Source organism: Pseudomonas sp. GD04058, from assembly GCF_029836855.1.
In the GTDB taxonomy this organism is placed as follows: domain Bacteria; phylum Pseudomonadota; class Gammaproteobacteria; order Pseudomonadales; family Pseudomonadaceae; genus Aquipseudomonas; species Aquipseudomonas bharatica.
In genome coordinates, this window is record NZ_JAOECN010000003.1 from 113,291 (window position 1) to 170,566 (window position 57,276).

The window sequence follows — 57,276 nt, forward strand, 5'->3', positions numbered from 1 at the left end:
TGAGCGGCTGCGTCAGCTACGGCGGTCCCGGCCCGCAGGCAAGGCGCGACGAGGCCCGCCAGGCCTACGTGCAGTTGGGGTTGGGTTATCTGCAGCAAGGCTATACCGAGCGCGCCAAGGTTCCCTTGAAACAGGCCCTCGACCTGGGCGGCAACGACGCCGAGGTCAATGCGGCCCTGGCCCTGGTGTTCCAGCGTGAAGGCGAAACCGGGCTGGCCGACCGGCACTTCCGCCAGGCCCTGTCGGCCAGCCCCCACGATGCGCGAATCCGTAACAACTACGGCAGTTTTCTCTACGCCCAGGGGCAATATGCCAAGGCGCAGCAGATGTTTCGCCAGGCTTCGGCCGATACCCTGTATCCTGAGCGGTCCCGGGTGTTCGAGAACCTCGGGCTGACGGCCCTGCGCATGGGCCAGCGCGACCAGGCGCGGGAATACCTGGAAAAGGCTTTGCGTCTCAACCGCCAGCAGCCGCGTGCATTGCTGGAAATGGCTGAGATGTCTTACGAAGACAGGCATTATGTGCCAGCTCGCGAGTTCTACGACCGGCACAGCCGGCTGAGTGAACCGAGCGCCCGCAGCCTGTTGCTCGGCAATCGCCTGGCGACCGTCTTCGATGAACGAAACAAGGCCGCCGAACTGGGCCTGCAATTACAACGACTTTATCCCGGTACGCCGGAATATCAGCAATACCTGTCGGAGCAATGATGAAAGCGGCGCATCCCGAAGCAGCAGCAGCGACTCGCGAAAATCCCGGTGAGACCCTGCGCCAGGCCCGTGAAAGCCGGGGCTGGTCGCAGGCCGAAGTGGCCCGCAAGCTCAACCTGACCGTGAGTTCCCTGAACAACCTCGAGGCCGGCGCCTTCGACAAGCTGCCGGGGCATACCTTCGCCCGCGGCTATATCCGCGCCTACGCCAAACTGCTCGACATGGACCAGGCCGCCCTGGTCCAGGCCTTCGACCTGTGCACCGGCACCCATGCCCAGGGCAGCGACGTGCACGCCCTCGGGCGCATCGAGGAGCCGGTGCGCCTGTCCCACAACATCCTGCGCATCGTCAGCCTGCTGTTGCTGGTGGTGGTCATTGGCGGTGGTTTCGTCTGGTGGAAAGACCAGAGCGCGAACGCCACCAGGGACCTGTTCAGCGCCGCGCCGGAACACATTGAAGTGGAAAGCGCCGACGGCACTACCCAGATTCACCCGCTGGACGAGCCTGAAGACCAGGCCGTGACCGAGGCGCAGCAGCCTGAAACCGTTGCTCCGGTCACCGAGCCAGCGCCGGCAGGCGAAACCGCATCGCAAGCCCCGGCGGCGCCGGTGACCAGCACGCCAGCCGCAACCGCCGCGCCGGCCGCTCCGGCAGCCGCCACTGCGCCGGCCGCCCATGCTGCGGCCACCCCGGCACCGGCCACGCCTGTCGCTCCGGCGGCAACCGTACCCGCGCCCGCCGTGCCGGCCACTCCAGCACCTGCCACTCCCGCACCTGCCGTACCGGCAGCACCTGTTGCAGGCAACGGCCAGGTCAGCATCCAGTTCACCGCCGATTGCTGGACCTCGGTTACCGACGGCAACGGCAAGCTCCTCTACAGCGGTATTAAGCGCAAGGGCGAAAACCTCGAGCTCGCTGGCAAGCCGCCGTTCGCCGTGCGCCTGGGCGTGGCCCGCGGTGCGCAGGTCAGCTACAACGGCCAGGCCGTCGATATCGCACCGTTCACCAGTGGCGAGACCGCTCGCCTGAAGTTGGGGCAGTAACTCATGCACGGCGAATCTCCGATCAAGCGTCGCGAATCCCGGAAAATCTGGGTGGGTAACGTACCTGTCGGCGGCGATGCTCCCATCGCCGTCCAGAGCATGACCAACACCGACACCAACGATGTCGCCGCCACCGTGGCGCAGATCAACCGGTTGATCGATGCCGGCGTGGACATTGTCCGCGTCTCGGTCCCGGACATGGACGCCGCCGAGGCCTTCGGTCGCATCAAGCAGCAGGTCAGCGTGCCGCTGGTCGCCGATATCCACTTCGACTACCGCATCGCCCTGCGCGTCGCCGAACTGGGCGTCGATTGCCTGCGCATCAATCCGGGCAACATCGGCCGCGAAGACCGTGTGCGCGCGGTGGTCGATGCCGCCCGCGACCGTGGCATCCCGATCCGCATCGGCGTCAACGCAGGCTCGCTGGAAAAGGACCTGCAGAAGAAGTACGGCGAACCGACCCCGGCCGCGCTGGTGGAGTCGGCGCTGCGTCACGTGGAGCACCTCGATCGTCTTGATTTCCAGGACTTCAAGGTCAGCGTGAAGGCCTCCGACGTGTTCATGGCCGTCGAAGCCTACCGGCTGCTGGCCAAGCAGATTGTCCAGCCCTTGCACCTGGGTATCACCGAAGCCGGCGGCCTGCGTTCGGGCACGGTGAAATCGGCGGTCGGCCTCGGTATGCTGCTCGCCGACGGGATTGGCGATACTATCCGCATCTCGCTGGCGGCCGACCCGGTCGAGGAAGTGAAGGTCGGCTACGACATCCTCAAGTCGCTGCACCTGCGTTCCCGCGGCATCAACTTCATCGCCTGCCCGAGCTGCTCGCGGCAGAACTTCGATGTGGTCAAGACCATGAACGAGCTGGAAGGCCGTCTGGAAGACCTGCTGGTGCCCATGGATGTCGCGGTGATCGGCTGCGTGGTCAACGGCCCTGGCGAAGCCAAGGAAGCCCATGTCGGCCTGACCGGCGGCACGCCGAACCTGGTCTACATCGACGGCAAGCCGGCACAGAAGCTGACCAATGACAACCTGGTGGACGACCTCGAGAGGCTCATCCGCCAGAAAGCGGCCGAGAAGGCCGAGGCCGACGCGGCACTGATTGCCCGCGGTTGACCGCTACAGATTTCGTTAAGGACCTTTCGTGAGCAAATCGCTGCAAGCCATCCGTGGCATGAACGACATCCTGCCCGAGCAGACGCCCCTGTGGCGCTACTTCGAAAGCACCGTGGCGGGCCTGCTGGACACCTATGGCTACCGCCAGATCCGCATGCCGATCGTCGAATTCACCGAGCTGTTCAAGCGCTCCATCGGTGAAGTGACCGACATCGTCGAAAAAGAGATGTACACCTTCACCGACCGCAACGGCGACTCCCTGACCCTGCGCCCGGAAGGCACCGCGTCCTGCGTGCGTGCGGTGCTGGAGCACGGCATCAGCGGCAACGGCGAAGTGCAGAAACTCTGGTACATCGGCCAGATGTTCCGCCACGAGCGCCCGCAGAAAGGCCGTTATCGCCAGTTCAACCAGATCGGCATCGAGGTGTTCAACCTCGAGGGGCCGGACATCGATGCCGAGCTGATCGCCCTGACCTGGCGCCTGTGGGGCCTGCTGGGCCTGCGCGACGCCGTCACCCTGGAGCTGAACAGCCTGGGTACCAGCGAGGCCCGGGCCCGCTACCGCGACGCCCTGGTGGAGTTCCTGTCCGCCCGCCTTGACCAACTGGACGAAGACAGCCAGCGCCGCCTGAAGAGCAACCCGCTGCGCATCCTCGACAGCAAGGACGCCGGCACCCAGGCCGCCCTGGTCGGCGCGCCGAAGCTGGAAGACTACCTGGACGAAGCGTCCCGCGTGCACTTCGAAGGCCTCAAGGCCCGCCTCGATGCCGCCGGCATTCCGTACGTGATCAACACCAAGCTGGTGCGCGGCCTCGACTACTACAGCAAGACCGTGTTCGAGTGGGTCACCGACAAGCTCGGCGCCCAGGGCACCGTCTGCGCCGGTGGCCGCTACGACGGCCTGGTCGAGCAGATGGGCGGCAAGCCGACCCCGGGCGTCGGTTTTGCCATGGGCATCGAGCGCCTGATCCTGCTGCTGGAAACCCTCGAACTGGTGCCGGAATCGATTTCCCGCCAGATCGACGTCTATCTCTGCGCCTTCGGTGACGCCGCCGAGCTGGCCGGCCTGCAACTGAGCGAGCGCCTGCGCGACCGCCTGCCGGGGCTGCGCCTGCAGGTCAATGCCGGTGGCGGCAGTTTCAAGAGCCAGTTCAAGAAGGCCGACAAGAGCAATGCCCTGTACGCCCTGATCCTCGGAGAGGACGAACTGGCGCAACAAGTGGTAGGTTTCAAACCCCTGCGTGGTCAGGGTGAACAACAAAACATTGCCTGGGATGCTCTGGCCGAGCACCTGGAAGCTTCCCTCGCGCAGGCGTAAGCGCCCACTGACCGAATTGTCGAAAGGAGTATTGGGGTGTCGAGTACCGATGATGAACAACTGGCCGCGTTCAAGGACTGGTGGGAGCGTAACGGCAAGCCACTGGTAACTGGCGGTCTGCTGGCCTTGGTGGCGGTGTTTGGCTGGCAGGCCTGGCACAAGTACCAGAACAACCAGTCGCAAGGCGCCTCGAACCTTTACCAGGCTCTGCTGGAAACCACCCTGACGCCGACCGGCACGCCGGACACGGCCAAGGTCGCCGAGCTGTCGGGCAAGCTGAAAAGCGAGTTCGGTGGAACCGCCTACGCCCAGTACGGCAGCCTGTTCGTCGCCAAGGTAGCGGTGGACAGCGGCAAGCTGGACGACGCTGCCGCCGAGCTGAAGAGCATCTACGACAAGCCGGCCGACGCGACCCTTGGCGAGATTTCCCGCCAGCGCCTGGCGCGCGTGCTGGGTGCGCAGAACAAGGCCGAGGAGGCCCTGAAACTGCTCGACGGCGACGCCGACAAGGCGTTCGTTGCCACCCGCGAGGAGCTCAAGGGCGACCTGCTGGTGCAACTGGGCCGTGCCGACGAGGCGCATGCTGCATATGAAAAGGCCAAGGCCGCGCTGTCGGATGACGACGCGGTAGGTGGCCTGCAACTCAAGCTCGACGACCTGGCCAAAGGGGATGCGTGACGTGATCGGTTGGAAACATGCAGCAGTGCTGACCCTGGCCATCCTGGCCGCGGGTTGCAGCAGCAACAGCAAGAAGGAACTGCCTCCGGCCGAGCTGACCAAGTTCACCGAAGAGGTGGTCTTGCAGAAGCAGTGGAGCCGCTCGATCGGTGACGGTCAGGGCGAAACTTACAACATGCTGGTTCCGGCCATCGAGAACGACCGCATCTACGCGTCCGACGTGACCGGCGTGGTCATGTCGCTCAATCGCATGAACGGCGACGTGATCTGGAAGAAGGACCTGGAAAAACCGGTCTCCGGCGCCGTCGGCGTGGGCTACGGCATGGTCCTGCTGGGCACCCTCAAGGGCGAGGTGATCGCCCTCGACTCCAGCACCGGCGAGCAGAAATGGACTGCCCGGGTGACCAGCGAAGTGCTGGCCCCGCCGGCCACCAACGGTGACGTGGTGGTCGTGCAGACCCAGGACGACCGCCTGATCGGCCTCGACGCCGCCACTGGCGACCGTCGCTGGATCTACGACAGCACGCCTGCGGTCCTGACCCTGCGCGGTACCGGTGCGCCGATCGTGACCAACCGCCTGGCGGTGGCCGGCCTGTCCAGCGGCAAGGTAATCGCCCTGGACACCAGCAACGGCGTACCTGTGTGGGAGCAACGCGTTGCCATCCCGCAGGGTCGTTCGGAGCTGGACCGCGTGGTCGACATCGACGGCGGCCTGCTGCTGTCCGGCGGCACCCTGTACGTCGCCACCTACCAGGGCCGCGTCGCCGGCCTGGACCTGGAGTCCGGCCGGGTGCTGTGGCAGCGTGATGCCTCCAGCTACACCGGTGTGGCCCAGGGCTTCGGCAACGTCTACGTGAGCGAGGCCTCGGGCACCGTCGAAGGCATCGACGAGCGTTCGTCCTCGGCACTGTGGAGCAACGACCAGATGGCCCGCCGTCAACTGTCGGCGCCGGAAGTCTTCTCCAGCTACGTGGCGGTCGGTGACTTCGAAGGCTACCTGCACCTGCTCAGCCAGGTGGACGGTCGTTTCGTCGGTCGCGAGTGCATCGACAGCGATGGCCTGCGTGCCCGTCCGCTGGTCGAAGGCAACATGATCTACGTGTTTGGCAACAGCGGTACGCTCGAGGCGCTGACCATCAAGTAAGTCTATGCTTGGGGCTTTCGGGCCCCGGGCCGCGACGTCGAGAGACGTTGCCCGCAACTTCGGCCGCTGCCTCGCAGCGGCCTTTGTATTTCTTGAATTTACCCAATGGAGAGCCGCATGGTTCCCGTAATCGCCCTGGTGGGTCGCCCGAACGTCGGCAAGTCCACCATGTTCAACCGCCTGACCAAGACTCGCGACGCCATCGTCGGCGACCTCTCGGGCCTGACCCGCGACCGCCAGTACGGCGAAGCGCGCTGGCAGGGCCGTTCCTACATCCTGATCGACACCGGCGGTATCACCGGTGACGAGGCGGGCATGGACGAGAAAATGGCCGAGCAGTCGCTCATGGCCATCGAAGAAGCCGACTATGTGCTGTTCCTGGTCGATGCCCGTGCCGGCCTGACCGCCGCCGACCAGATGATTGCCGAGCACCTGCGCAAGCGGAACAAGCAGTCGTTCCTGGTGGCGAACAAGATCGACAACATCGATCCGGACACCGCCCGCGCCGAATTCGCCCCCATGGGCATGGGCAACGCCATTCCGGTTGCCGGTTCGCAAGGCCGCGGCATCAATGCCCTGATGGAGACGGTGCTCGGTGACGTGCCGCGCGACCAGGAAGAAGAGTCCCTCGACGAGAACGTCGCCGAAGGCGAGGAAGCCACGCGCATTCCCGGCCCGAGCGAGAAGGACGGCATCAAGATCGCCATCATCGGTCGGCCCAACGTCGGCAAGTCGACCCTGGTCAACCGCATGCTCGGCGAAGAGCGCGTGGTGGTCTACGACCAGCCCGGCACCACCCGCGACAGTATCTACATTCCCTTCGAGCGCAATGAAGAGAAGTACACCCTGATCGACACCGCCGGCGTGCGCAAGCGCGGCAAGATCCACGAGGAAGTCGAAAAGTTCTCGGTGGTGAAGACGCTCCAGGCGATCAAGGACGCCAACGTGGTGATCTTCGTCATGGATGCCCGGGAAGGCGTGGTCGATCATGACCTCAACCTGCTGGGCTTCGCACTGGAAGCCGGTCGCGCCATCGTCATCGCCCTGAACAAGTGGGACGGCATGCAGCCGAGCGAGCGCGACTACGTGAAGACCGAGCTGGAACGCCGGCTGTTCTTCGTCGACTTCGCCGACATCCACTTCATTTCGGCGCTGCACGGCACCGGCGTGGGCAACCTGTACCAGTCGGTGCAGAACTCCTTCAAGTCGGCGGTCACTCGCTGGCCCACCAGCCGCCTGACCCAGATCCTCGAAGACGCGGTCAGCGAGCACCAGCCGCCGATGGTCAACGGCCGTCGCATCAAGCTGCGCTACGCCCACCTTGGTGGCGCCAACCCGCCGATCATCGTGATTCACGGCAACCAGGTGGAGAAGGTACCGCGCTCGTACTCGCGTTACCTGGAAAACACCTACCGCCGCGTGCTCAAGCTGGTCGGTACGCCGATCCGCATCGAGTACAAGGGCAGCGACAACCCGTTCGAGGGTAACAAGAACACCCTCACCGACCGCCAGGTCAACAAGAAGCGCCGGTTGATGTCGCACCACAAGAAGGCCGAGAAGAAGCGCAAGGACAAGCGCAAGTAATCTCGCGGCGGCGCGGGCTTGCACCCGCGCCGCCGGCCTTGTGTTTCAACCTTTTTCCTGACTGTCCGATCCGCTATGCTCGACGGCTTACCGTGCCTGGGCCGGGTCCGCAGGAAAGAGGGCTTCATGATCAGCAGCAAGCTGCCGAATGTCGGCACGACCATCTTCACTACCATGTCTCAGCTCGCGGTGCAGACCGGGGCGTTGAACCTGTCCCAGGGTTTCCCGGATTTCAATGGCCCGCAGGCCCTGCTCGATGCGGTGGGACGGCATGTCAGCGCCGGGCATAACCAGTATTCGCCGATGACCGGCCTGCCCGCGTTGCGCCAGCAGGTTGCGGCCAAGATCGCCCGGCATTACGGCGTCGGTGTCGATGCCGACCATGAAGTGACCATCGTTCCCGGGGCTACCGAAGGCATCTTCTGCGCCATCCAGGCGGTGATCCGCAGCGGTGATGAAGTCATCGTCTTCGACCCCAGCTACGACAGCTACGAACCCGCGGTGGAACTGGCCGGTGGCCGTTGCGTGCATGTGCAACTGGACCCGGTGGATTTCAGTATCGACTGGCAGACGTTCAGCGATGCCCTGGGCCCGCGCACGCGCATGGTCATCATCAACTCGCCGCACAACCCCAGCGGCGCGCTGATCACCCGTGCCGACCTCGATCAACTGGCGGCCCTGATCGCCGACCGCGATATCTACCTGATCAGCGACGAAGTCTACGAACACCTGGTGTTCGACGGCGTCGCCCATGCCAGCGTGCTGAGCCATGAAGCCCTGTACCCGCGGGCGTTCGTGGTCAGCTCGTTCGGCAAGACCTACCACGTCACCGGCTGGAAAACCGGTTACGTCGTTGCGCCGCCGGCACTGAGCGGCGAACTGCGCAAGGTCCACCAGTACGTCAATTTCTGCGGCGTGACCCCGCTGCAGTGGGCGCTGGCCGACTTCATGGCCGAACATCCCGAGCATATCGAGCAGTTGCCGGCCTTCTACCAGGCCAAGCGCGACCTGTTCTGCGATCTGCTTGGCCCGTCCCGTTTCAGCTTCAAGCGTTCGGCGGGCACCTATTTCCAACTGGTGGACTATTCGGCCATCCGCCCTGACCTCAATGATGTCGACATGGCCCTGTGGCTGACCCGCGAGCATGGCGTGGCGACGATCCCTGTGTCGGTGTTCTACCAGCAACCCATTCCCGAGCAGCGCCTGGTGCGCCTGTGTTTCGCCAAACGCGAGGAGACGCTGCGCGAGGCAGCGGAAAAACTATGCGCGATCTGAGCAATCTGCCCAACCTGAGCGTTGCCCTGGTCCAGACCAGCCTGGTCTGGCAGGACCGCCAGGGCAATTACGAGCACTTCGAAGCCTTGCTGGACCAGGCCAAAGGCGCTGACCTGGTGATCCTGCCGGAGATGTTCACCACCGGTTTCTCCATGGAGTCCGAACGCCTCGCCGAGCCGGAAAACGGCCCCACCTACGCCTGGCTCAAAGCCCAGGCCAGGCGCCTCGATGCAGTGATCACCGGCAGCGTGATCATCCAGGCCGCCGACGGCAGCCACCGCAATCGCCTGCTCTGGGCGCGTCCGGACGGCGAGATCCTGCACTACGACAAGCGCCACCTGTTCCGCATGGCCGGCGAGCACAAGCACTACACCCCGGGCGAGCGCCAGGTGCAGTTCGAACTCAAGGGCTGGCGGATCCGTCCGCTGATCTGCTACGACCTGCGTTTCCCGGTGTGGAGCCGCGACGCCCAGGACACCGACCTGCTGCTGTACACCGCCAACTGGCCGGCGGCGCGCCGCCAGCACTGGAACCGATTGCTGCCGGCGCGGGGCATCGAGAACCTGTGCTACGTGGCGGCGGTGAACCGGGTCGGCACGGACGGCAAGGGCTTCGCCTATAGCGGCGACAGCCAGGTGCTGGATTTCCAGGGTGAAAGCCTGCTGAGTGCGGGGGAAGCGGACGGGGTGTTTACCGTGGTGCTGAGTTCGGCGGACCTGGCGGCCTACCGGACGCGTTTTCCGGCGAACCTGGATGCCGATACCTTTGAGCTTCACTGAGTTCCCGAGGGCCCTATCGCTGGCAAGCCAGCTCCCACAAATCCCTGTGGGAGCTGGCTTGCCAGCGATGAGGCCCTCGAATACTCAGTAGACGTCCCGGCGATAGCGCCCCAGCTCGATCAACTCTTCCACAGCCGCCTCACCGAGCAACCCGTTGAGCGCCGCATCCACGCCGCCAGCCATCCCCTGCAAACTGCCGCAGATATAGATCGCCGCGCCGTCGGCCAGCCAGCGCTTCAGTTCATCGCCCCGCTGCAGCAACAGGTCCTGCACATATACCTTCTCCGCCTGGTCCCGCGAGAACGCCAGGTCCAGGCGCGCCAGGTCGCCAGTGACCAGCCAGCCTTGCAGCTCGTCCCGGCAATGGAAGTCATGGGCCTCATTGCGCTCGCCGAACAGCAGCCAGTTGCGCTGCTCACCGGCAGCGATTCGCGCCTTGAGCAAACTGCGCAGCCCGGCCAGGCCGGTACCGTTGCCGATCAGGATCATCGGCGCGGCGTCTGCCGGCAGATGGAAACCGCTGTTGCGACGCAGGCGCAGCCCGACGGTGCTGCCCGGCGCCAGGTGCTCGGTCAGCCAGCCCGAACCCAACCCGAGGCTGCCATCGGCGTGTCGCTCCTGGCGCACAATCAGCTCCAGCACACCATCGGCGGCGATCGACGCGATCGAGTATTCCCGCGCATCGATGGGGATCAACGCATCCACCAAGGCCTGGGCGTGCAGCCCGACCAGGTGTTCACGGCTGACCGGCAGTTGCCGGGCGGCGAGGGCGGCGGACAGTGATTCGCTCAGGCCATCCAGTTGCACCTGGGTGTTGCCGTCCAAGCCGAGGCCGTGAAGGAAACGCTCCACGCTTCCAGGGGCCTGGCGCGGCAGGATTTCCACCAGATCGCCCGCTTCCCATTGGCACGGCATCGGCGGGGTCAGGCCCAGCAGGAATACCGGTTGCCCCTGGCTCCCGGGATTGAGCAGTTCGCGGCGGTTCAATTTCCATGGGGCGAACCCTGGCGCTTGCCAGGCCGGCATCACGGCACTGCCGCTGAGTTCCGCCAGTTGCTGCTGCCAGCGTTGCAGCGCCAGCGGATCGGCGCTGTCCACCTCCACCGGGGCGAAGCGGGCATGGGCGCCACGCTCGCCGAGCCAGGCATGCAGGCGCCGACCGAAGCCGCAGAAATGCGGATACTGGCGATCGCCGAGGGCCAGCAACGAGTAGTTCAGCCCTTGCAGCGACAATGCCTGGCCCAGCACCTTGCGTTCGAATCCTCGGGCACTGTCCGGGGCCTCGCCGTCGCCGAAGGTGCTGACCACGAACAGCGCCCGTCCGGCCTGACGCAGGTCGTCCTCGCTCAGCGACGCCAGCGCTTGCACACGCACGGGGAGGCCGGCCGCCTGCAATTGCCGGGCGCTTTGCCAGGCCAGTTGCTCGGCGAAACCGCTCTGGCTGGCGAAGCCCACCAGCCAGCCGCCGGCCTCGTCGCTTCCCTGGGCCAGGCCGCTGCGCGCGGCACGGATCTGGCGCTTCTTGCGGCGACGGTCGAGGTACAGCAGCCAGCCGGTGACGAAGAACAGCGGCATGCCCAGGCTGGCGATGGTCAGGATGATGCGACCCGGCAGGCCCCAATAGCTGCCTACGTGCAGGGCATAGATGCTGGTCAGCAATTGCGCCTTGAACGACTTGTCGTTGTACACCTCCTGGCGTTTCACCTGGCCGTTGGCCGGGTCGATGGTCAGGGTGTTGAGGGCGCGTTCGTGAGCTGCGTCGTCCAGCAGGTAGAAGAGCATCGCCGGCTGTCCGCCTGCCGCTGGCAGGCGCAGGTTATAAGCGGTCAAGCCGGGGCCGGCGGCTTTTTGCAGGCTGGCCCAGATGGCGTCGTAGTCCACCACCAGCGCCGGGGCGTTCGGGTCGGCCTTGGGCGGGCCGCGGTGGCCGCCACGGCCTTCGCGTTTCTGTTGCTGCTGGCCAGCAGGCGGTTTGTCCGCCAGCAGCCGGCTCAGCCCTTCGCGGTACCATTCGTAGGACCAGAACAATCCGGTCAGGGCGAACAGCAGGTAGAACAGCAGGCACCAGGTGCCGAACACTGCATGCAGGTCCCAGTTGAAGGCACGGCCTTTTTTCGCCCAGTCGAGGGTCAGCCAAGTGCGCCAGTTCAGCGCCTGGCGCGGCCAGCGCAGATACAGCCCGGACAGGCAGAAGAACACCAGGACCAGGGTGCAGGCGCCGGTGATCTGCCGGCCGGTGTCGCCGAGGGTCAGGAAGCGGTGCAGGTTGAGCATCAGGTTGAAAAAGTCCTGGCCCACTACGTCGCCCTGGAAGGCGCCGGTATAAGGATCGACATAGCGCAGCTGGCCACGCCGCTCGCCCGGCGGCGGAGTGAAGAAGATTCGCGCGGCGGCGTCACTCTTGGTCTCGACCCAGATCATCGAGACCTTCTTGCCTTCGGTTTCCTCGACCCGCCGCACCAGCTCGGCCGGCGCCAGCACGCCGCCTTCGCGCACCTGGACCTTGAGCACCTGCGGGTTGATGGCCCGGAGGATTTCATCCTGGAACGAGTACGCTGCGCCGGTGATGCCCATCAGCGCGAGCACCAGCCCGGCGGTGATGCCGAAGAACCAGTGCAATTGGAACAGCGTCTTTTTCAGCACATCGACCACCTGGGAATGTTTCTGGGAATGCGAATTAGTCGCGCATTATGCCTTGATACACATGCCTTGATACACAAAAGCCCCGCTCATCGAAATGAACGGGGCAAGGGCCAAACCTGCGAAAACCTTAGAAGTGAACGCTGGTGGTCAGCAGTGCGGTACGCCCCGCCGCCTGGTTGGCGAAGTGGGTGGAGAACGCCTTGTCGTAGTAGACCTCGTTGGTCAGGTTCTGCACGTTCAGTTGCAGGTCGACGTTCTTGGTCAGCTTGTAGGCGGCCATGGCGTCGTAGCGCACGTAGCTGTCGACCTTGGTGGTGTTGGCCACGTTGCCGAATACCTCATCGGTGTAGAAGGCGCCGCCACCGATGGTGAACTTCGGCGTGATCTGGTAGGTGGTCCACAGGCTGGCCGAGTTGTTCGGCAGGTTAGGTAGTTGATTGCCGTCGTTGGCCTTGCCCAGCGGGCCGCCGTCGATCTGCCGGCCTTCCATGTAGGCGTAGCCGGCGAAGACCTGCCATTTCTCGGTGAGCTTGCCGCTGGCCGACAGCTCGATACCGTCGACGCGGGTGGTGCCGATGTTCTCGTAGGTGTTGGTGTTGACCTGGACGCGGGCGTTGTCTTTCTCGGTGCGGAAGATCGCACCGGTCAAGGACAGGCGGTTGTCCAGCAGGTCCCACTTGGTACCGACTTCGTAGTTGGTGGTTTCTTCCGGCTCCATGTCGCTGCCCAGCAGGACGCCGTTGCGATCGGTGCTGTTGGGCAGGAGGTTGCCTTCCGTGCCTTCACCCAGCATTGCACCTGGCGGGGTAGCAGCGGTGGCGTAGGAGACATAAACGCTGCCGTTGTCGGCCGGTTTCCAGACCAGGCCCAACTGGCCGGTAACGAATTCGCTGGTGTCCTTGCCCTCGGCGCGCACGCCGGTCTTGCTTACGGTAGTGGCACCGTTGGCGCCGTAGGTGCGGTACTCGGTGTCGAAGTGGTCGTAGCGCAGGCCCATGTTGACCAGCCACTGCGGGGTCAGCTCAAGGGTGTCGAACACATAGAGGGCGCGGGTCTTGCCCTTGGTGGTGGTGCCGGCGTAATTGCGTGCGATCGAACCGTTCCACGGATCGTCCGGGTTCGGGTTGCTCAGCGAGGTGCAGTTGTAGCCGCTGGACACGATCATGCCCGGGGTGCAGTTGGTGCTGGATGGCACGGTCGCCGTGATCGGGGTCGCTGGCGTGGTGTCGGTATTGACGTCATAGGTCGAACGCTCGCTCTCTTCACGGCTCAGCTCGATACCGGTGGAGAAGCTGTTCTTGAAGCCGGCGATGTAGATGTCGCCGAACAGGTCGGTCTGGTTGGTGGTGGTGGAGGTGTTGCCCACTCGGGTATTGGCCCGGCGCCAGACGCTGCCGTTGTTGACGTTGCCCTTGGAGTCGTCGGGCTGGGTCAGGATGTAGTCCTGCATCGAATTGCCGTGGCGCAGGGTGTTCTTGATAGTCAGCGCGTCGGTCAGGTCGTGCTCGATGGCGATGGTGGCGATATCGGTGCGCGCCTTGCGGAAGTCGCGGTCGGTCAGGCCGTAGAAGTTGCTGTGGTCGCCACCGGAATAGGGCTTGTCCGGGTTGGCCGAGGTGCGATTGCTGCCGGAGTAGGTGTAGGGCACGCCGGAGTCTGGCAGGTCGTCGCTCTCGACGTGGTACCAGTCGAGGTTGAGCCGGGTATCGGTGCCCAGGCCGAAGGCCAGGGACGGGGCGATGCCCCAGCGGTCGTAGTTGACCTTGTCGCGGCCGGCGACGTTGCTTTCGTGGCTCATCAGGTTCAGGCGGCCGGCAACGCTGTCGCTGAATTGATAGTTGCCGTCGAGGGTGTAGCGCTGGGTCTGGTCGGAGCCCCAGGTGAAGCCGCCGTCGAACGAGTTGCCCAGGTGGGCTTTCTTGCTCACCAGGTTGATGCTGCCGCCGGCCGCGCCACGGCCGCCGACCGCCGAGTTCGGGCCCTTGCTGACTTCGATGGATTCCACGGCGAAGATTTCCCGGGTTTGCGCGCCGGTATCGCGCACGCCATCGATGTAGGTGTCGTTCTGCGCGTCGAAACCGCGGATGAATGGCCGGTCGCCCTGCGGGTTGCCGCCTTCGCCTGCGCCGAAGGTAATGCCGGGCACGGTGCGCAGCGCGTCCTGCAGGGTCAGGGCGTTGGTGTCCTTGAGCACCTGTTGCGGCACTACGGTGACCGACCGCGGCGTATCGACCAGCGGGGCGGTGTATTTCTGCGAGGAGGCGCGTTCGACCTTATAGTCGGTGCTGGCCTGCTCGGCCTGGGCATTGATGCTGGTGGCATCGAGGGTCAACGGACCGGCCGGCTTGGCAGGTGCTGGCTCGTCGGCATAGGCCAGGTGTGCAGCGGACGTGGCGGTGATGGCGACACCGATGGCGGATGCGAGCAAGCGCGGCGAACTGACAGTGGCTGGAACGAATTGACGCGACATCAGGTGGACCCCCTCCCAAGGTTTCGAGGGGGGCGAATATAAGAGCAAGTGATTGGCAGTCACAATTGAGAAAGTGTTGCATTTACATTCTTTACATCTTTTTCACGAAATTTTGCCAAGGATCAACGGCCGTCCCTCGGCTGGGGCTTGTGATGGCTGGATAAGAATCAATACCATTGGCATCTTTTCCGCCCAGGTGCCAGATCGCCATGCTTTTACACATTCCCGGCCTGTTCAATCGCGAGGAAGTGCTGCGCATCCGCGAGGCACTGGAGCAGACCGACTGGGCCGACGGCAGGATCACTGCGGGTTACCAGTCGGCCAAGGCCAAGCACAATCTGCAACTGCCCGAGGGCCACCCGCTGGCCAAGGAAATCGGGGCGGCAATGATCGAGCGGTTATGGAGCAACCCGCGTTTCATGTCGGCGGCGCTGCCGCACAAGGTGTTTCCGCCATTGATCAACTGCTACCGCGAAGGCGGCAACTTCGGTTTCCACATCGACAATGCCGTGCGCCAGCCCAAGGGCAGTGTGGAGCGGGTGCGTACCGACCTGTCCTCGACCCTGTTCTTCAGCGACCCGGAGGACTACGACGGCGGCGAGCTGGAGATCCAGGACACCTACGGTCTGCAGCGGGTCAAGCTGGCGGCGGGGGATATGGTGCTGTATCCGGGCACCAGCCTGCATCGGGTCAATCCGGTGACCCGTGGCGCCCGGTACGCAGCGTTCTTCTGGACCCAGAGCCTGGTGCGCGAGGACAGCCAGCGCGCCTTGCTGTTCGAAATGGACAGCGCGATCCAGCAGCTCACGGCCGATGTGCCGGACCATCCCTCGCTGCTGCAATTGACCGGCACCTATCACAACCTGCTGCGGCGCTGGGTCGAGGTCTGACATATGGCATTGCAGTTACGGCGTGAGGAAGTGGTGGGCCCGGATGAGCTGGCGCAGATGCTCGAACACAGCCCGGCGAAGGCGGCCCAGGCTCTGTTGATGGCGGCGGGCGAGGGCGTGGTCGAGGCCCAGGCGTTGCTTGGGCAGGTGCTGCTGGACGGGCGCGGGATCGAGAAGGATCCGGCCTTGGCGCGGACCTGGTTCGGTATCGCGGCGCAGCAGGGCAGCGCAATGGCCCACAACATGCTCGGGCGCTGCCTGGAGCATGGCTGGGGTGGCGAGGTGGATTTGCCCAAGGCCGCGCGGCATTACCGGCATGCCGCCAATGGCGGGCTGGACTGGGGAATCTACAACCTGGGCAACCTGCTGGCTACCGGACGCGGTGTGGACCTTGACCACGGGCTGGCGCTGGCCTGCTACCGGCGCGCGGCGCAGATGGGACATGCCAAATCGATGAACCTGCTGGGGCGCTATCTGGAGGAAGGGCTGCATTGCCAGGCGAACCTTCCGGCGGCACGGGAGTGGTATCGACGTTCGGCAGAGGCCGGGGATTTTCGTGGGCAGTTCAGCCATGCGGGGGTGCTGGCGGCGCAGGGTGAACTGGAAGAAGCGCTGAAGTGGTTGCAGCTGGCGCTCGAAGGCGGCAATGCCAATTTCCTGCGAGTGGCCGGGCCGGCGCTGGAGCAGGCGGCGGAGCCGGAGGTCCGGGCGATGGCGGGGGCCTATAAGGAGCGCCTGGCTGAGTTGGTGTAGTGGCCTTCCGGGCCCTATCGCTGGCAAGCCAGCTCCCACAGCCTGTGGGAGCTGGCTTGCCAGCGATAGGGCCCGGAAGGGCGATACAGATTTACAGGTAGTAGGCCTTCAGCGGCGGGAAGCCGTTGAACTCAACAGCGCTGTAGCTGGTGGTGTAGGCCCCGGTCGACAGCCAGTACAGGCGGTCACCGATCGCCAGGTTCAGCGGCAGGCCGTACTTGTAGTGCTCGTACATGATGTCGGCGCTGTCGCAGGTAGGGCCGGCGATGACCACTTCTTCGCTCTCGCCTTTCTTCTCGGTCCAGATCGGGAACTTGATGGACTCGTCCATGGTTTCGATCAGGCCGGAGAACTTGCCCACGTCGGTGTAGATCCAGCGCTCGACCGCAGTGCGGGACTTGCGCGCCACCAGCACCACTTCGCTGACCAGGATGCCGGCGTTGGCGATCAGCGAACGGCCAGGCTCGAGGATGATTTCCGGCAGGTCGTCGCCGAAGTCTTCCTTGAGGAAGCGGATGATTTCTTCAGCGTAGGTTTCCAGGCTGTTGGTACGGGTGATGTAGTTGGCCGGGAAGCCGCCACCCATGTTGATCAGCTTGAGCTCGATGCCGTCTTCTTCCTTCAGGCGCTCGAAGATCACCTTGACCTTGGCGATCGCGGCGTCCCATACCGAGATGTCGCGCTGCTGCGAGCCGACGTGGAAGGAGATGCCGTAAGGCACCAGGCCCAGGTCGCGGGCGAGGATCAGCAGGTCCATGGCCATGTCGGTCTGGCAGCCGAACTTGCGCGACAGCGGCCAGTCGGCGGTGGTGGAGCCTTCGGTGAGGATGCGTACGTAGACTTTCGAACCCGGGGCGGCCTTGGCGATGTTGCGCAGGTCGGCTTCGGAATCGGTCGCGTACAGGCGCACGCCCTTCTCGTAGAAGTAGCGGATGTCCTTGGATTTCTTGATGGTGTTGCCGTAGCTGATGCGGTCGGCGGTGACACCGCGGCCCAGCACCTTGTCCAGCTCGTAGATCGAAGCGATGTCGAAGCTCGAGCCTTTGTCTTTCAGCAGGTCGATGATCTCGACCGCCGGGTTGGCCTTGACCGCGTAGTAGACCTTGGCGAATTCGAAGCCGGCGCGCAGGTCGTCGTAGGCCTGGCTGATCATCTGGGTGTCGATGAGTACGAACGGGGTTTCTTGCTTGTCGGCGAAGGCCTTCATCTTCTGGAAGGTTTCGCGCGCAAAGTAGTCTTCGACCTGGATCGACATACCTGGGAACTCCATGGGCAAACTGAATGAATAAGTGGCTGCAACTGAACGCCCTCCGTATCCCCACTTTGGTTCGCCTACTTCCCAAGGCATGTCGCCGAAAGCAAAAAGGTCAACCGCGCGCGATACATTGCTGCTGCGGGTGACCTTGCTGTCTCGTCGTCAGTACTTGAGCCGGATGGATCGTTTCCAGCATGGACGTTCGGCGCGAACTTTAGGACCTGAGGGGTTCAAGATCAACTAAAAATGTCGCCTTTTCGTACTCCTCGGCGACCTGTTGTCGGCGTGTTCCTTTCATAACCGACCCAAGTGACAGCCATATGTTCCGCCAGATCGCCGATGCGTAAAGAATTGTGGAATAGCTGGCGAAATGCTCACTTTTCCCGAACTTCGACACTCAGCCTTTCAATTGGCGCGTTTCCCTTCAAGTTACTGTTCACTTATTAAATATGACCGTTTGTCGAGTGTGTTCGAGCGGGTGTTTGAATGCCCTGGGTGTTCATATTTATGGCCACCTGAAGCGTGCGTAGTTGCAGCGAAAAAATTTTGCCCGGTGCACCTCCGATCGGCCGGACGAAGGTCGGATTTGCCGGCGTTAACGAGAAACATTACTATTCGCACACTTTTCCACTGCCTGACGACGACCTTCCCACCGTGTCTCGACCCAAAGGCTTCCTCGACCACTATCACGAGCTGATCGGCACCTGGACGCGCAAGCTGCGCAGTCGCCAGCAGGCCGAGGACCTCGCTCACGATGCCTTTGTCCGCGTCTTGGAAAGCAAGCCCGGCGCGGTGCAGCAACCACGCGCCTACCTGCACCAGACTGCGCGCAATATCGCCGTGGACGGTTATCGTCGCGAAGACCGTCGCCAGTCCCTCGAACAGCAGGCCCTGGACCTTACCCCGCAGGTGGACGACGATCCGGAGGCCTACATGAATGCCCTGCAATTGGCCGACAGCGTCGAGCGGGCGCTGGCCGAGTTGCCGCTGAACTGCCGCAAGGTGTTCGTCTGGCAGAAGCTCGAAGGCCTGACTCAGGCGGAGATCGCCGAGCGCATGGGCCTGAGCAGGAACATGGTGGAAAAGTATATGATCCGCACGCTTCGCCATCTGCGCGAGCACCTGGATGTGGCGAACAGATGAGTCAGGCGAAGGTATTCATGAATCAGGACGCTAGTTCCGGCCCCCAGGAGGCCGCGCGCGCGCAGGCGGCCGAATGGTTCGCCCGGGTTCAGGACGGGCCGTTGTCGCCTGAGCGGCAGGCGGTGTTCGAGGCCTGGCTGGCGCAGGATCCGCTGCATCGTGACGAATACCGGATGCTGGCCGAGCTGTGGCGGGCCAGCGACCTGCTGCCCCGTGCGCGCCTCGAGGCCTTGTGCGTCGAGGATCCGGTCGCCGTCCTGCCGCGTCGGCGCTTCATCCGCCAGGCACTGGCCGCCGGCGTCATGGCTGCTGCGGTCGGCCTCGGCTGGTTCACCTGGCAGGACGGCAAGCTCGACCATTACCAGCAACTGCAGACCGGCCTCGGCGAACGCCGCCAGGTCGTGTTGCCGGACGGCTCCCGCCTGGAGATCAATGGCCGCACCCGCCTGGAAGTGCGTTTCAGTGCTGGACAGCGGGATATCCGCCTTGCCCAGGGCGAGGTGATGTTCAGCGTCGCCCATGACAGCGGGCGGCCGTTCGTGGTGGACGCGGGCAACGGCACGGTCACCGTGACCGGCACCCGCTTCGATGTGCGCCGCGATCCCGGGCAGACCCGGGTGGTGGTGGAACAGGGCTCGGTCAGGGTCCAGGGCCATGGTGACTCTCGGGCGCTGCTCAGCGCCGGTCTCGGTTCCCATATAGATGAAAACGGCAACGTTGCCGCCGCCTACAAGGTGGACCCCGCCGCGCTGACCGCCTGGCGCTCGGGCAAGCTGGTGTTCAACGACGCTTCCCTGGCCCAGGTGGCCGAAGAAGTCTCGCGCTATCGCCGGCAGCCGCTGAAAGTGGCGCCGAAAGTAGCGAAGCTGCGCCTCAGCAGCACCTTCCGTGTCGACGACACGGACGCTCTGCTGCGGGCCTTGCCGAGCATCCTGCCGGTGTCCGTGGTGGCCCATGCCGACGGCTCCCAGGAAATAATTGCAAAATAGATTCAGGTATTTTTTCAGTTGTTCGTCTTCCTGCCTGACTTGTAATTGCCAAGCATTTTCATTCTCAGGAAGTCCCGAAGACGTGAACAACAACAAGCATGCCCCGCGTTCCGCCGGCCGCTCGCGCTGGCTGCCCCTGGCGCTGGCCCTGGCGGTCAGTGCCGGTATCGGCAACAGCTACGCCGACTCGACGCCGACCCCCATCCAGATCCAGGCCCAGTCGTTGGCCAACGCGCTGAACCAGCTTGGCCAGCAGACCTCGCTGCAACTGTTCTTCACCCCCGAGCTGGTGGCCGGCAAGCAGGCTCCGGCGGTGTCCGGCAACCTGACGCCGGAGCAGGCGCTGCAAGCCTTGCTGCAGGGCAGCGGGCTGACCTACGAGATGTCCCAGGGCACCGTGGTCCTACGTTCGGCGCAGGCTTCCGGCGAGGTCGTGGAGCTGGCGGCGACCGATATCAGCATGGTCGGAGACTGGCTCGGCGATGCCCAGGAGGCGGTGGTGCAGAACCATCCCGGCGCGCGCACCGTGGTGCGCCGCGAGGCGATGATCGAGCAGGGTGCGATGAACGTGCGCGACGTGCTCAAGGGCATTCCCGGGGTACAGGTGCAGGACTCCAACGGTACCGGTGGCAGCGACCTGTCGCTCAATGTCGGGGTCCGCGGCCTGACCTCGCGCCTGTCGCCGCGCTCCACAGTGCTGATCGACGGCATCCCGGCGGCCTTTGCACCCTACGGCCAGCCACAGTTGTCGATGGCGCCGATTTCCTCCGGCAACCTCGACAGCATCGACGTGGTGCGCGGTGCCGGTTCCGTACGCTACGGGCCGCAGAACGTCGGTGGGGTCATCAACTTCGTGACCCGGGCGATCCCGGAAAAGGCCACCGGCGAAATCGGTACCACACTGGAGACGTCCCGCTACGGCGGCTGGAAACATATCGATACGGCCTTCCTCGGCGGCACCGCCGACAACGGCATCGGCGCGGCGCTGCTGTATTCCGGGGTCAATGGCAACGGCTACCGCCGCAGCAATAACGGCAACGATATCGACGACGTACTGTTCAAGACCCACTGGGCGCCGACCGACCGGGACGAACTGTGGCTGAACTTCCACTACTACGACGGCAAGGCCGACATGCCCGGCGGCCTGACTCAGGCCCAGTATGATGCCGACCCGTACCAGTCCGATCGTGACCACGACAACTTCAGCGGCCGGCGCAAGGACGTGTCGCTCAAGTACCTGCGGCAGATCGACGACGTCACCCAGTTCGAAGTGCAGACCTACTACACCGACAGCTTCCGCGGCAGCACCATCGCCGCCCGCGACCAGAAGACCCTGTCGTCCTTCCCGCGCAGCTACCACACCTTCGCCATCGAGCCACGGTTGTCGCGGCTGTTCTTCACCGGCGAGGCGACCCAGGAAGTCAGCGTCGGCTACCGCTACCTCAAGGAAGCCATGCACGAGCAGGCCAGCCGCCTGGCGCTGATCGACAACGTGCCGACCGTCACTCCGACTTCCGACGGCCATGTCTACCAGGACCGTACCGGTGGAACCGAAGCCAGCGCGTACTACATCGATGACAAGATCGACATCGGCAACTGGACCATCACGCCAGGCCTGCGCTTCGAGCACATCAACACCGACTGGCACGAACGCGCGGTGCTGGGCACCAACGGTGTACGGGTCCAGGCCAAGAGCCGCAGCATCAGCAGCGACGAGCCGCTGCCGGCGTTGAGCGTGATGTACCACCTCTCCGATGCCTGGAAGCTGTTCGCCAACTACGAAACCTCCTTCGGCAGCCTGCAGTACTTCCAGCTGGGGCAGGGCGGCGTCGGCAACTCGACCGCCAACGGCCTGGAACCGGAAAAGGCCAAGACCTACGAGATCGGCACCCGCTACAACGATGAACACTGGGGCGGTGAGCTGACCGCGTTCTACATCGACTTCGACGACGAGCTGCAGTACATCAGCAACGACGTGGGCTGGACCAACCTCGGTGCGACCAAGCACCAGGGTATCGAGGCTTCGCTGCGCTATGACCTGTCCGGGCTGGATGCACGACTGGAAGGCTTGAGTGCGAATGCCGGGTTCACCTACACCCGTGCAACCTATGAAGGCGAGATCCCGGGCTTCAAGGGCCGTGACCTGCCGTTCTACTCGCGCCAGGTGGTCAATGCCGGGCTGCGCTACCAGGTGAACCGCTGGACCTGGAACCTGGACGCCTTCGCCCAATCGAAACAGCGCGCGCCGGGAACCGGCATGAATGCCAACGGCAGCTTCAACGGTAACTACATCACCGAGCCGAGTGCCGACGGGCAATACGGGGACATCCCGGGGTACGTGACCTGGGCGGCCCGTGGTGGCTACGACTTCGGCCAGCAGCTGTCGAACCTGAAGCTGGCGGCGGGGGTGAAGAACATCTTCGACAAGCAGTACTACACCCGCTCCAGCGACAACAACTCGGGAATCTACGTGGGCGAGCCGCGGACCTTCTATGTGCAGGCCAGTGTAGGGTTCTGATTTCTCGGGTGTTCTTGAGGGCCTCATCGCTGGCAAGCCAGCTCCCACAGGGTCAGTACAGACTTCAAGACCTGTGCAGTACCTGTGGGAGCTGGCTTGCCAGCGATGAGGCCCTCAGCTTTTACACAGCAGTTTCAGCCGGGGAAACGATGCTGGTTTTGCCCCCACGTGAACGTCCCGAACTCAGGTAGGCCGCAATGGACTCCTGGGTCACCTCGCCCAGGAATACCTGCTCGGCATCCAGCACCGGCAGCCACGCCCGGTTGAATTCGTACATGCGCGACAACAGGATGCGCAGGTGCTCGTCGTGCGCTGCGGTGGCGTTGAACTGGCGCAGGAAGTCGGCGCATACACCCTGCTGGCGGTGCAGGTCCCGACGCCGCACATAGCCCAGCGCACGATTCTCGCCATCGGTCACCACCACATACTTGCGGTCATGCTCGTCCATCAGCTCCAGCGCATCCGCCACCGGCATGTCCGGGCTGGCCGACGGCGCGTTGTCCGCCGCATCCTCGGCCCGTACCAGCAGCAGGCGCTTGAGGGTGCTGTCCTGGCCGACGAAGTTGCTGACGAACTCGTCCGCCGGATGCGCCAGCAAGGTGTCCGGATGGTCGATCTGGACCAGTTTGCCGGCGCGGAAGATGGCGATCTTGTCACCCAGTTTGATGGCCTCGTCGATGTCGTGGCTGACCATGATCACGGTCTTGTTCAGCGCCCGCTGCATCTCGAAGAATTCGTTCTGGATCATCTCGCGGTTGATCGGGTCGACCGCGCCGAACGGCTCGTCCATCAGCAGCAGCGGCGCTTCGGCGGCCAGCGCGCGGATCACCCCGATGCGCTGCTGCTGGCCGCCGGACAGTTCCCGCGGGTAACGCTGCAGGTACTGCTTGGGCTCCAGGCGGATCATGCTCATCAGCTCGCGGGCACGCTCGTGGCATTTCTGCTTGTCCCAGCCGAGCAGGCGCGGGACCACGGTGATGTTTTCCTCGATGGTCATGTTGGGGAACAGGCCGATCTGCTGGATCACATAGCCGATGCGCCGGCGCAGGGTCACTTCGTCGAGGCCGGTGGTGTCCTCGCCATTGATCAGGACCTTGCCCGAGGTGGGCTCGATCAGGCGGTTGATCATTTTCAGGGTGGTGCTCTTGCCGCAACCGGACGGGCCGAGGAAGACGCAGATCTCGCCTTCGTTGACGGTCAGGCTGACCGAGTCGACCGCCTTGACCTCCTTGCCGTTGCTTTGGAAGGTTTTCGAGAGGTTCTGGAGTTCGATCATTTGAGCAGTCCTTCTGGAGTCAGCTTGCGTTGCAGGGCTTGCAGGAGCAGGTCGGCGGCGATGGCCAGGAGGCTCACCAGCACGGCGCCGACCAGCAGCATCGACATGTCGCTGCGGCTGATGGAGGTCAGGATAAGTACGCCAAGGCCGCCGGCGCCGATGGTGGCGGCGATGGTCATGACGCCGATGTTCATCACCACGGCGGTGCGCACCCCGGCGAGGATCACCGGTACGGCGATCGGCAGTTCGACCATGCGCAGGCGCTGGCCGAAGGTCATGCCGATGCCGCGGGCGGCTTCGCGAATGCCCGGCTCGACGTTGGTAAGGGCCAGGTAGGTGTTGCGCATGATCGGCAACAGCGAATAGAGAAACACCGCGGTGATCGCCGGCAGCGGACCCAGGCCCTGGCCGAACTTCGAGTAGAACGGCAGCAGCAGGCCGAACAGGGCGATCGACGGCACCGTCAGCAGCACCGTGGCGCTGGCCTGGAGCGGGCCGGCGAGGGCGGGGAAGCGGGTCATCAGGATGCCCAGCGGCACACCGACGAGGATCGCCAGGGTTACGGCGATGCCGACCAGGGTGATGTGCTGGCCGGTCAGTTGCAGCACTTGCCCCCAGTCGAGATGGGCGAAGGTGTCCAGCAGGCTCATTGCGCATCTCCTTGCAGTGGGTGGGCGCGCAGGAAGTCGTCGGCCACCTTGCCGGGGCTTTCATGCTCGACGTCTACCCTGGCGTTGAGCTGGCGCATGGTCTCGTCGTCCAGGCGCTCGGCCAGTGGCTTGAGCAAGGTCGCCAGTTGCGGGTTGGCGTCGAGCACCGCCTTGCGCACCACCGGCGCGGCCGTGTAGTCCGGGAAGTAGTGACGGTCGTCTTCCAGCAGCTTCAGGTCGAAGGCGCTGAGCCGGCCATCGGTGGTGTACACCAGGCCGGTGAACACCTGGCCATTGCGCAATGCGGTGTAGACCAGCCCGGCGTCCATCTGGCGGATGTCCTTGCGGGTGAACTGCAGGTCGTAGGTTTCGGTCAGGCCGGCGAGGCCGTCCGGGCGATTGGCGAACTCGGTGTCGAGGGCGAGGATGTGGGTCTTGCCGGCCTCGTCGCGCAGCACCTGGTTGAGCTGGCTGATGGTCTGCACCTGCGGGTACTCCTCGGCCACCTCACGGGGCAGCGCCAGCGCGTAGGTATTGCTGAAGCGCGACGGCGCCAGCCAGACCAGGCCTTTCTTCGCATCCAGTTCCTTTACCCGGGCGTAGGTGGCGGCGGCGTCCGGCAGGCGTTCGTCGACATGGTTGTAGGACACCAGCGAGACCCCGGTGTATTCCCAGACCATATCCAGCTGCCCGCTTTCCTGGGCGCTGCGCGCCAGGGTGCTGCCCAGGCCGCCGGTGATGCGCACGTCGAAGCCGTGCTGGCGCAGGTAGCGGGCGGTGATTTCGGCGAGCACGGTCTGCTCGGTGAAGACCCGCGCGCCGATGCGGATCAGGGGTTTTTCGGCAGCCTGGGCAAATCCTGCGAACAGCAGGGCCGCGCCCAGGAGCAAGGCGATTCGTTTCATGATGATCCCTCGGTCAGTGAGTCAGGCCGCGTTCCAGCCAGCGGCGGCTGCCCTGGGCGACCAGCGCATCCAGTAGCAAGGCCAGCAGGGCGGTACAGGCCGCGCCCAGCAGCAGTTGCGGCTGGTTGTTCAGGGCGATGCCGGGGAAGATCAGGCTGCCCAGGCTGTTGGCGCCGATCAGGAACGACAGCGGCGCAGTGCCGACGTTGATCGCCAGGGCAACGCGCACCCCGCCGACGATGATCGGCACGGCGTTCGGCAGCTCGACCTTGAACAGCGACTGGCGCGGCGTCATGCCGATGCCGGTGGCGGCTTCCTTGAGCGAGGCGGGGACGTTTTTCAGGCCTTCGTAGGTGTTGCGCACGATGGGCAGCAACGAGGCGAGGAACAGCGCGAGGATCGCGGGGCCGGCGCCGATGCCGAGTATGCTCAGGGCGATGGCGAGTACGGCGAGAGGAGGAACGGTGTTGCCAATATTGAAAACCTGCATGAAGCGTTCGGCGCGGTCGACCCGGTGCGGTCGACTCAGGGCAATGCCGGCGGGGATGCCCACGACCAGCGCCGCCCCCATCGACAGCAGCACCAGCATCAGGTGCGCCTGCAGGTAGAACCATAGATCGGCGCGGTAATGCGCGATCGTATCGATGCCGATCCAGTGGATCAGCAGGGCCAGGATGACGAGCGCGGCGGCACATCCCATCAGCCCCTTGCCATAGCGTGCAGCCATAGGCGGACTCCTTTTTCTATCGTCGGCGCACGGATTCCATGGGGTCGCCATTCCAGGCGACGGGCGATCCGTGTGCGAAAAGCGGCGGCCAGAATGCGCGCCATGAGCGAAGCCCCGTCAGGCTCGTGTTGCCGGTGAAACCACCCCCGACCAACGGTCATTGCAGGGGAATGGACGCCTCCATCGCTTTAAAGGTTCCCATCTGATGCGGCATTTGGCCAGCGCTAATCCCCCGGGTGTTTGAAATTTCGCACGAGGAATGAGCGTGATTCTGATGGGGAGGCGTTGAATTGACTGCTGTTGGGCCGATGATGAATGCTTCCGGCATGCCACGCTCCTGCACCAACAGCACATTTGGCCAGCCTTTGGCCGTTGGCCCGACTTCAGGTATGATATCGCCCCTTTTTTCAATCCCCAGTCAGGCGATTTCCCATGACCCAACAGGCCGCCGAAGTCGCGAAGCGCCGCACTTTCGCAATCATTTCCCACCCCGACGCCGGTAAGACCACCATCACCGAGAAGCTCCTGCTGATGGGCAAGGCCATTGCCGTGGCCGGTACGGTGAAGTCGCGCAAGTCCGATCGCCATGCCACCTCCGACTGGATGGAAATGGAGAAGCAGCGCGGTATTTCCATCACCACCTCGGTGATGCAGTTCCCCTACCGCGATCACATGATCAACCTGCTCGATACCCCGGGCCACGAAGACTTCTCCGAAGACACCTACCGCACCCTGACCGCCGTGGACTCGGCGCTGATGGTGCTCGATGGCGGTAAGGGCGTCGAGCCGCGGACCATCGCCCTGATGGATGTGTGCCGCCTGCGTGATACGCCGATCGTCAGCTTCATCAACAAACTCGACCGCGATATCCGCGATCCGATCGAACTGCTCGACGAGATCGAGGCGGTCCTGAAGATCAAGGCTGCGCCCATCACCTGGCCGATCGGCTGCTACAAGGACTTCAAGGGCGTCTACCACCTGGCCGAGGACTACATCGTGGTCTACACCCCGGGCCATGGCCATGAGCGCACCGAAGCGAAGATCATCGAGAAGCTGGATTCCGACGAGGCCCGCGCGCACCTGGGCGACCAGTACGACGGCTTCGTCGAGCAACTGGAACTGGTCCAGGGCGCCTGCCATGAGTTCGACCAGGACGAGTTCCTCAACGGCCAGCTGACCCCGGTGTTCTTCGGTACCGCGCTGGGCAACTTCGGCGTCGACCATGTGCTCGATGCGGTGGTCGACTGGGCTCCGCGCCCGCTGGCCCGGGTTGCCCACGAGCGCACCGTGGAGCCGGTGGAAGAGAAGTTCAGCGGCTTCGTGTTCAAGATCCAGGCGAACATGGACCCGAAACACCGCGACCGTATCGCCTTCATGCGCATCTGCTCGGGCAAGTACGAGAAAGGCATGAAGATGCGCCACGTGCGTACCGGCAAGGACCTGCGCATCGGTGATGCACTGACCTTCTTCTCCTCCGAGCGCGAGCAACTGGAAGAAGCCTGGGCCGGCGACATCATCGGCCTGCACAACCACGGCACCATCCAGATCGGCGACACCTTCAGCGAAGGCGAAAGCCTGGGCTTCACCGGTATCCCGCACTTCGCCCCGGAACTGTTCCGCCGCGTGCGCCTGAAGGACCCGCTGAAATCCAAGCAGTTGCGCCAGGGCCTGCAACAGCTGGCGGAAGAGGGCGCGACCCAGGTGTTCTTCCCCGAGCGCAGCAACGACATCATCCTCGGCGCCGTCGGTGTGCTGCAGTTCGATGTGGTCGCCAGCCGCCTGAAGGAGGAATACAAGGTCGAATGCGCCTACGAGCCGATCACCGTCTGGTCGGCACGCTGGATCACCTGCGATGACAAGAAGAAGCTGGAAGACTTCAAGAACAAGGCGATGGAAAACCTCGCGGTGGACGGCGGTGGTCACCTCACCTACCTGGCGCCGACCCGGGTCAACCTGTCGCTGATGGAAGAGCGCTGGCCGGATGTGAAATTCCGCGCTACTCGCGAGCATCACTGAACCTTGAGACCTGTGGGAGGGCTGCCGGCCTCATCGCTGGCAAGCCAGCTCCCACAGGTTTCGCGGTGCACGCAGTCCCTGTGGGAGCTGGCTTGCCAGCGATGAGGCCAGTGAACCCCCCGCACCAATCAGATCAGTTACCGGCTTTTATGCTGGTCCAGATCCGCGTCCTGATCCGGTCGATCTTCGCCGGCATCGCCTCAAGCGCATAGAGCTTGTCCATCACCTCTTCCCCCGGATAGATCATCGGGTTGGCTTTCAGTGCCGGATCCACCAGCCCGTCCGCCTTCAGGTTGCCGTTGGCGTATTGCACATGGTTGCTGATGTTGGCCATTACCTCCGGCTGCAGCAGGTAGTTCATGTAGGCATACCCGGCTTTTTCGTCAGGCGCGTCCGCCGGCATCGCGACCATGTCGAACCACATCGGCGCCCCTTCCTTCGGAATCGAATAGCCCACCTTCACGCCATTCTTCGCTTCCTCGGCACGGTTCTTCGCCTGCAGCACATCGCCGGAGAAGCCCACCACCACGCAAACATCGCCATTGGCCAGGTCACCGGTGTACTTTGAGGAGTGGAAGTAGCTGATATACGGGCGCACCTTCATCAGCAGGTCCTTGGCCTTGTCGTAGTCCTTGGGATCCTGGCTGTGGTGCGGCAGGCCGAGGTAGTGCAGGGCGATCGGCAACAGCTCGGGGCCGTTGTCGAGCACCGCGACACCGCAGCTTTTCAGCTTGCCGATGTATTCGGGCTTGAAGATCAGGTCCCAGGAGTCCACGGGCGCGTTGTCGCCGAGTACCGCCTTGACCTTGTCGATGTTGTAGCCGATGCCGGTACTGCCCCACAGGTAAGGGAAACCGTGCTGGTTACCCGGGTCGTTCACCTCCAGGGCCTTGAGCAGTACCGGATTGAGGTTCTTCCAGTTCGGCAACTGGCTACGGTCGAGCTTTTTCAGGGCGCCGCCCTGGATCTGCCGGGCCATGAAATGGTTGGAGGGAAACACCACGTCATAGCCGGAGTTGCCGGTCATCAGCTTGCCATCGAGGGTTTCGTTGCTGTCGAAAACGTCGTAGGTCGGCACGATGCCGCTGGCCTGCTGGAAGTTCTTCAGCGTGTCCGGGGCGATGTAGCTGGACCAGTTGTAGATCTTCACCGAGTCGGCCGCGCTGGCCATGGAAGCCGCCAGCATCAGGGGTGCAAGAAGGAGAGTGCGCATGTCCGGGTTACCTTTCTCTAGCTGTTGTTATCGAAGGCAGCAGGCGATCAGCGGGATCAGAAAATCAACACGTAGGTCTTGCGCACCGTTTCCTGGATATCCCAGATTCCGGTGCTGTTGGCCGGTAGCATCAGTGCGTCTCCGGCTTCTATGACAATGGGCTCGCCGCCGTCGGGGGTGAAGGTGCAGCGGCCCTTGGTGAAATGGCAGAACTCCTGTTGCACGATCTGCCGCCGCCAGCGCCCCGGTGTGCATTCCCAGATGCCGGTTTCCACCCCGTCGCTGCGTTCGACGCAGGTGACCGAGGTCACCGCGACGGGCTCGCCAAGGGGTACGGCGACCGGGCTGGAGGTTTCCAGGGCGACGCTGTCGGTGTGTTTGAACTGGGTGATGCTCATGACCGCGGGTTCCTCTGTCGGGTGATTCAGTTGATCAGGTTCAGTTCATGAATCCCTGCATGAAGTCCGCGAGCGCTCCGGCCATGCGCCGGCGCCATGGCGGGCTGGCCGGGCTGGCGAGGGTGCGGTCCTCGAAGACGAAGCTCTGGATGATGGCGTTGTAGCCGAGCCAGCGGCACGGCTCCGGCGGCCAGCTGGCGAGGCTGGACAGTGCGCGGTTGTCGTGGACCCAGGGCTGGGCGGTGAGGGCGTTGTGCTGGCCGAGAATCAGCGCGGCCAGGGTGCGCCCGCCGAGGTTGGTAGCCCCGACCCCTTCGCCGCCGTAGCCACCGGCCAGGGCGATGCCGCGCTGGCGATCGCAAAGCATGTGCGGGCGGAAGCGCCGCGCCATGCCCAGGTTGCCGCCCCAGGAATGGCTGATGCGCACGTTCTTCAATTGCGGGAACAGTTCGCTGAACAGGTAGCGGCGCAGTTCGATTTCATCGTGGCTCAGGCTGAAGTCTTCGCGCAGACGCCCGCCGAAGCGATAACCACCGCGGGCGCCGAATACCAGGCGGTTGTCCCGGGTGCGCTGGCCGTAGGTGACCTGGCGGCTGTTCTCGCTGAACGCCTGGCCTTCCTTGAGGCCGATCTCGTCCCATTGCGAGTCGCTCAATGGTTCGGTGGCCACCAGCAGGCTCTGCACCGGCAATTGGTGCTTGCCCAGCGGTGGCAGGCTGACGGCATAACCTTCCACGGCAGGCACTACCCAGTGACTGCGGATGCGGGCTTGCGGAGTGCGCACCTGGCCGGGGTTCCAGTCGATGGCCGGGGTGTTCTCGTAGATCGGTACGCCGAGCCGTTCCACCGCCCGGGCCAGCTCGCGGGCGAGTTTCGCCGGCTGGATGGTCGCGGTGTGCGGGCTGTAGATCGCGCCGTAGGCATTGCTGACGCGCAACTGGCCGTCCAGTTCTTCGGGGCGCAGCCAGCGGTAGTCGTCGGCGGTCATGCCCTGGCGATAAAGATCATCGAGCCAGCCGCGCAGGCTTCGCTCCTGCTCCGGGTAGCGCGCTGCGCAGTACAGCACGCCACCCTTGCGGTAGTCGCAGTCGATGCCTTCGCGGTCGAGTACGCGGCGGGCCTCGTCGGGGATGTCGTGGAGCAGGTCGATACTGTCCCGGCGTTGTTGCGGGGACAACGTGGCAAGCAGGCGATCTTCGCCGAGCAGGTTGCCCATCAGCCAGCCGCCATTGCGCCCCGAGGCGCCGAAGCCGGCGAACTTCGCCTCGATGATGGCGATGTTCAGGTGCGGCGCCTGCTGCTTGAGGTAGTACGCGGTCCACAGCCCGGTGTAGCCGGCACCGATGATGCACACATCGACATCCAGGTCCTGGCTCAATGCCGGGCGCGGCTCGATCGATTCGTCGAGCTGGTCCATCCACAGGCTGATCGTGCGCCAGGCTTGCATCGGTGCTGCTCCACATCGGTAAAGGTCTGGAGCCGATCCTAGTGGCGGGCGGGGCGGGCTGTCCTACGTGCGTGCACGCAGGGAAATTTGCTTCACATAGGCCTTGGGAGACAGGCCGGTATGCTCGCGGAAACACTTGTAGAAGGCCGAGAGCGAGTTGAAACCGGCGTTGAAGGCCAGCTCATCGACGGTGGCACTGGCGGTGGTGCTGTCCAGGCGACCGAGCAGATGGTGCAGGCGGGCCTGGTTGACGTAGCGGTAGAAGCTCTGGCCAAGGACCTGGTTGAGCAGGTAGGAAATCTGGTTGCGGCTGTAGCCGCTTTCCTTCGCCACCCGTTGCAGGTCCAGTTCCGGGTCGAGGTAGGGCCGCTGGCGCTGGAAATAGTGCTCCAGGTCCTGGGCCATGGTACGTAGCTGGCGAGGCGACAGGCCGAGGCGGCTGGTCGCCGGGCGCGGGCCCGAGGGCCTTGTGCCCTTGACGTTCTGCTGGACCAGCGTGGCGTATTCGTTGACCCGCCAGATCAGGCCATCCTTGACCGTGATCGCCTCGCTGGCGTGGAAGGCCACCAGGCCCTCGCCACCTCGAACCGTGACCTGGTACTGGATGAAGGCGGTACAGCCATCGACGCGGATGCGGTCGCCGTGGACGATGTCTTCGCCGTCCTGGTGGGGCAGGCACACCCGCACATAGTCGCGCAGCTCGCTGTAGTCGAGAACGCGGTTCTGGAAAAAGTCGTGGTACTCGACGTCCGGGTGATACAGCGCCATCACCCCGTCGAGGTCGCGGCGCATCCAGCAATGGTGGTAGCGCAGGACGGTGTCGGCTGTGATCGGGGTCTGGCTGGGGCCGTCGGGGAGGGAAGTCATTTTTGGATAGTGCTTGAGGGCCTCATCGCTGGCAAGCCAGCTCCCACAAGGACTATGTGCACCGCTGAACCTGTGGGAGCTGGCTTGTCGGACCGCCGCACCGCAGCGATGAGGCCGGTGAATATTGCAGAAAGCCATCTGGCGGAACGGCTTTCCCGCATTTTGCACGGTCCTCAGACGTCGATCTTCCGCCAAACCCCCGGTTTCATTGCCCGTCATCATTGGAAACATTTGGCACGCCCGCTGCACCTCCTCTCCCGTCAAAGGACCCTTTGCTCACCGGAGAGGCATACATGATCACCAACGACTATTCACCCGCTGTCGATATCCCGAATCGTTCGGGCGTGTCCTGGGCGGCGATTTTCGCCGGGGCCGCAGCTGCTGCGGCGTTGTCATTGATTCTCGTCGTGCTCGGCGCAGGTCTCGGCTTCGCCGCCACCTCGCCCTGGGGCGACGAGGGCGCCAGCGCCAAGGCGCTGGGCATCTCGACCATCGTCTGGCTGTTGCTGACCCAGATCATCGCCTCCGGCTTCGGTGGCTACATCGCCGGCCGGCTGCGGGTGAAATGGGCCAGCCTGCACGCTGACGAGGTGTACTTCCGCGACACTGCCCATGGCTTCCTGGCCTGGGCCGTGGCCACGCTGATCACGGCGGCGATGGTGCTGGGCACGGCGGGCAGCCTGGCCAGTGCCGGTGCGCACACCGCTGCTACGGCCGGGGCCACTGCGGTCAGTGCCTCAGCCAGCAATAACAACGATGCCGATCCGATGGGTTACTTCGTCGACACCCTGTTCCGCAGCGAAGGCCCGGCCCCGGTCAGCGATGACGCAGCCAATGCCGTGGCGGCGCGAATTCTCGGGCGGGCCATCGTCGATGACAGCCTGGTGCCGGAAGACCGTGCCTACCTGGCGCAACTGGTAGCTCAGCGGACCCGCCTGACCCAGGCCGAGGCCGAAGCCCGCGTGGACCAGGTATTCGCGCAGGTTCAACAGGCCAAGGTGCAGGCCAAGCAGGCGGCGGATGCGGCAGCGAAAGCGGCGGCCTGGACGGCGTTGTGGACCTTTGTCGGTCTGCTGTGCGGGGCGTTCTTCGCCAGTTTCGCGGCGCTGTATGGCGGTCGCCGTCGCGACCAGGTGCAATGGGTTGAAGTAGACGGTGCGGGTTATGTGGCCCGGACTGCGCCGATTCGTTGAGATAAGAGGAGAGACATCATGCGTTCATTACTGCTGTGGTTCCTGGGTGTACCGATTCCTGTGATCATCCTGATCGCGCTGTTCATGCATTGAACACCGACCCTGTGGGAGCTGGCTTGCCAGCGATTTGGCCGGCACTGACGAAGAGGTTGTCAGGTCGGGCCTCATCGCTGGCAAGCCAGCTCCCACAGGGTTTTGTGTTGTCAGGTCAAAGGAACTGCTCGGCGTAATGGCAGGCCACCTGCCTGGTTTCTACCCTGCGAAACGCCGGCACTTCCTTCGCACAGCGTTCCGTCGCATACGGACAACGCTTGTGGAACGCGCAGCCATCCGGCGGATTCAGCGGGTTGGGCAGTTCTCCGGCAATCCTGATCTTCGGCTTGTGCGGATCCGGATGAATCGTCGGTGTCGCCGACAGCAGCGCCTGGGTATAGGGGTGCAGCGGCTTCTCATAGATCGCCTCCTTCGGCCCCATTTCCGCCGGCCGGCCGAGATACATCACCAGCACCTCGTCCGCGACATGCCGCACTACCGCCAGGTTGTGCGAGATGAAGACATAGGCGGTGTTGAACTCCTTTTGCAGGTCCATGAACAGGTTGAGTACCTGGGCCTGGATCGACACGTCCAGGGCCGAGGTGGGCTCGTCCGCCACCAGCACCTTCGGTTGCAGCATCATGGCCCGGGCCAGGGCGATACGCTGGCGCTGGCCCCCGGAGAACATGTGCGGGTAGCGCTGGTAGTGCTCGGGGCGCAGACCGACCTGCTGCATCATGGCCTGGACCTTTTCCCGCCGCTGTTCCTTGGACAACGAGGTGTTGATCAGCAGCGGCTCGGCCAGTTGGTCACCGATTTTCTGCCGTGGGTTGAGCGAGGCATACGGGCTCTGGAAGACCATCTGCACATCGCGGCGCAACTGCTTGCGCTCGCGCTTGCTGGCGCCGTTGACCTCCTGCCCGGCGATCTGCAGCGAGCCGGACGACGGCTCCTCGATCAGGGTCAGGGCCCGGGCCAGGGTGGACTTGCCGCAGCCGGACTCGCCGACCACGGCCAGGGTCCTGCCGGCTTCCAGCTCGAACGACACGCCGTTCAGCGCGCGGACCGTGGCGTGGCCCTTGAACAGGCCCCGGGAGACTTCGTAGTGACGGGTCAGCTCACGTGCGGTCAGGACAACGCTCATCACGCCACCTCCTGGTTCAGCGGGTAGAAGCAGCGGGCCAGGCTGTGGGCCTGGGGATCGAGACCGGGACGTTGCTGGCGGCAGTTGTCGCGCACGTAAGGGCAGCGCGGCGAGAGCAGGCAGCCGGTGGGCCGGTCATAGCGTCCGGGGACGATGCCGGGCAGGGTGGCCAGGCGCTCGGCGCCCAGGCTGTGCTCGGGAATGGCCTTGAGCAGCGCTTCGCTGTAGGGATGGGCCGGCACATCGAACAGCTCCGGCACCTGGCCCACCTCCACGGCCTGGCCGGCGTACATCACGCAGACCCGCCGGGCGGTTTCGGCGACGACGGCGAGGTCGTGGGTGATAAGAATCAGGGCCATGTCCCGCTCTTTTTGCAGGTTCAGCAGCAACTCCATGATCTGCGCCTGGATGGTCACGTCCAAGGCGGTGGTGGGTTCGTCGGCGATCAGCAGCTTCGGCTCGCCGGCGATCGCCATGGCGATCGCCACGCGCTGGCTCATGCCGCCGGAGAGCTGGTGCGGATAGGCATCGAGGCGGCTTTCCGGAGCCGGGATCTCGACCTTCCTCAGCAGTTCCAGGGCACGCTGGCGGGCGGCCTTGCCGCGCAGGCCGAGGTGCTGGCGCAGCACTTCCTCGATCTGGAAGCCCACGGTGTAGCTGGGGTTGAGGGCGGTCATCGGGTCCTGGAAGACCATCGCAATGTCCTTGCCGACCACCTTGCGCCGCTGGCGGCCGCTGATCCTGAGCATGTCGTTGCCGTCGAAGCCGAGCTGGTCGGCGCTGATGCGCCCGGGCGGGTCGATCAGGCCCATCAGGGCCATCATGGTCACCGATTTGCCGGAGCCGGACTCGCCGACGATGGCCAGCACCTCGCCCTTGTCCACGTCGAGGTCGAGGCCGTCCACCACCGGCACGGCATCGGCGTCGCCGAAGCGCACGTTGAGATTGCGGATTTGCAGAAGTGACATGGGCTTCTCCTCAGGCGGCATTCTTGAGTTTCGGGTCCAGCGCATCGCGCAGCCCGTCGCCCATCAGGTTGATTGCCAGCACGCTGAGCAAAATGGTCAGGCCCGGCAGGCTTACGACCCACCAGGCACGTTCGATGTAGTCGCGGGCCGAGGCCAGCATGGTTCCCCATTCCGGGGTCGGCGGCTGCACGCCCAGGCCGAGGAAGCCCAGCGCGGCGGCATCGAGGATCGCCGAGGAGAAACTCAGGGTGGCCTGCACGATCAGCGGCGCCATGCAGTTGGGCAGCACGGTGACGAACATCAGCCGCGGCAGGCTGGCGCCGGCCAGGCGGGCGGCGGTGACGTAGTCGCGGTTCAGCTCGCCCATCACCGCGGCGCGGGTCAGGCGCACGTACGACGGCAGCGAGACGATGGCGATGGCGATCACGGTATTGACCAGGCCAGGGCCGAGGATGGCAACGATGGCCACGGCCAGCAGCAGCGAGGGCAGGGCCAGCATCACGTCCATCAGGCGCATGATCGCTGCACCGACGGCATTGGGGAAGAAGCCCGCCAGCAGGCCCAGGATGATCCCGGGGATCAGCGAAATGAGTACCGACGACAGGCCGATCAGCAGCGACAGGCGCGAACCCTGGATCAGCCGCGAGAGCAGGTCGCGGCCCAGTTCGTCGGTGCCGAGGATGAACTGCCAGTTGCCGCCTTCGAGCCACACCGGCGGGGTCAGCAGGAAGTCGCGGTATTGCTCGCTGGGGCTGTGTGGCGTGACCCAGGGGGCGAACAGCGCGCAGAAGACGATCAGGCACATGAACAGCAGGCCGGCCACCGCGCCCTTGTTGCGCGAGAAGGCTTGCCAGAATTCCTTGTACGGCGACGGGTAGAGCAGGCTCTGGTCGATGGCTGGAGCCGGGTTTGGAGCGGGAGTATTCATGACGGCGGCCTCAGCGCTGGTGACGGATGCGTGGGTTGGCCAGGCCGTAGAGGATGTCCACGACGAAGTTGACCAGGATGACCAGGCAGGCGATCAGCAGGATGCCGTTCTGGACCACGGGGTAGTCACGGGCGCCGATGGCTTCGATCAGCCACTTGCCGATGCCCGGCCAGGAAAAGATGGTTTCGGTGAGCACTGCACCGGCGAGCAGGGTGCCGACCTGCAGGCCGAACACCGTCAGTACCGGAATCAGCGCGTTGCGCAGGCCGTGGACGAAGACCACCCGGGCCGGCGACAGGCCCTTGGCCCTGGCGGTGCGGATGTAGTCCTCGCGCAGGACTTCTAGCATCGACGAACGGGTCATCCGCGCGATCACCGCCAGGGGAATGGTGCCCAGGACGATGGCCGGCAGGATCAGGTGCATCAGCGCATCCTTGAACGCGCCGGGTTCATCGGCGAGCAGGGTGTCGATGAGCATGAAGCCGGTCTTCGGCTCGATGTCGTAGAGCAGGTCGATGCGCCCGGAAACCGGAGTCCAGCCCAGGCTCACGGAGAAGAACATGATCAGGATCAGGCCCCACCAGAAGATCGGCATCGAATAGCCGGTGAGGGACAGGCCCATCACCCCGTGGTCGAACAGCGAACCGCGCTTGAGCGCGGCGATGACCCCGGCGAGTACGCCGATGACCCCGGCGAACAGCAGCGCCGCCAGGGCCAGTTCGAGGGTGGCGGGAAACAGCGCGAGGAACTCGTGCCACACGCTTTCGCGGGTGCGCAGCGATTCGCCGAGGTCGCCCTGGGACAGCTTGCCGATGTAGTCCAGGTACTGCTCGGGCAAGGGCTTGTTCAGGCCCAGCCGTTCCATGGCCTGTGCGTGCATTTCAGGGTCGACCCTGCGCTCGCCCATCATCACTTCCACCGGGTCCCCCGGTATGAGCCGTATGAGGGCGAAGGTCAGCAAGGTAATGCCGAAAAAGGTCGGGATCAGCAATCCCAGACGCCGGGCAATGAAACTCAACATCGTGTGGTGTTCCTCGTCAGCCGGTAAGGCGCGTGCCCGCTTTTCCCGGGTGGGGTTGGGCGGGCGTTCTTGTTCTACTTCACCTGGGTAGTAGCGAAGTTGTTATTGGTCAGGGGGCTGATGATGTAGCCCTCGACGTTCCGGCGCATGGCCGTGAACATCTTCGGATGGGCCATGGTTATCCACGGCCGGTCCGCATCGTACACGGCCAGGGCCTCCTTATAGAGTGCTTCTCGCTGTTGCGGATCGATCACCTGGCGAGCCCGGTTGATCAGCGCGTCGAACCGTTCATTGCACCAACGAGCATAGTTCTCGCCGTTCTTCACCGCCTCGCAACTGAGCAGCGGGGTCAGGAAGTTATCCGGGTCGCCGTTGTCGCCGGCCCATCCGGTGGACACCAGGTCGTGCTCGCCGTTCTTCGCGCGGCGCAGCATTTCTGCCCATTCCATGACGCGGATATCCAGTTTCAGGCCGATCTGCTTGAGGTCGGCCTGGAGCATTTCGGCGCTCAGGCGCGGATTGGGGTTGGTCATGCCGCCGCCATTGCGGGTGAACAGGGTCAGCCGGGCGCCTTCCGGCACACCGGCTTCCTTGAGTAGGGCACGGGCCTTGTCGAGGTCGCGGGGCGGGTTCCGATTGTCGTGGTTGTAGCCGGGCAGGGTCGGCGGGTACGGGTTGACCGCCAGCACCGCGTTGCCCTGGCCGAACAACTGGTCGATATGGCTCTGGCGATCAAAGGCGATATCGATTGCCTTGCGCACCCGCACGTCCTTGAGCAGGGGATGCTCGGTGTTCATCGCCACGTAGCCGATGATCAGCGCCTCCAGTTCGGCCACCTTGAGCATCGGGTCCTGCTTGATCGAGGGGACGTCGTCGGGCTTGGGATAGACGGCGACCTGGCATTCGTTGGCGCGCAGTTTCTGCAGGCGCACGTTGTTGTCGGGAGTGATGGCGAAGACCAGGGTTTCGCTGGGCGGCGCACCGCGGAAGTAGTCCGGGTTGGCCTTGTAGCGGACCTGGGCGTCCTTGATATAGCGCTGGAAGATGAACGGGCCGGTGCCGACCGGTTTGCTGTTGAGGTCGCCGGTTTTGCCCGCCTTGAGCAACTGGTCACCGTACTCGGCCGAGTAGATCGAGGTGAAGGCCATGGCCAGGTCGCGCAGGAACGGGGCCTGGGGCTGGGTCAGGGTGAAGACCACGGTGTGGTCGTCGGTCTTCTCCACGCTCTTGAGCAATTTGCCGAAGCTCATGCCTTCGAAATAGGGAAAGCCGATGCTGGTCTTGTCATGCCAGGGATGCCCGGGGTCAAGCTGGCGGTGGAAGCTCCAGAGCACATCGTCGGCGTTCATGTCCCGGGTCGGGGTGAACCAGGGCGTGGTGTGGAACTTGACGCCCCTGCGCAGGTGGAAGGTGTAGGTGAGGCCGTCTTCGCTGATGTCCCAGCGTTCGGCCAGGGATGGCTGGATCTCGGTGGTGCCGGGCTTGAAGTCCACCAGGCGGTTGAACAGGGTCTCGGCCGCGGCATCGGCGGTGACGGCGGTGGTGTACTGGACCATATCGAAGCCTTCCGGGCTGGCTTCGGTGCAGACCACCAGCGGGCGCGCCAGAAGCCCCGTCGAGGCGCCCAGCAGCAGGGCCGCGAGCGCGGCGTGCAGGGTCAGGTTTTTCATCGGCATATCCTTTGTCGTCTCCTGCCCGGGGAGCGGGCGCCTGGGCGATCGCCCCCCGGGACCTGCTTAAAGAATGTTGAACGGAATGGTGGTCACGATGCGGAATTCATCGAGATTGCCATCGATCTGTTCGCGACTGGCGCGGTGCGCAGTGTAATAGGCGCGGATATTGGTCGCCTGCAGCGGCCCGCTCTGCACCACGTAGCTGGCCCCGAGGGACCATTCCCGGTGATGTTCGCCATCGAGGTTGCGTACATCGTAGCCGTTGCCCTTGTAGTGGGTGCCGTCGATGCCCCAGCCGCGGGCGGTGTAGGCATTCAGGCGCAGGCCCGGCACGCCGAAGCCGGCCATGTCCAGGGCGTAGCCGACCTGGAACGACTTCTCGTTGGGCCCGTTGTAATCGGAGAACAGCGAGTTGGCGAGGAAGATCGCATTGGTGTCGTGCACGTAATCGAAGTACTCGTCGCCGTTCACCTGCTGGTAGGCCAGGGTCAGGCTGTGGGCCTGGTGCGCCAGGGTGAAGGACAGGCTGAAGGTGTCGTTGTCGATCGTCCCCAGTTTTGCCGAGCCGGTGTCGCGGGTGCCGTACCAGTTGAACCCGGTGGTCAGGGCCAGGGTGCCCTTGTCTCCCAGGTCGTGGGACGCGCCGAAGTAGTACTGGTTCCAGATGTCCTCGACATGGCCGAAGTACAGGCTGGTGGTCAGGCTGCGCAACGGCTGGTAGTTGAGGCCGGCCAGGCTGACCCGGTCGGCTTCGGCGCCCAGTGCCGAATACTCGGTGGTGAACCTGCTCTTGCCCTGTTCGGTGCGGGTCGAGACCCGTTCGAAGGTGCCGAGGTCGAAGGACAGGTTGTCGAATTCGGCGCTGTGCAGGGCGACGCCATCGAAGCTCGACGGCAAAGCGCGGTTTCCGATGTAGGCGAACACCGGCGTGTTGATCGACTGCCGACCGGCGACCAGGGTGGTGTTGGAGATGCGTGCCTGCAGGTTGGCCAGGCCGAGTTTGCTCCACTGGCCGATGACATCGCCATCGCCGTGGGTCAGGGTGCGGTTGTTCGGCCCGGCGACCCGGGCGCGGCCGCGCTCCAGGGCCAGCGCGTGGTAGCCGGCGACCTGGGTGGCGAAACCGACGGTGCCCTGGGTGAAGCCCGAGCTATAGTCGAGAACGGTACCTTGTAACCAGTTGTCGCGGCTGTGGGTTTCGCGGCGGCTGCCGTCGCTTTTGTAGTAGCGGAACAGCGGGCCCTTGGTCGCTCGCTCGCGGGCATACCAGTTGCGCGTCCAGCCGGACAGGCTCTGGTCTTCGATGAAACCGTTGGATTCGGCCTGGGCACTGTTTTCCTTGAGCGTCAGCGGCAGGTAGTCCTGGCTGGTGGCGTCGGCCTGGACAAGGCCGGACAGGCCGCCAAGGGAAAGGGCGATTACGGTGGTGATTCGTTTCAAGGCGATGCTTCCTTTCTTGTTCTTCTTGGTGTGCCGGCGGGCCTCGCGGACCCGGCGGCCAATGCGGTGGATCGTGGCCGGTGGGCGTCGATCCGGCTGGCAGTGGTCAGTCGATGCCGACGTCGCGGAACGTGGTCTTGCCGAACGGGCTCACCAGGTAGTCCTTCACCCGCGTGCTTACCGGCTGGCTGACGGTGGAGTGGGCGATCGGGGTGATCGGTACGTTCTGCTTGATGTACTGCTGGGCCTGGCGATACAGCTCGCTGCGCTGCTCGCGGTCGTTGGTGCCCTTGGCTTTCTTCATCAGCGCGTCGTATTCCGGGTCGCACCACATGGAATGGTTATGGCTGCCGATGGCGTCGCAGCTGTACAGGGTGCCCAGCCAGTTGTCCGGGTCACCGTTGTCACCGGTCCAGCCGATCAGGAGGGTGTCGTGTTCACCGTTCTTGGCGCGCTTGAGGTACTCGCCCCATTCGTAGCTGACGATGTTCACCTTCAGCCCGAGCTTGCCCCAGTCGTCCTGGAGGATCTGCGCCATCAGCCGCGCGTCGGGGTTGTAAGGGCGCTGCACGGGCATGGCCCAGAGGGTGATCTCGGTACCTTCCTTGACCCCGGCGTCGCGCAGCATCTGTCGGGCCTTTTCCAGGTCGCGTGGCGCATCGACGATGCTCTCGTCATACGACCACTGGGTCGGAGGCATGGTGTTGACCGCCACCTGGCCGGCCCCCTGGAATACGGTCTTGATGATCGCTTCCTTGTTCACCGCCATGTCCAGCGCCTGGCGGACTTCCAGTTGGTCGAACGGCTTGTGCCGGGTGTTGTAGGCGATATAGCCGAGGTTGTAGGCGGGCTTCTCGATCAGGTTGATGTTCTCGTCGCTGCGCAGGGCCTCGAGGTCGGCGGGACGTGGATGGATGCTCACATGGCATTCGCCCTTGCGCAGCTTTTGTACGCGGACTGACGGATCGACGTTGATCGAATAGATCAGGTTGTCCAGCCTGACCTGCTCGGGGGCCCAGTAGTCGGTGTTGCCGCGGTAGCGGATCTGGGTGTCCTTCTGGTAGCGGGTGAACACGAAGGGGCCGGTGCCGATGGGCTTGTGGGTGATGTCCGAGGGGGTGCCGCGGGCCAGCAGGTGCTCGGCGTATTCGGCCGAGAGAACCGAGGCGAAGCTCATGGCGAGGTTCTGCAGCAGCGTTGCGTCGGGGTGGTTGAGGGTGAAGGTCACGCTCATCGGGCCGGTCTTTTCCACCTTGGCGATGGTCTTGTCCATGCCCATGGCGTTGAAGTACGGGAATACGGTGCCGTAGGCCATGCGGAAGGGGTGGGTCGGGTCGAGCATGCGATTGAAGGTGAACACCACGTCGTCGGCGTCGAAATCGCGGCTCGGGGTGAAACCGGCATTGCTGTGGAACTTCACCCCGGGGCGCAGGTTGAAGGTGTACACCAGGCCGTCGTCGGAGATGGCCCAGTCGGTGGCCAGGGACGGTTGAATGCCCGTGGCCCCGCGTTCGAACTCCACCAGGCGGTTGTACAGCGGTTCGGACACGTCGTTGTCGGTACCGCTCTGGTATTGCGCGGTGTCGAAGCCCGAGGGGCTGCCTTCCGAGCAGAACACCAGGTTGCCCTTGGCCAGGCCGAAGGGCGAATGGGCCAGCAGACCGGCTCCGAGCAAGGCGGCGAAGAGAGACGTCTTACGCATGGGAATTCCCTGTCTTGTCGTCGTTATTGAAGTTTTCCGCGGCGCGTGGCGAATCCTCGCTCACGCGTCACGGCACCGGTCCCAAGGTAAGTGGGTAAAAGGCGTCCGACGAGGTACACAGGGAGCAAGTTTGGGTGGGAGTTTTCCGGCTGAGTTGAGGAAATTTCAGACAGGTGTAGGAGCTGGCAAGCCAGCTCCTACACCGGGGTTTATGGCTTCACGCTGACGCCGTAGAAGTCATTGAGGGCGAAGGGGCTGATCTTGAAGTCCTTGACGCTGTTGCGCATCGGCTGGTAGACCGTGGAGTGGGCGATCGGCGTGATCGGCACCTGGTCCTTGAGGATGTGCTGGGCCTGCTTGTACAGCTCGGTGCGCTTGGCCTGGTCGGGAATGCGCTTGGCCGCCTTCACCAGCTTGTCGTAGTCGGCGTTGCACCAGTGGGAGAAGTTGTTGCCGTTGACCGCATCGCAGCCGTAGAGGGTGCCGAGCCAGTTGTCCGGGTCACCGTTGTCGCCGCTCCAGCCGATCAGCATGGCGCCGTTCTCGCCGTCCTTGGCGCGCTTGATGTACTCGCCCCATTCGTAGCTGACGATGCGCGCCTTGATGCCGATCTTCGCCCAGTCGGACTGGATCATCTCGGCCATCAATTTGGCGTTGGGGTTGTACGGGCGCTGTACCGGCATGGCCCACAGGGTGATCTCGGTACCCTCCTTGACGCCGGCCTCCTTGAGCAATGCCTTGGCCTTCTCGACGTTGTACTCGGTGCCCTTGATGGTGTCGTCGTAGGACCACTGGGTCGGCGGCATGGCGTTGACCGCCAGTTCGCCCGCACCCTGGTACACCGAATCGATGATCTGCTGCTTGTTCACCGCCATGTCCAGGGCCTGGCGCACCTTGAGCTGGGCCATGGGGTTGGGCTCGTTGCTGCCCTTGATCCTGTCCATCACGTTATAGGCGATGTAGCCGAGGTTGAAGCCGGCCTGGTGCGGCATCTGCAGGTTCGGGTCGGCCTTGAGCGCCTCGAGGTCGGCAGGACGGGGGAAGAGGGTGATCTGGCACTCGTTCTTCTTCAGTTTCTGCATGCGCACCGAAGCGTCGGTGGTGATGGCGAAGATCAGGTTGTCGATCTTCACCTCGTCGGGCGACCAGTAGTCCTTGTTGCCCTTGAAGCGGATCTGCGCGTCCTTCTGGTATTTGCTGAAAACGAAAGGACCGGTGCCGATCGGCTTCTGGTTGATTTCCGCGGCCTTGCCCTGCTTGAGCAACTGCTCGGCGTATTCGGCGGACTGGATCGAGGCGAAGCTCATGGCGATGTTCTGGATGAACGCGGCGTCGACTTCGTTGAGGAGGAACTTGACGGTGTGCGCGTCGACTTTCTGCACCTGCTTGATGTTCGCGTCCATGCCCATGTCGGTGAAGTACGGGAACTCGGTAGGGTAGGCCTTGCGGAACGGCATGTCCTTGTCGAGCATGCGGTTGAAGGTGAACAGCACATCGTCGGCATTGAAGTCGCGAGTGGGTTTGAAGTAGTCGGTGGTATGGAACTTGACCCCTTCGCGCAGGTGGAAGGTATAGGTCAGGCCGTCATCGGAAACGTCCCAACTGGTGGCCAGGCCCGGGATGACCTGGGTACCGCCGCGCTCGAACTGGGCGAGGCGGTTGAAGACGGTTTCCGAGGACGCGTCGAAGTCGGTACCGGTGGTGTACTGGCTCGGGTCGAAGCCGGCAGGGCTGCCTTCGGAGCAGTAGACCAGGTTGGAAGCGGCCTGGGCGGCCGGCGTAGCGGCGAGCAGACCTGCGCCGACAAGGAACGGAATGACTGCGGTTTTCAGCATGGTGGCCTCATTGTTGTCATTGTGATCTGAGGGCGGCCTTGTGAGCCGACCCGCGGATACTTATGCAGGTACTGGACCTGGTGCAACGCTTGAGGATAGCTTCTGACAGTAATTTCGGAACGTTCGTACAAGGATGTCGCGTTTGTGTAAATTTTGCCGAGTTGAACGTTTGCTGCTTAAGGATCGCTGAAGATTTTTAGACTTTCAGTGAGCTTGAGGGCCTCATCGCTGGCAAGCCAGCTCCCACAGGGGCCGCATGCACCGCGGGCCTTGTGGGAGCTGGCTTGCCAGCGATGAGGCCCTCCAGGGCAATGGAAATGGGCCGGCCATGCACCGGCCCAAGGTCATTCAGGGCATCTGCACTTCAATGGTGCCATCGGCATTGACGCTGACCTGCGTCGTCCCCGCCTCGACCTGCGGCGAAGGTGCCGCCTCGGCATCCATGCTGGCTTTCATCATCATCGGTGCACGCTGGTACGGCTGTGGATAACCACTGCTGTTGAGGTTCAGGCTGACCACCTTGTAGCCCTTGCCACCCAGCGCTTCGGTGGCGATCTGCGCCCGTGCCTTGAAGGCATCGACTGCGTCCTTGATCAGTGCGTCCTCGCTGGTCTTGCGCGTGGCCGGGGCGATGGCGAAGTCCATGCCGCCCATCTTCAGTTGTTGCAGCAGTTCGCCGGTCAGTTTGGACAGGGCAGGGAAGTCGCCGCTTTCCAGGCGCAGTTCGGCGCGCTCGCGCCAGCCGGTGATCTTCTGGCCCTTGTCGTCATAGATCGGGTAGGCGTTGCGGCTGCCTTGGCTGATCTTCACATCCTTGACCTGGCGCGCCTGTTCCAACGCCTTGTTGAGGGTGGTGGTGATCTCGGCGGCGAGTTTGGCCGGGTCGGTGTTCTGCGCTTCGCTGTAGAGGGTCACGACCATCAGGTCGCGGGCGACTTCCTTGCTCGCTTCGGCGCGCAGGGAAATCTGGTTGTAACGCGGCTCGTCCGCCAGAACGGGAAGGCTGGCCAGCAGGCTGGCGACCAGCAGGGCCTTGGCGCTACGGCTTGGGGTATTCATGTGCGGCTCCTTGAAAAATGGGCGTGGCCGGTACCATCCTGTGCACCACGCAGACTCGATAAGACCTTGAAAGTAGCACCAAGGTTCCAAATGGCTATCATTTAACCGGCCTGCGGTGTGGCGAGTTGCCGCATCGCTGCAGTCCAGGACGTCCCTTCGGTATACTTGGCCACGGTTTACCTGGAGCACTCATCAGGAGAGCTCATGCTCGCCCCGGTCAAAATGCAAATGTTGTCTGCCACCCGCCAGAACCTCTGGCGCCTTACGTTCATCCGTACCCTGGTACTGGCGGCTCAGGCCGGTTCGGTGGCGGTCGCCTACTGGACCGAACTGCTGCCGCTGCCCTGGCTGGCGCTGAGCGTCACCCTTGGTTTTTCCATGGTGCTCTGCCTGGTGACCGCCCTGCGCCTGCGCGCCTCGCTGCCGGTCACCGAGCTGGAATACGCCGTGCAGCTGGCCTGCGACCTGCTGATCCACAGTGCCCTGCTGTACTTTTCCGGCGGCTCGACCAACCCCTTCGTTTCCTATTACCTGGTACCGCTGGCGATCGCCGCGGTTACCCTGCCGTGGGTCTATTCGCTGATCCTCTCCGGTATCGCCCTGGTTGCCTACACCTTGTTGCTGGTGCAGTTCTATCCGCTGGATACCTTCCCCATGGCCAGGGAAAAGATGCAGATCTACGGCATGTGGCTGAGCTTCGCCCTGGCGGCAGCGGTCATTACTTTCTTTGCCGCGAAGATGGCCGAGGAATTGCGTCGCCAGGAAGCCTTCCAGGCCCAGCGTCGCGAAGAAGGCCTGCGCGACCAGCAACTGCTGGCCGTGGCCACCCAGGCGGCCGGTGCCGCCCACGAACTGGGCACACCGCTGGCGACCATGAGCGTGTTGCTCAACGAGATGCGCCAGGATCACACCGACCCCCTGCTGCAGGAGGACCTGGCGGTGTTGCAGGAGCAGGTCAAGCAGTGCAAGCACACCCTACAGCAACTGGTCCGCGCTGCCGAGGCCAACCGGCGCATGGCGGTGGAAGAGCAGCCGGTGACCTTCTGGATGGACGAGGCGCTGAACCGCTGGCACCTGATGCGTCCGGAAGCCAGCTATCGCTTCCAGCGCCTCGGCCAGGGGCTGGTGCCACACCTGGCGCCGCCACCCGACCTGACCCAGGCCTTGCTGAACCTGCTCAACAACGCCGCCGATGCCTGCCCCGACGGGCTTGAGGTGCAGCTCGACTGGGATGCCACGGATATCGTCATCAGCATCCGCGATCACGGCCCCGGCGTACCGGTGGCCATTGCCGAGCAGATCGGCAAACCCTTCTTTACCACCAAGGGCAAAGGCTTCGGTCTTGGCCTGTTCCTGAGCAAGGCCAGCGTTACCCGTGCTGGCGGCTCGGTAAAACTCTATAGTCACGAAGAGGGCGGTACGCTGACCGAGCTGCGCCTGCCCCGTGACGCGCGAGGAGACGTGTGATGAGTGATGAAATCCAGGTTGAAGGTGAAGACCTGCCGCACCTGCTGCTGGTCGACGACGATGCGACCTTTACCCGGGTGATGGCCCGGGCCATGGCTCGCCGCGGTTTTCGCGTCAGCACCGCCAGTTCCGCGGACGCCGGGCTGTTGATCGCCCAGCAGGACGTTCCCGACTACGCTGCGCTGGACCTCAAGATGGACGGCGACTCGGGCCTGGTCCTGCTGCCCAAGCTGCTGGAGCTGGACCCGGAAATGAAGGTGGTGATCCTTACCGGTTACTCCAGCATCGCCACTGCCGTCGAAGCCATCAAGCGCGGCGCCTGCAACTACCTGTGCAAGCCGGCGGATGCCGATGACGTGGTGGCGGCGCTGTTGTCCCAGCACGCGGACCTGGACACCCTGGTGCCGGAAAACCCGATGTCGGTGGACCGCTTGCAATGGGAGCACATCCAGCGCGTGCTGACCGAGCACGAAGGCAACATTTCCGCCACGGCCCGCGCCCTGGGCATGCACCGTCGGACCTTGCAGCGCAAGTTGCAGAAGCGGCCGGTTCGTCGCTGAGGCCTTCACTGCCCTAGAGGGCCTCATCGCTGGCAAGCCAGCTCCCACAGGGAGGTCCCTGTGGCCTGCCAGCGATGAGGCCCTCAAAATCGCCTAAATTCCGGCATTTCATCCACAAACCCCCATCCCTGAGCCCTGCACTGGCGTATCATTGGTCGCCTGTCGCCAGGCCCACGGAAATTGCCCCGCATGCTCGCCCTCTTCATCCAGACCCTGAACATCACCGCCCCGGTGTTCGCGATGCTGTTCATGGGTGTGCTGCTGCGCCGCATCGATGCGATCAACGACAACTTCATCCAGGTTGCCTCGTCCCTCGTCTTCAACGTCTGCATGCCGTCGCTGCTGTTCCTCGGCATCTACCACGCCGACCTCGACGCGGCGGTCAATCCCGGCCTGCTGCTTTACTTCATCGCCGCCACCTTCGGCAGTTTTGCCTTGGCCTGGCTGATTGCCATCTGGCGTTGTCCCAAGGAAGATCGCGGCATCTACACCCAGGGCTCGTTTCGGGGCAACAACGGGGTGATCGGCCTGGCCCTGGCGGCCAGCATGTACGGCGACTACGGCATTTCCCTCGGCGCGATCCTCGCCGGCCTGGTGATCCTGCTTTACAACTCGCTGTCGGTGGTGGTGCTGGCGGTCTACAGCCCGACGGTCAAGTCGGACCCGTGGAGCATCTTCAAGAGCATCCTGCGCAACCCGCTGATCATCAGCGTGCTGCTGGCGACGCCAATGGCCTATGCCAAGGTGGCGCTGCCCAACTGGCTGCTGACCTCCGCCGACTACATCGCCCAGATGACACTGCCGCTGGCGCTGATCTGCATCGGCGGCACCCTGTCCCTGGCGTCATTGCGCGCCAGCGGTCGGATGGCCGTGAGCGCAAGCCTGGTGAAGATGGTCTGGCTACCCGTGATATTTACCTTCGGCGGCTGGCTATGCGGCTTTCGCGGGGCGGAACTGGGCATCCTGTTCCTTTATATTGGCAGCCCGACGGCAGCGGCCAGCTATGTGATGGCCCGCTCGTCCAATGGCAACCATGAATTGGCGGCATCGATCATCGTGATCACCACCCTTGCCGCCGCTGTGACAACGAACATCGGAATATTCCTATTGCAGTGGGGCGGATGGATCTAGATCCTTCGCTCGCAAAACAACGCCAACACTGCCTCTCACGTCCGAGGACACTTCATGCAAGACCAGATCACGCCCGAGCGTTTGCATCGCGGCCTGAAGAATCGCCATATCCAGCTGATCGCCCTGGGCGGGGCGATCGGCACCGGCCTGTTCCTGGGGATCGCCCAGACCATCCAGATGGCCGGTCCCTCGGTGCTGCTGGGCTATGCCATTGCCGGCCTGATCGCCTTCTTCATCATGCGCCAGCTCGGCGAGATGGTGGTCGAGGAGCCGGTTTCCGGCACCTTCAGTCACTTCGCCCACAGCTACTGGGGACCGTTCGCCGGCTTCATGTCCGGCTGGAACTATTGGGTGCTCTACGTCCTGGTGGGCATGGCCGAACTGACCGCCGTGGGTATCTACGTGCAGTACTGGTGGCCGGATTTCCCGACCTGGGCCACGGCGGCGGTGTTCTTCGTCATCATCAACCTGATGAACGTCAGCCAGGTAAAGGTCTATGGCGAGATGGAGTTCTGGTTCGCCCTGATCAAGGTGGCAGCCATCCTCGGCATGATCGGCTTCGGTGGCTACCTGCTGCTCAGCGGCAATGGCGGTCCGGACGCCAGCGTTGCCAACCTGTGGCAGCATGGCGGCTTCTTCCCCAATGGTGTTACCGGGCTGATGATGGCCATGGCCGTGATCATGTTCTCCTTTGGAGGCCTGGAGCTGGTGGGCATCACCGCCGCCGAGGCCGATAACCCGCGCCACAGCATTCCGCGGGCGACCAACCAGGTGATCTACCGCATCCTGCTGTTCTATGTGGGTGCGCTGGCGGTACTGCTGGCGTTGTACCCGTGGCAGAAAGTGGTCGATGGCGGCAGTCCGTTCGTGATGATCTTCCATGACCTGGACGCCAATGTCGTGGCCACGGTGCTCAACCTGGTGGTCCTGACTGCAGCACTGTCGGTGTACAACAGCTGCGTGTATTGCAACAGCCGCATGCTGTTCGGCCTGGCGACCCAGGGCGATGCGCCGAAGTCGCTGCTCAAGGTCAACGCCAAGGGTGTGCCGCTGGCGGCCCTGGGCATTTCCGCGCTGGCCACGGGGCTGTGCGTGCTCATCAACTACTTCATGCCCCGCGAAGCCTTCGGCCTGCTGATGGCGCTGGTGGTGTCGTCGCTGGTGATCAACTGGGGGATCATCAGCATCACCCACTTGAAGTTCCGCAAGGCCAAGGCTGCGGCCGGCCAGGATACCTTCTACAAGAGCCTGGGCCATCCGCTGACCAACTACCTGTGCCTGGCCTTCCTGGCCTTCATCCTGGTGGTAATGTGGCAGACCGAGGGCATCCGTATTTCCGTGGAGCTGATCCCGGTCTGGCTGCTCGTGCTGTGGGTGGTCTACAAACTGACCAAGGGGCGCAAGGCCCAGGCCTGACGCACCTTGCCGCGGAGGTGATCGATCAGTCCTGTTGCCAGGCGTCGATCACTTCCTGAGCCGCGCGGAACGCATCGATCGCCGCCGGCACGCCCGCATAGACTGCGCAATGCAGCAGGGCTTCGCGAATCTCTTCTACCGTACAGCCATTGTTCAGCGCGCCACGCACGTGGCCCTTGAGTTCCTGCGGGCATTTCAGCGCGGTCAGGGCGGCGAGGGTGATCAGGCTGCGGGTCTTCAGTGGCAGGCCTTCGCGGCTCCAGACACTGCCCCAGGCGTGTTCGTTGACGAACTCCTGCAGCGGCGCGGTGAACTCGGTGGCATTGCCCAGCGCGCGATCGACGAACACGTCGCCCATGACCTGGCGGCGAACCTGTTCGCCGGTTTTCTTCGTCTCACCCATGTTGTTTTCCTTAGTGTTGGCGGCGCCAGGCGCGCAAGGTCGTATAGGTCAGCAATACGGCGAGCGCTGGCAGGACATAGAACAGCATCAACTGCTCCAGGCGATTGGCCAGCGGCATGCCGGTGGTAAAGGCCACCACGTGCAGGCCGTAGGCCAGATACAGGCAGAGGAACACCAGGCCCTCGACGCGGGTGACCCGGTAGCCGGAATAGAACACCGGCAGGGTCAGCAGGGCGACGCCGAGCATCACCGGGAGGTCGAAGTCCAGCGCGTTGGGCGAGATCGATAGCGGTTCCGGGGCCAGCACCGCAGTCAGGCCAAGCACCGCGAGCAGATTGAAGAGGTTGCTGCCGATCACGTTGCCCACGGCGATTTCCCGTTCGCCACGGATCGCCGCGATCAGCGAGGTGGCCAGTTCCGGAAGGGAGGTGCAGACCGCGACCACGGTCAGGCCTATCACCCGTTCCGACAGGCCCAGGTCGGTGGCCACCTCGACCGCGGCTTCCAGCAACAGGTGCCCGGCCAGGCTGAGCAGGCCGAGCCCGAGCAGCATCAGCAACAGGCTGCCGAGCCAGAAGCCGATGCCCCGGTCGACTCGCGGGTTGGGTGCCGGGTAAGTCCGCGCGTAATGCCGCGATTGATGCCAGAGGATGGCGAGGTACGCCGCCAGTCCGGCCAGCAGCAGCGCGCCTTCCCAGCGCCCGAGTACCTCGTTCAGGGCCAGCAGGTAGACCACCACGCTGGCGGCGATCATCAGCGGGATGTCCAGGCGTACCAGTTGCCGTGACACCCGCAGCGGAATGATCAGCGCCGCCAGGCCAAGTATCACCAGGACATTGAAGATATTGCTGCCGATCACGCTGCCCACCGCCACATCGGGCGCGCCGGTGTAGGCCGCCTGCAGGCTGACGGTGAGTTGCGGCGCGCTGCTGCCGAAGGCCACCAGGCTGAGCCCGATGATCAGCGGGCGCACGTGCAGGCTGGCGGCGATACGCAGGGCTGCACGCACCAGCAGTTCGGCGCCAAGAATCAGAAGGATCAGGCCGCTGGCCAATTGCAGCAGGCTGAAGGTGGGTAAAGCGGCCAGGTCGAAAATGGTCGTGCTCCAGAAAACCGGTCAGTCGCTCAGGCTTTGTACCCGGACTCGCGCCGTTCCGCTACGGATCATGTCCAGTTGCTGGGCCGCAGCCTTGGAAAGGTCGATCAGGCGGCCACGGGTATGGGGGCCGCGATCATTGATGCGGACCACGACGCTGCGCTCGTTTTTCAGGTTGGTCACCAGGACCCGGGTACCGAAGGGCAGGGTGCGGTGGGCGGCAGTCAGGCCATGCTGGTTGAACGGCTCGCCGCTGGCGGTGCGCTTGCCGTGATGGCGTGAACCATAGAAGGAGGCGGTGCCGGTTTCATCGTAGCCGCGAGGGTCGATATCGTGGCTGGCACAGCCGGCGAGGAGAGTGAACAGCGCCAGGGCGCTTAAAGGACGCCACATGTATGTCTGATGCTCCGTGGGGGGGGCTAATCGCTGCGGTGCGGCGGTCCGACAAGCCAGCTCCCACAAGGTCCGCGTACACCGCCTATCCTGTGGGAGCTGGCTTGCCAGCGATTGGGGGCAATACGAATTACCCTTCGAGCTTGCTCTTGAGCAACTGGTTCACCTGTTGAGGGTTGGCCTTGCCCTTCGAGGCCTTCATCGCCTGGCCGACGAAGAAGCCGAACATCTTGCCGCGCTTGGCTTCGTCCGCCGCACGGTATTGCTCGACCTGCTCGGCGTTGGCCGCAAGAACCTCGTCCAGCACCTTCTCGATCGCACCGCTATCGGTAACCTGCTTCAGGCCGCGGGCCTCGATGATCTGGTCGGCATCTCCTTCGCCCGCCGCCATCGCTTCGAACACGGTCTTGGCGATCTTGCCGCTGATGGTGTTGTCGCGAATGCGCAGCAGCATGCCACCCAGTTGCTCGGCACTGACCGGCGCCTGGTCGATCTCGACACCCAGCTTGTTCAGCAGGCTGCCCAGTTCCACCATCACCCAGTTGGCCGCCAGCTTGGCGTCGCCGCCGATGGCCGCGACCTTCTCGAAGTACTCCGCCTGCTCGCGGCTGGAAGCCAGCACGTTGGCATCGTAGGCCGACAGGCCGTACTGGCTCTGGAAACGCTCCACTTTCTGTGGCGGCAATTCCGGCAGGGTGGCACGCAGGTCGTCGAGGTACGCCGACTCGATCACCACTGGCAGCAGGTCCGGGTCGGGGAAGTAACGGTAGTCGTTGGCCTCCTCCTTGCTGCGCATGGAGCGGGTCTCGTCCTTGTTCGGATCGTACAGGCGGGTTTCCTGGATGACCTTGCCACCGTCCTCGATCAGGTCGATCTGGCGCTGCACTTCGCTGTTGATCGCACGCTCGATGAAGCGGAACGAGTTGACGTTCTTGATCTCGCAGCGAGTGCCGAACTCGGCCTGGCCCTTCGGCCGGATCGACACGTTGCAGTCGCAACGCAGCGAGCCTTCGGCCATGTTGCCGTCGCAGATGCCCAGGTAGCGGACCAGGGCGTGGATCGCCTTGACGTAGGCCACGGCTTCCTTGGCGCTGCGCATTTCCGGCTCGGAAACGATTTCCAGCAGTGGCGTGCCGGCGCGGTTCAGGTCGATGCCGGTGGAACCGCTGAAGTCTTCGTGCAGGCTCTTGCCGGCGTCTTCTTCCAGGTGCGCGCGGGTGATGCCGATGCGCTTGACGGTGCCGTCCTCAAGGGCGATGTCCAGATGGCCCTTGCCGACGATCGGCAGCTCCATCTGGCTGATCTGGTAGCCCTTGGGCAGGTCCGGGTAGAAGTAGTTCTTGCGCGCGAACACGTTGTGCTGGCCGATCTCGGCGTCGATGGCCAGGCCGAACATGCAGGCCATGCGCACCGCTTCCTGGTTGAGCACCGGCAGTACCCCGGGCATGCCCAGGTCGATCAGGCTGGCCTGGGTGTTCGGCTCGGAACCGAAGGTGGTGGCGCTGCCGGAGAAAATCTTCGACTGGGTGGCGAGCTGGGTATGAATCTCCAGCCCGATCACAACTTCCCATTGCATGTGTCTGTTCCTCAGAAGCCGTTGGGTACGCGGGTATGCCAGTCAGTCACTTGCTGGTACTGGTGCGCGACGTTGAGCAGGCGGCCTTCCTGGAAATACGGGGCCAGGAGCTGCACGCCCACCGGCAGGCCATCGACGAAACCGGCCGGCATCGACAGGCCCGGCAGGCCGGCGAGGTTGGCGGTGATGGTGTAGACGTCTTCCAGGTACTCGGCGACCGGATCGGCGTTCTTGGCGCCGATCTTCCAGGCCAGGTTCGGCGTGGTCGGGCCGAGGATCACGTCTACGCCTTCGAAGGCGGCCATGAAGTCGTTCTTGATCAGGCGGCGGATCTTCTGCGCCTTCAGGTAATAGGCATCGTAGTAGCCGGCCGACAGCGCGTAGGTGCCGACCATGATGCGCCGCTGCACTTCACTGCCGAAGCCTTCGCCACGGGAGCGCTTGTACAGGTCGGTAAGGTCCCTGGGGTTCTCGCAGCGATAGCCGAAGCGCACGCCGTCGAAGCGCGACAGGTTGGAGGATGCCTCGGCCGGAGCGATCACGTAGTACGCGGGAATCGCGTGCTGCATGTTCGGCAGGCTGATTTCCTTGATCACCGCGCCGAGCTTTTCCAGCTCCTTGACGCTGGCCTGGACCAGGTCGGCGATGCGCGGGTCGAGGCCGGCGCCGAAGTACTCCTTCGGCAGGCCGATGCGCAGGCCCTGCAGCGAGCCGTTGAGGCTGGCGCTGTAGTCCGGGACCGGTTCGTCGATGCTGGTGGAGTCCTTCGGATCGAAGCCGGCCATGCCTTGCAGGAGCAGGGCGCAGTCTTCGGCGGTGCGGGCCATCGGGCCGCCCTGGTCGAGGCTGGAGGCATAGGCGATCATGCCCCAGCGCGAAACGCGACCGTAGGTCGGCTTGAGGCCGGTCAGGCTGGTCAGTGCAGCCGGCTGGCGGATCGAGCCGCCGGTATCGGTGCCGGTGGCTGCCGGCAGCAGGCGCGCGGCCACGGCGGCAGCGGAACCGCCGGACGAACCGCCCGGAACGTGCTCCAGGTTCCACGGGTTCTTCACGGCACCGTAGTGGCTGGATTCGTTGGCCGACCCCATGGCGAATTCGTCCATGTTGGTCTTGCCCAGGGTCACGGTGCCGGCTTCGGCCAGCCTGGCGACCACGGTGGCGTCGTAGGGCGAGGTGAACGAGTCGAGCATCTTCGAGCCGCAGCTGGTGCGTACGCCCTGGGTGCAGAACAGGTCCTTGTGGGCGATCGGCGCGCCGAGCAGGGCACCGCTCTCGCCGGCGACGCGGCGGGCATCGGCAGCCTTGGCCTGGGCAATGGCCAGGTCATCGGTGATGCTGATGAAGCTGTTGAGTTGCGGGTCGAGCTGGTGGATGCGCTGCAGCAGCGCGCGGGTCAGCTCTTCGGAGGAAAACGATTTGTCGGCGAGGCCACGGGCGATCCCGGCCAGGGTGAGTTGATGCATGCTGGCGCTATTCCCTTACTCGATGACTTTCGGAACCAGGTACAGGCCGCTGTCCGTCGCCGGGGCGATGGCCTGGTAGCGGTCGCGTTGGTTGCTTTCTGTTACAACGTCGGCGCGCAAGCGCTGACGGGCTTCCAGCGGGTGGGCCAGTGGCTCGATGCCGTCGGTGTCGACTGCCTGCATCTGGTCGACCAGTCCCAGAATGCTGTTCAGGGCATCGGTAGTACGTGGCAGATCGGCCTCGTTCAGGCCCAGCCGGGCCAGATGGGCGATCTTTTCCACATCGCTGCGTTCAAGCGCCATGGGGATCTCCTGGGTAAGAAACGGAATTATCCGGATGAGAAACATGCCGGGGTACACGTGGTCATAAGGCCCGATCGTGTGCTGGCCTGCTCGGAAAAACCGCCAATTTACCATATTGGCGCCTTGCCCAAAATCCCTGCCATTGTTAGAGTTTGCCGCACTTTTTTACCCACGCGTTGCCAGGGTCCCTTTCCCATGTTCAAGAAACTGCGTGGCATGTTTTCCAGCGATCTCTCCATCGACCTGGGCACTGCCAACACCCTTATTTACGTGCGTGAGCGCGGTATCGTCCTGAATGAGCCCTCCGTCGTGGCCATTCGTACCCACGGCAACCAGAAAAGTGTCGTCGCGGTCGGTACCGAAGCCAAGCGCATGCTCGGCCGTACCCCGGGCAACATCGCTGCCATTCGTCCGATGAAGGACGGCGTGATCGCCGACTTCAGCGTCTGCGAGAAGATGCTGCAGTACTTCATCAACAAGGTGCACGAGAACAGCTTCCTGCAGCCGAGCCCGCGCGTGCTGATCTGCGTGCCGTGCAAGTCGACCCAGGTCGAGCGCCGTGCCATCCGTGAATCGGCCCTGGGCGCCGGTGCCCGCGAAGTGTTCCTGATCGAGGAGCCTATGGCCGCCGCGATCGGTGCCGGCCTGCCGGTCGAGGAAGCCCGCGGCTCGATGGTCGTCGATATCGGTGGCGGTACCACCGAGATCGCGCTGATCTCCCTGAACGGCGTGGTCTACGCCGAGTCCGTGCGCGTTGGCGGCGACCGCTTCGACGAAGCCATCGTTACCTATGTGCGCCGCAACTACGGCAGCCTGATCGGCGAATCCACCGCCGAGCGCATCAAGCAGGAAATCGGCACCGCCTACCCGGGCGGCGAAGTGCGCGAAGTCGATGTTCGCGGTCGCAACCTGGCCGAAGGCGTGCCACGTGCCTTCACCCTGAACTCCAACGAAGTGCTGGAGGCCCTGCAGGAGTCCCTGGCGACCATCGTCCAGGCGGTCAAGAGCGCGCTGGAGCAATCGCCTCCGGAGCTGGCCTCGGACATCGCCGAGCGTGGCCTGGTGCTGACCGGCGGTGGCGCGCTGCTGCGCGACCTGGACAAACTGCTGGCCCAGGAAACCGGCCTGCCGGTGATCGTCGCCGAGGACCCGCTGACCTGTGTCGCCCGTGGCGGCGGTCGCGCCCTGGAAATGATGGACAAGCACACCATGGACCTGCTCTCCAGCGAGTGATTCGCCGGATTGCCTTCCTGTCGCCCGGATTTCGGCTAGCCTGCGCAGTGCTGCCCGAAACCGGGTCGGCGTCCGTCAGCGGCGCCGATTCCACCCATCCGAAGCCAGGCCGGTGCGTTGCCGTATGAATGACCTCCTGAACCGTCGTCCACGAGGAGCGGCCCATTAAACCGCTTTTTGCCAAAGGCCCGTCGCTGGGCGTGCGCCTGCTCGTGCTGGTGGTGCTGTCGATCGCCCTGATGGTGGTCGATGCCCGTTTCACCGTACTCAAGCCCGTGCGCAGCCAGATGTCCCTGGTGCTGATGCAGTCCTATGCCATCACTGACCTGCCCGTGCGCCTGTGGCAGGGAGTGGCCAGCCAGTTCGGCAGCCGTACCGAACTCATCGCCGAGAACGAGAAACTCAAGACCGAAGCCCTGCTCCTGCAAGGCCGCCTGCAGAAGCTGGCGGCATTGACCGAGCAGAACGTGCGCCTGCGCGAGCTGCTCAACTCCTCGGCGCTGGTCAACGAGAAGGTCGAGGTGGCCGAACTGATCGGCATGGATCCGAATCCCTTCACCCATCGCATCCTCATCAACAAGGGCGAGCGCGACGGGGTCGTCCTCGGCCAGCCGGTGCTCGACGCTCGTGGCCTGATGGGCCAGGTGGTCGAGCTGATGCCCTATACCTCGCGGGTGCTGCTGCTCACCGATACCACCCACAGCATTCCGGTGCAGGTCAACCGCAATGGCCTGCGCGCCATCGCCAGCGGTACCGGCAATCCGGAACGCCTGGAGCTGCGCCATGTCGCCGATACTGCCGACATCAAGGAAGGCGACCTGCTGGTCAGTTCCGGCCTGGGCCAGCGTTTCCCGGCCGGCTACCCCGTGGCGACGGTGAAGGAAGTGATCCACGACTCCGGGCAGCCGTTCGCCATCGTTCGGGCGGTGCCGACCGCCGCGCTCAATCGCAGCCGCTACCTGCTGCTGGTGTTTTCCGACAGTCGCAGCCCGGAAGAGCGTGCCAGCGATGCGGTCAAGGCCCAGGAAGCCGAGCAGATGGGGCCGCCGGCGCCGGGTACCGATCCCGCGCACCCTGCTACCGTGGCCCCCGCCGCCGCGCCGCATGCGCCAGCCGCCGCACCCGCACCCGCACCGTCCGCGCCGCCCGCAGCGCCAACCTCACCTTCGCGGGAGACACACTGATGGTCAGTACCCATGGCAAGAATGGCTGGGTGGTCTGGTTGACCTTCCTGATCGGCCTGCTCCTGAGCGTTTGGCCGATGCCACCGTTCATGGATATCTTCCGCCCCTTGTGGCTGGCCTTGCTGCTGGCCTTCTGGACCCTGAACCTGCCGCACCGGATCGGCATGACCACCGCCTTCGTCCTCGGCCTGTGCGAGGATGTGCTCTACGGCACGTTGCTTGGGCAGAATGCGTTGGTGCTGACCCTCATCACC

General features: G+C 64.0%; 49 protein-coding genes (2 of these 49 only partly in view). 23 read left to right on the forward strand and 26 right to left on the reverse strand.

Annotated elements, in window-relative coordinates; all coding sequences use genetic code 11:
* The 9 genes from pilW to N7650_RS04035 all read left to right on the forward strand — a co-directional run.
* Window positions 1-707, forward strand: partial view of a type IV pilus biogenesis/stability protein PilW gene (pilW, locus tag N7650_RS03995; protein ID WP_009398521.1) — the 3' portion only. Its footprint begins 46 nt before the window's first position; the window shows 707 of its 753 coding nt (coding positions 47-753); its start codon lies beyond the left edge, outside the window; its stop codon occupies window positions 705-707.
* Window positions 707-1,750, forward strand: coding sequence for a RodZ domain-containing protein (locus N7650_RS04000; protein ID WP_279897178.1), 1,044 nt, complete (start codon window positions 707-709; stop codon window positions 1,748-1,750). Before pilW ends, N7650_RS04000 begins: the two co-directional genes overlap by 1 nt.
* Before the next feature lie 3 nt (window positions 1,751-1,753).
* On the forward strand, window positions 1,754-2,863 hold the full coding sequence (ispG, locus tag N7650_RS04005) for a flavodoxin-dependent (E)-4-hydroxy-3-methylbut-2-enyl-diphosphate synthase (RefSeq protein WP_009398523.1): 1,110 nt from the start codon (window positions 1,754-1,756) through the stop codon (window positions 2,861-2,863).
* Between the two features lie 28 nt (window positions 2,864-2,891).
* Complete coding sequence (hisS, locus tag N7650_RS04010) at window positions 2,892-4,181, forward strand: histidine--tRNA ligase (protein WP_279897179.1); 1,290 nt, start codon at window positions 2,892-2,894, stop codon at window positions 4,179-4,181.
* A gap of 36 nt (window positions 4,182-4,217) precedes the next feature.
* Window positions 4,218-4,859 carry a YfgM family protein gene (locus tag N7650_RS04015; protein ID WP_009398526.1) on the forward strand — a complete coding sequence of 214 codons (642 nt, stop codon included), beginning with the start codon at window positions 4,218-4,220 and terminating at the stop codon, window positions 4,857-4,859.
* Window positions 4,852-6,003 carry an outer membrane protein assembly factor BamB gene (gene bamB / locus N7650_RS04020; protein ID WP_279897180.1) on the forward strand — a complete coding sequence of 384 codons (1,152 nt, stop codon included), beginning with the start codon at window positions 4,852-4,854 and terminating at the stop codon, window positions 6,001-6,003. The genes N7650_RS04015 and bamB overlap by 8 nt, the downstream gene beginning before the upstream one ends.
* A gap of 117 nt (window positions 6,004-6,120) precedes the next feature.
* Complete coding sequence (gene der / locus N7650_RS04025) at window positions 6,121-7,587, forward strand: ribosome biogenesis GTPase Der (protein ID WP_009398529.1); 1,467 nt, start codon at window positions 6,121-6,123, stop codon at window positions 7,585-7,587.
* 126 nt (window positions 7,588-7,713) lie between these two features.
* Window positions 7,714-8,862: a pyridoxal phosphate-dependent aminotransferase gene (locus N7650_RS04030; protein WP_279897181.1), complete on the forward strand. Its 1,149-nt coding sequence runs from the start codon at window positions 7,714-7,716 to the stop codon at window positions 8,860-8,862.
* On the forward strand, window positions 8,850-9,641 hold the full coding sequence (locus N7650_RS04035) for an amidohydrolase (RefSeq protein WP_009398532.1): 792 nt from the start codon (window positions 8,850-8,852) through the stop codon (window positions 9,639-9,641). The genes N7650_RS04030 and N7650_RS04035 overlap by 13 nt, the downstream gene beginning before the upstream one ends.
* An 84-nt stretch (window positions 9,642-9,725) precedes the next feature.
* Here N7650_RS04035 and N7650_RS04040 read toward each other — a convergent pair whose 3' ends face one another.
* Together N7650_RS04040 and N7650_RS04045 are read right to left on the reverse strand one after the other, a co-directional pair.
* Entirely contained in the window at window positions 9,726-12,284 is a 2,559-nt protein-coding gene (locus N7650_RS04040) for a sulfite reductase flavoprotein subunit alpha (protein ID WP_279897182.1), read from the reverse strand.
* A 127-nt stretch (window positions 12,285-12,411) separates the two neighbouring features.
* Window positions 12,412-14,754, reverse strand: coding sequence for a TonB-dependent siderophore receptor (locus N7650_RS04045; RefSeq protein WP_279897183.1), 2,343 nt, complete (start codon window positions 14,752-14,754; stop codon window positions 12,412-12,414).
* 209 nt (window positions 14,755-14,963) lie between these two features.
* On the opposite strand from N7650_RS04045, the gene N7650_RS04050 reads away from it, so the two are divergent.
* Window positions 14,964-15,644, forward strand: coding sequence for a Fe2+-dependent dioxygenase (locus N7650_RS04050; RefSeq protein ID WP_009398538.1), 681 nt, complete (start codon window positions 14,964-14,966; stop codon window positions 15,642-15,644).
* Between the two features lie 3 nt (window positions 15,645-15,647).
* Window positions 15,648-16,397 (forward strand): tetratricopeptide repeat protein, encoded by a 750-nt coding sequence (locus N7650_RS04055; protein WP_279897184.1) that lies wholly within the window; start codon window positions 15,648-15,650, stop codon window positions 16,395-16,397.
* A 91-nt stretch (window positions 16,398-16,488) separates the two neighbouring features.
* Here the strand turns inward: N7650_RS04055 and N7650_RS04060 are convergent, their stop codons facing one another.
* Complete coding sequence (locus N7650_RS04060) at window positions 16,489-17,652, reverse strand: type III PLP-dependent enzyme (RefSeq protein WP_009398126.1); 1,164 nt, start codon at window positions 17,650-17,652, stop codon at window positions 16,489-16,491.
* Window positions 17,653-18,306: 654 nt separating this feature from the next.
* Here N7650_RS04060 and N7650_RS04065 point away from each other — a divergent pair.
* The 3 genes from N7650_RS04065 (at window position 18,307) to N7650_RS04075 (ending at window position 22,302) form a co-directional block, all read left to right on the forward strand.
* Entirely contained in the window at window positions 18,307-18,795 is a 489-nt protein-coding gene (locus N7650_RS04065; RefSeq protein ID WP_009398127.1) for a sigma-70 family RNA polymerase sigma factor, read from the forward strand.
* Window positions 18,796-18,812: 17 nt separating this feature from the next.
* The gene (locus N7650_RS04070) at window positions 18,813-19,784 is read left to right on the forward strand and encodes a FecR family protein (RefSeq protein WP_279897185.1); all 972 of its coding nucleotides are present in this window, start codon (window positions 18,813-18,815) and stop codon (window positions 19,782-19,784) included.
* A gap of 82 nt (window positions 19,785-19,866) precedes the next feature.
* Window positions 19,867-22,302: a TonB-dependent siderophore receptor gene (locus N7650_RS04075; protein ID WP_279897186.1), complete on the forward strand. Its 2,436-nt coding sequence runs from the start codon at window positions 19,867-19,869 to the stop codon at window positions 22,300-22,302.
* A gap of 121 nt (window positions 22,303-22,423) precedes the next feature.
* On the opposite strand, the gene N7650_RS04080 is transcribed toward N7650_RS04075, so the two are convergent.
* From N7650_RS04080 to N7650_RS04095, 4 genes are read right to left on the reverse strand one after another with little or no spacing between them, the layout of a single operon-like run.
* Window positions 22,424-23,578, reverse strand: coding sequence for an ABC transporter ATP-binding protein (locus N7650_RS04080; protein ID WP_009398132.1), 1,155 nt, complete (start codon window positions 23,576-23,578; stop codon window positions 22,424-22,426).
* The gene (locus N7650_RS04085) at window positions 23,575-24,228 is read right to left on the reverse strand and encodes an ABC transporter permease (protein ID WP_009398134.1); all 654 of its coding nucleotides are present in this window, start codon (window positions 24,226-24,228) and stop codon (window positions 23,575-23,577) included. The genes N7650_RS04080 and N7650_RS04085 overlap by 4 nt, the downstream gene beginning before the upstream one ends.
* Window positions 24,225-25,133: a glycine betaine ABC transporter substrate-binding protein gene (locus N7650_RS04090; protein WP_009398136.1), complete on the reverse strand. Its 909-nt coding sequence runs from the start codon at window positions 25,131-25,133 to the stop codon at window positions 24,225-24,227. Before N7650_RS04090 ends, N7650_RS04085 begins: the two co-directional genes overlap by 4 nt.
* 13 nt (window positions 25,134-25,146) lie before the next feature.
* Window positions 25,147-25,860 carry an ABC transporter permease gene (locus tag N7650_RS04095; protein WP_009398138.1) on the reverse strand — a complete coding sequence of 238 codons (714 nt, stop codon included), beginning with the start codon at window positions 25,858-25,860 and terminating at the stop codon, window positions 25,147-25,149.
* 432 nt (window positions 25,861-26,292) lie between these two features.
* Between N7650_RS04095 and N7650_RS04100 the strand changes: the two genes are divergently transcribed.
* A complete protein-coding gene (locus tag N7650_RS04100; protein WP_279897187.1) occupies window positions 26,293-27,876 on the forward strand; it encodes a peptide chain release factor 3 in 1,584 nt (527 codons plus the stop codon).
* A gap of 133 nt (window positions 27,877-28,009) precedes the next feature.
* Here N7650_RS04100 and N7650_RS04105 read toward each other — a convergent pair whose 3' ends face one another.
* The 4 genes from N7650_RS04105 to N7650_RS04120 all read right to left on the reverse strand — a co-directional run bounded on the left by N7650_RS04105 (window position 28,010) and on the right by N7650_RS04120 (window position 31,801).
* Window positions 28,010-29,089, reverse strand: coding sequence for a polyamine ABC transporter substrate-binding protein (locus tag N7650_RS04105; RefSeq protein WP_009398142.1), 1,080 nt, complete (start codon window positions 29,087-29,089; stop codon window positions 28,010-28,012).
* A gap of 56 nt (window positions 29,090-29,145) precedes the next feature.
* Window positions 29,146-29,487 (reverse strand): cupin domain-containing protein, encoded by a 342-nt coding sequence (locus N7650_RS04110; protein WP_279897188.1) that lies wholly within the window; start codon window positions 29,485-29,487, stop codon window positions 29,146-29,148.
* A gap of 40 nt (window positions 29,488-29,527) precedes the next feature.
* The gene (locus tag N7650_RS04115) at window positions 29,528-30,934 is read right to left on the reverse strand and encodes an FAD-binding oxidoreductase (protein ID WP_279897189.1); all 1,407 of its coding nucleotides are present in this window, start codon (window positions 30,932-30,934) and stop codon (window positions 29,528-29,530) included.
* Between the two features lie 63 nt (window positions 30,935-30,997).
* The gene (locus N7650_RS04120) at window positions 30,998-31,801 is read right to left on the reverse strand and encodes a nuclear transport factor 2 family protein (protein ID WP_009398148.1); all 804 of its coding nucleotides are present in this window, start codon (window positions 31,799-31,801) and stop codon (window positions 30,998-31,000) included.
* A 293-nt stretch (window positions 31,802-32,094) separates the two neighbouring features.
* On the opposite strand from N7650_RS04120, the gene N7650_RS04125 reads away from it, so the two are divergent.
* Window positions 32,095-32,994: a hypothetical protein gene (locus N7650_RS04125; protein WP_279897190.1), complete on the forward strand. Its 900-nt coding sequence runs from the start codon at window positions 32,095-32,097 to the stop codon at window positions 32,992-32,994.
* Between the two features lie 208 nt (window positions 32,995-33,202).
* Here the strand turns inward: N7650_RS04125 and N7650_RS04130 are convergent, their stop codons facing one another.
* From N7650_RS04130 to N7650_RS04170, 9 genes are all read right to left on the reverse strand, one after another.
* Window positions 33,203-34,171, reverse strand: coding sequence for a peptide ABC transporter ATP-binding protein (locus tag N7650_RS04130; RefSeq protein ID WP_064302773.1), 969 nt, complete (start codon window positions 34,169-34,171; stop codon window positions 33,203-33,205).
* On the reverse strand, window positions 34,171-35,139 hold the full coding sequence (locus N7650_RS04135) for an oligopeptide/dipeptide ABC transporter ATP-binding protein (RefSeq protein ID WP_064302774.1): 969 nt from the start codon (window positions 35,137-35,139) through the stop codon (window positions 34,171-34,173). The genes N7650_RS04130 and N7650_RS04135 overlap by 1 nt, the downstream gene beginning before the upstream one ends.
* Before the next feature lie 10 nt (window positions 35,140-35,149).
* The gene (locus N7650_RS04140; RefSeq protein ID WP_009398157.1) at window positions 35,150-36,067 is read right to left on the reverse strand and encodes an ABC transporter permease subunit; all 918 of its coding nucleotides are present in this window, start codon (window positions 36,065-36,067) and stop codon (window positions 35,150-35,152) included.
* A 10-nt stretch (window positions 36,068-36,077) separates the two neighbouring features.
* A complete protein-coding gene (locus N7650_RS04145) occupies window positions 36,078-37,088 on the reverse strand; it encodes an ABC transporter permease subunit (RefSeq protein WP_009398159.1) in 1,011 nt (336 codons plus the stop codon).
* Between the two features lie 74 nt (window positions 37,089-37,162).
* Complete coding sequence (locus tag N7650_RS04150; RefSeq protein ID WP_009398160.1) at window positions 37,163-38,758, reverse strand: ABC transporter substrate-binding protein; 1,596 nt, start codon at window positions 38,756-38,758, stop codon at window positions 37,163-37,165.
* 66 nt (window positions 38,759-38,824) lie between these two features.
* The gene (locus N7650_RS04155) at window positions 38,825-40,201 is read right to left on the reverse strand and encodes an OprD family outer membrane porin (RefSeq protein ID WP_279897191.1); all 1,377 of its coding nucleotides are present in this window, start codon (window positions 40,199-40,201) and stop codon (window positions 38,825-38,827) included.
* A gap of 106 nt (window positions 40,202-40,307) precedes the next feature.
* Window positions 40,308-41,903, reverse strand: a complete 1,596-nt coding sequence (locus N7650_RS04160; protein ID WP_279897192.1) for an ABC transporter substrate-binding protein — start codon at window positions 41,901-41,903, stop codon at window positions 40,308-40,310.
* A gap of 209 nt (window positions 41,904-42,112) precedes the next feature.
* Entirely contained in the window at window positions 42,113-43,738 is a 1,626-nt protein-coding gene (locus tag N7650_RS04165) for an ABC transporter substrate-binding protein (protein ID WP_279897193.1), read from the reverse strand.
* 348 nt (window positions 43,739-44,086) lie between these two features.
* On the reverse strand, window positions 44,087-44,797 hold the full coding sequence (locus N7650_RS04170; RefSeq protein WP_009398164.1) for an SIMPL domain-containing protein: 711 nt from the start codon (window positions 44,795-44,797) through the stop codon (window positions 44,087-44,089).
* 204 nt (window positions 44,798-45,001) lie between these two features.
* Between N7650_RS04170 and N7650_RS04175 the strand changes: the two genes are divergently transcribed.
* The 4 genes from N7650_RS04175 to N7650_RS04190 all read left to right on the forward strand — a co-directional run bounded on the left by N7650_RS04175 (window position 45,002) and on the right by N7650_RS04190 (window position 49,371).
* The gene (locus N7650_RS04175; protein WP_009398165.1) at window positions 45,002-46,264 is read left to right on the forward strand and encodes an ATP-binding protein; all 1,263 of its coding nucleotides are present in this window, start codon (window positions 45,002-45,004) and stop codon (window positions 46,262-46,264) included.
* Window positions 46,264-46,824, forward strand: coding sequence for a response regulator transcription factor (locus N7650_RS04180; RefSeq protein WP_009398167.1), 561 nt, complete (start codon window positions 46,264-46,266; stop codon window positions 46,822-46,824). The genes N7650_RS04175 and N7650_RS04180 overlap by 1 nt, the downstream gene beginning before the upstream one ends.
* A gap of 189 nt (window positions 46,825-47,013) precedes the next feature.
* Window positions 47,014-47,955 carry an AEC family transporter gene (locus N7650_RS04185; protein WP_009398169.1) on the forward strand — a complete coding sequence of 314 codons (942 nt, stop codon included), beginning with the start codon at window positions 47,014-47,016 and terminating at the stop codon, window positions 47,953-47,955.
* Between the two features lie 54 nt (window positions 47,956-48,009).
* Window positions 48,010-49,371, forward strand: a complete 1,362-nt coding sequence (locus tag N7650_RS04190) for an amino acid permease (protein WP_009398170.1) — start codon at window positions 48,010-48,012, stop codon at window positions 49,369-49,371.
* 25 nt (window positions 49,372-49,396) lie between these two features.
* Here the strand turns inward: N7650_RS04190 and N7650_RS04195 are convergent, their stop codons facing one another.
* The 6 genes from N7650_RS04195 to gatC form a co-directional block, all read right to left on the reverse strand.
* Window positions 49,397-49,774, reverse strand: a complete 378-nt coding sequence (locus N7650_RS04195; RefSeq protein WP_009398171.1) for a carboxymuconolactone decarboxylase family protein — start codon at window positions 49,772-49,774, stop codon at window positions 49,397-49,399.
* Between the two features lie 10 nt (window positions 49,775-49,784).
* Window positions 49,785-50,828 carry a calcium/sodium antiporter gene (locus N7650_RS04200; RefSeq protein WP_279897194.1) on the reverse strand — a complete coding sequence of 348 codons (1,044 nt, stop codon included), beginning with the start codon at window positions 50,826-50,828 and terminating at the stop codon, window positions 49,785-49,787.
* A gap of 63 nt (window positions 50,829-50,891) precedes the next feature.
* Window positions 50,892-51,263 (reverse strand): septal ring lytic transglycosylase RlpA family protein, encoded by a 372-nt coding sequence (locus tag N7650_RS04205; protein WP_009398175.1) that lies wholly within the window; start codon window positions 51,261-51,263, stop codon window positions 50,892-50,894.
* Window positions 51,264-51,393: 130 nt separating this feature from the next.
* Complete coding sequence (gene gatB, locus N7650_RS04210; protein WP_009398177.1) at window positions 51,394-52,839, reverse strand: Asp-tRNA(Asn)/Glu-tRNA(Gln) amidotransferase subunit GatB; 1,446 nt, start codon at window positions 52,837-52,839, stop codon at window positions 51,394-51,396.
* A gap of 11 nt (window positions 52,840-52,850) precedes the next feature.
* On the reverse strand, window positions 52,851-54,302 hold the full coding sequence (gene gatA, locus N7650_RS04215; RefSeq protein ID WP_279897195.1) for an Asp-tRNA(Asn)/Glu-tRNA(Gln) amidotransferase subunit GatA: 1,452 nt from the start codon (window positions 54,300-54,302) through the stop codon (window positions 52,851-52,853).
* A gap of 15 nt (window positions 54,303-54,317) precedes the next feature.
* A complete protein-coding gene (gatC, locus tag N7650_RS04220) occupies window positions 54,318-54,605 on the reverse strand; it encodes an Asp-tRNA(Asn)/Glu-tRNA(Gln) amidotransferase subunit GatC (RefSeq protein WP_009398181.1) in 288 nt (95 codons plus the stop codon).
* 195 nt (window positions 54,606-54,800) lie between these two features.
* On the opposite strand from gatC, the gene mreB reads away from it, so the two are divergent.
* The 3 genes from mreB to mreD form a co-directional block, all read left to right on the forward strand.
* Entirely contained in the window at window positions 54,801-55,838 is a 1,038-nt protein-coding gene (gene mreB, locus N7650_RS04225; protein ID WP_008371426.1) for a rod shape-determining protein MreB, read from the forward strand.
* A 164-nt stretch (window positions 55,839-56,002) separates the two neighbouring features.
* Window positions 56,003-57,022 carry a rod shape-determining protein MreC gene (mreC, locus tag N7650_RS04230; protein ID WP_279897239.1) on the forward strand — a complete coding sequence of 340 codons (1,020 nt, stop codon included), beginning with the start codon at window positions 56,003-56,005 and terminating at the stop codon, window positions 57,020-57,022.
* Window positions 57,022-57,276, forward strand: the 5' portion of a protein-coding gene (mreD, locus tag N7650_RS04235) for a rod shape-determining protein MreD (protein ID WP_009398188.1). Its footprint extends 234 nt past the window's final position; 255 of the gene's 489 nt are visible here — the first part of the coding sequence; it begins with the start codon at window positions 57,022-57,024; the stop codon falls past the right edge of the window. The genes mreC and mreD overlap by 1 nt, the downstream gene beginning before the upstream one ends.

What these genes read in the sequence shown, in the direction of transcription:
- N7650_RS04000 (WP_279897178.1), top strand. Translation starts at nt 707, where the DNA reads ATGAAAGCGGCGCATCCCGAAGCAGCAGCAGCGACTCGCGAAAATCCC.
- ispG (WP_009398523.1), top strand. Translation starts at nt 1,754, where the DNA reads ATGCACGGCGAATCTCCGATCAAGCGTCGCGAATCCCGGAAAATCTGG.
- bamB (WP_279897180.1), top strand. Translation starts at nt 4,852, where the DNA reads ATGCGTGACGTGATCGGTTGGAAACATGCAGCAGTGCTGACCCTGGCC.
- der (WP_009398529.1), top strand. Translation starts at nt 6,121, where the DNA reads ATGGTTCCCGTAATCGCCCTGGTGGGTCGCCCGAACGTCGGCAAGTCC.
- N7650_RS04030 (WP_279897181.1), top strand. Translation starts at nt 7,714, where the DNA reads ATGATCAGCAGCAAGCTGCCGAATGTCGGCACGACCATCTTCACTACC.
- N7650_RS04035 (WP_009398532.1), top strand. Translation starts at nt 8,850, where the DNA reads ATGCGCGATCTGAGCAATCTGCCCAACCTGAGCGTTGCCCTGGTCCAG.
- N7650_RS04045 (WP_279897183.1), bottom strand. Translation starts at nt 14,754, where the DNA reads ATGTCGCGTCAATTCGTTCCAGCCACTGTCAGTTCGCCGCGCTTGCTC.
- N7650_RS04050 (WP_009398538.1), top strand. Translation starts at nt 14,964, where the DNA reads ATGCTTTTACACATTCCCGGCCTGTTCAATCGCGAGGAAGTGCTGCGC.
- N7650_RS04055 (WP_279897184.1), top strand. Translation starts at nt 15,648, where the DNA reads ATGGCATTGCAGTTACGGCGTGAGGAAGTGGTGGGCCCGGATGAGCTG.
- N7650_RS04060 (WP_009398126.1), bottom strand. Translation starts at nt 17,652, where the DNA reads ATGTCGATCCAGGTCGAAGACTACTTTGCGCGCGAAACCTTCCAGAAG.
- N7650_RS04070 (WP_279897185.1), top strand. Translation starts at nt 18,813, where the DNA reads ATGAATCAGGACGCTAGTTCCGGCCCCCAGGAGGCCGCGCGCGCGCAG.
- N7650_RS04080 (WP_009398132.1), bottom strand. Translation starts at nt 23,578, where the DNA reads ATGATCGAACTCCAGAACCTCTCGAAAACCTTCCAAAGCAACGGCAAG.
- N7650_RS04085 (WP_009398134.1), bottom strand. Translation starts at nt 24,228, where the DNA reads ATGAGCCTGCTGGACACCTTCGCCCATCTCGACTGGGGGCAAGTGCTG.
- N7650_RS04090 (WP_009398136.1), bottom strand. Translation starts at nt 25,133, where the DNA reads ATGAAACGAATCGCCTTGCTCCTGGGCGCGGCCCTGCTGTTCGCAGGA.
- N7650_RS04095 (WP_009398138.1), bottom strand. Translation starts at nt 25,860, where the DNA reads ATGGCTGCACGCTATGGCAAGGGGCTGATGGGATGTGCCGCCGCGCTC.
- N7650_RS04100 (WP_279897187.1), top strand. Translation starts at nt 26,293, where the DNA reads ATGACCCAACAGGCCGCCGAAGTCGCGAAGCGCCGCACTTTCGCAATC.
- N7650_RS04105 (WP_009398142.1), bottom strand. Translation starts at nt 29,089, where the DNA reads ATGCGCACTCTCCTTCTTGCACCCCTGATGCTGGCGGCTTCCATGGCC.
- N7650_RS04110 (WP_279897188.1), bottom strand. Translation starts at nt 29,487, where the DNA reads ATGAGCATCACCCAGTTCAAACACACCGACAGCGTCGCCCTGGAAACC.
- N7650_RS04115 (WP_279897189.1), bottom strand. Translation starts at nt 30,934, where the DNA reads ATGCAAGCCTGGCGCACGATCAGCCTGTGGATGGACCAGCTCGACGAA.
- N7650_RS04120 (WP_009398148.1), bottom strand. Translation starts at nt 31,801, where the DNA reads ATGACTTCCCTCCCCGACGGCCCCAGCCAGACCCCGATCACAGCCGAC.
- N7650_RS04125 (WP_279897190.1), top strand. Translation starts at nt 32,095, where the DNA reads ATGATCACCAACGACTATTCACCCGCTGTCGATATCCCGAATCGTTCG.
- N7650_RS04130 (WP_064302773.1), bottom strand. Translation starts at nt 34,171, where the DNA reads ATGAGCGTTGTCCTGACCGCACGTGAGCTGACCCGTCACTACGAAGTC.
- N7650_RS04135 (WP_064302774.1), bottom strand. Translation starts at nt 35,139, where the DNA reads ATGTCACTTCTGCAAATCCGCAATCTCAACGTGCGCTTCGGCGACGCC.
- N7650_RS04140 (WP_009398157.1), bottom strand. Translation starts at nt 36,067, where the DNA reads ATGAATACTCCCGCTCCAAACCCGGCTCCAGCCATCGACCAGAGCCTG.
- N7650_RS04145 (WP_009398159.1), bottom strand. Translation starts at nt 37,088, where the DNA reads ATGTTGAGTTTCATTGCCCGGCGTCTGGGATTGCTGATCCCGACCTTT.
- N7650_RS04150 (WP_009398160.1), bottom strand. Translation starts at nt 38,758, where the DNA reads ATGAAAAACCTGACCCTGCACGCCGCGCTCGCGGCCCTGCTGCTGGGC.
- N7650_RS04160 (WP_279897192.1), bottom strand. Translation starts at nt 41,903, where the DNA reads ATGCGTAAGACGTCTCTCTTCGCCGCCTTGCTCGGAGCCGGTCTGCTG.
- N7650_RS04165 (WP_279897193.1), bottom strand. Translation starts at nt 43,738, where the DNA reads ATGCTGAAAACCGCAGTCATTCCGTTCCTTGTCGGCGCAGGTCTGCTC.
- N7650_RS04170 (WP_009398164.1), bottom strand. Translation starts at nt 44,797, where the DNA reads ATGAATACCCCAAGCCGTAGCGCCAAGGCCCTGCTGGTCGCCAGCCTG.
- N7650_RS04175 (WP_009398165.1), top strand. Translation starts at nt 45,002, where the DNA reads ATGCTCGCCCCGGTCAAAATGCAAATGTTGTCTGCCACCCGCCAGAAC.
- N7650_RS04180 (WP_009398167.1), top strand. Translation starts at nt 46,264, where the DNA reads ATGAGTGATGAAATCCAGGTTGAAGGTGAAGACCTGCCGCACCTGCTG.
- N7650_RS04185 (WP_009398169.1), top strand. Translation starts at nt 47,014, where the DNA reads ATGCTCGCCCTCTTCATCCAGACCCTGAACATCACCGCCCCGGTGTTC.
- N7650_RS04190 (WP_009398170.1), top strand. Translation starts at nt 48,010, where the DNA reads ATGCAAGACCAGATCACGCCCGAGCGTTTGCATCGCGGCCTGAAGAAT.
- N7650_RS04195 (WP_009398171.1), bottom strand. Translation starts at nt 49,774, where the DNA reads ATGGGTGAGACGAAGAAAACCGGCGAACAGGTTCGCCGCCAGGTCATG.
- N7650_RS04205 (WP_009398175.1), bottom strand. Translation starts at nt 51,263, where the DNA reads ATGTGGCGTCCTTTAAGCGCCCTGGCGCTGTTCACTCTCCTCGCCGGC.
- gatB (WP_009398177.1), bottom strand. Translation starts at nt 52,839, where the DNA reads ATGCAATGGGAAGTTGTGATCGGGCTGGAGATTCATACCCAGCTCGCC.
- gatA (WP_279897195.1), bottom strand. Translation starts at nt 54,302, where the DNA reads ATGCATCAACTCACCCTGGCCGGGATCGCCCGTGGCCTCGCCGACAAA.
- gatC (WP_009398181.1), bottom strand. Translation starts at nt 54,605, where the DNA reads ATGGCGCTTGAACGCAGCGATGTGGAAAAGATCGCCCATCTGGCCCGG.
- mreB (WP_008371426.1), top strand. Translation starts at nt 54,801, where the DNA reads ATGTTCAAGAAACTGCGTGGCATGTTTTCCAGCGATCTCTCCATCGAC.